The sequence below is a fragment of the Polaribacter litorisediminis genome, from assembly GCF_019968605.1.
Lineage (GTDB): Bacteria > Bacteroidota > Bacteroidia > Flavobacteriales > Flavobacteriaceae > Polaribacter > Polaribacter litorisediminis.
In genome coordinates, this window is record NZ_CP082966.1 from 4,252,990 (window position 1) to 4,310,660 (window position 57,671).

General features: G+C 31.1%; 46 protein-coding genes and 1 pseudogene (2 of these 47 only partly in view). 39 read left to right on the forward strand and 8 right to left on the reverse strand.

What is annotated here, in order from left to right:
• The 9 genes from ppsA to K8354_RS18270 all read left to right on the forward strand — a co-directional run.
• Positions 1-1,472 carry the 3' portion of a phosphoenolpyruvate synthase gene (gene ppsA / locus K8354_RS18230; protein ID WP_223444189.1) on the forward strand. It extends 916 nt beyond the left edge of the window, so only the last 1,472 of its 2,388 coding nucleotides appear in the window; its start codon lies off the left edge, out of view; the stop codon is at positions 1,470-1,472.
• A gap of 11 nt (positions 1,473-1,483) precedes the next feature.
• Positions 1,484-2,479 (forward strand): 2-hydroxyacid dehydrogenase, encoded by a 996-nt coding sequence (locus K8354_RS18235; RefSeq protein WP_223444191.1) that lies wholly within the window; start codon positions 1,484-1,486, stop codon positions 2,477-2,479.
• 388 nt (positions 2,480-2,867) lie between these two features.
• Positions 2,868-3,821, forward strand: a complete 954-nt coding sequence (locus K8354_RS18240) for an ROK family protein (protein ID WP_223444193.1) — start codon at positions 2,868-2,870, stop codon at positions 3,819-3,821.
• Positions 3,822-4,297: 476 nt separating this feature from the next.
• Complete coding sequence (locus K8354_RS18245) at positions 4,298-4,684, forward strand: hypothetical protein (RefSeq protein WP_223444195.1); 387 nt, start codon at positions 4,298-4,300, stop codon at positions 4,682-4,684.
• A gap of 76 nt (positions 4,685-4,760) precedes the next feature.
• Positions 4,761-5,057, forward strand: a complete 297-nt coding sequence (locus K8354_RS18250) for a lipopolysaccharide assembly protein LapA domain-containing protein (protein WP_223444196.1) — start codon at positions 4,761-4,763, stop codon at positions 5,055-5,057.
• 30 nt (positions 5,058-5,087) lie between these two features.
• Positions 5,088-6,143, forward strand: coding sequence for a glycoside hydrolase family 130 protein (locus K8354_RS18255; RefSeq protein WP_223444198.1), 1,056 nt, complete (start codon positions 5,088-5,090; stop codon positions 6,141-6,143).
• Positions 6,136-8,349, forward strand: coding sequence for a glycosyltransferase (locus K8354_RS18260; RefSeq protein WP_223444200.1), 2,214 nt, complete (start codon positions 6,136-6,138; stop codon positions 8,347-8,349). Before K8354_RS18255 ends, K8354_RS18260 begins: the two co-directional genes overlap by 8 nt.
• Before the next feature lie 182 nt (positions 8,350-8,531).
• Complete coding sequence (locus K8354_RS18265; protein WP_223444202.1) at positions 8,532-9,413, forward strand: NAD(P)H-hydrate dehydratase; 882 nt, start codon at positions 8,532-8,534, stop codon at positions 9,411-9,413.
• A 770-nt stretch (positions 9,414-10,183) separates the two neighbouring features.
• Positions 10,184-15,295: an SdrD B-like domain-containing protein gene (locus tag K8354_RS18270; RefSeq protein ID WP_223444205.1), complete on the forward strand. Its 5,112-nt coding sequence runs from the start codon at positions 10,184-10,186 to the stop codon at positions 15,293-15,295.
• Positions 15,296-16,085: 790 nt separating this feature from the next.
• On the opposite strand, the gene trpS is transcribed toward K8354_RS18270, so the two are convergent.
• Positions 16,086-17,054 (reverse strand): tryptophan--tRNA ligase, encoded by a 969-nt coding sequence (trpS, locus tag K8354_RS18275; RefSeq protein ID WP_223444207.1) that lies wholly within the window; start codon positions 17,052-17,054, stop codon positions 16,086-16,088.
• 200 nt (positions 17,055-17,254) lie between these two features.
• Here trpS and K8354_RS18280 point away from each other — a divergent pair, with 200 nt between their 5' ends.
• Both K8354_RS18280 and trhA read left to right on the forward strand, forming a co-directional pair.
• On the forward strand, positions 17,255-18,046 hold the full coding sequence (locus tag K8354_RS18280) for a lysophospholipid acyltransferase family protein (protein WP_437440134.1): 792 nt from the start codon (positions 17,255-17,257) through the stop codon (positions 18,044-18,046).
• Positions 18,018-18,656 (forward strand): PAQR family membrane homeostasis protein TrhA, encoded by a 639-nt coding sequence (gene trhA / locus K8354_RS18285; protein WP_223444209.1) that lies wholly within the window; start codon positions 18,018-18,020, stop codon positions 18,654-18,656. The genes K8354_RS18280 and trhA overlap by 29 nt, the downstream gene beginning before the upstream one ends.
• A gap of 33 nt (positions 18,657-18,689) precedes the next feature.
• On the opposite strand, the gene K8354_RS18290 is transcribed toward trhA, so the two are convergent.
• Entirely contained in the window at positions 18,690-19,163 is a 474-nt protein-coding gene (locus tag K8354_RS18290; RefSeq protein ID WP_223444211.1) for a CYTH domain-containing protein, read from the reverse strand.
• 86 nt (positions 19,164-19,249) lie between these two features.
• Here K8354_RS18290 and porZ point away from each other — a divergent pair, with 86 nt between their 5' ends.
• Together porZ and recO are read left to right on the forward strand one after the other, a co-directional pair.
• Positions 19,250-21,577 (forward strand): type IX secretion system anionic LPS delivery protein PorZ, encoded by a 2,328-nt coding sequence (porZ, locus tag K8354_RS18295; protein WP_223444213.1) that lies wholly within the window; start codon positions 19,250-19,252, stop codon positions 21,575-21,577.
• Positions 21,577-22,299, forward strand: coding sequence for a DNA repair protein RecO (gene recO / locus K8354_RS18300; protein WP_223444215.1), 723 nt, complete (start codon positions 21,577-21,579; stop codon positions 22,297-22,299). Before porZ ends, recO begins: the two co-directional genes overlap by 1 nt.
• Before the next feature lie 63 nt (positions 22,300-22,362).
• Here recO and K8354_RS18305 read toward each other — a convergent pair whose 3' ends face one another.
• Genes K8354_RS18305 through K8354_RS18315 form a run of 3 tightly spaced genes read right to left on the reverse strand, consistent with a single transcriptional unit; the run spans position 22,363 to position 24,781 of the window.
• Positions 22,363-22,710 carry an SdpI family protein gene (locus K8354_RS18305; RefSeq protein WP_223444217.1) on the reverse strand — a complete coding sequence of 116 codons (348 nt, stop codon included), beginning with the start codon at positions 22,708-22,710 and terminating at the stop codon, positions 22,363-22,365.
• Between the two features lie 19 nt (positions 22,711-22,729).
• Positions 22,730-23,599: an acyl-CoA thioesterase gene (locus K8354_RS18310; protein WP_223444218.1), complete on the reverse strand. Its 870-nt coding sequence runs from the start codon at positions 23,597-23,599 to the stop codon at positions 22,730-22,732.
• Positions 23,600-23,608: 9 nt separating this feature from the next.
• Entirely contained in the window at positions 23,609-24,781 is a 1,173-nt protein-coding gene (locus tag K8354_RS18315) for a peptidogalycan biosysnthesis protein (RefSeq protein ID WP_223444219.1), read from the reverse strand.
• A 201-nt stretch (positions 24,782-24,982) separates the two neighbouring features.
• Between K8354_RS18315 and K8354_RS18320 the strand changes: the two genes are divergently transcribed.
• The 8 genes from K8354_RS18320 (at position 24,983) to K8354_RS18350 (ending at position 33,594) form a co-directional block, all read left to right on the forward strand.
• A complete protein-coding gene (locus K8354_RS18320) occupies positions 24,983-26,098 on the forward strand; it encodes an efflux RND transporter periplasmic adaptor subunit (protein ID WP_223444220.1) in 1,116 nt (371 codons plus the stop codon).
• Positions 26,099-26,102: 4 nt separating this feature from the next.
• Positions 26,103-29,300, forward strand: coding sequence for an efflux RND transporter permease subunit (locus tag K8354_RS18325; RefSeq protein WP_223444221.1), 3,198 nt, complete (start codon positions 26,103-26,105; stop codon positions 29,298-29,300).
• Entirely contained in the window at positions 29,290-30,633 is a 1,344-nt protein-coding gene (locus K8354_RS18330) for a TolC family protein (RefSeq protein ID WP_223444222.1), read from the forward strand. Before K8354_RS18325 ends, K8354_RS18330 begins: the two co-directional genes overlap by 11 nt.
• Positions 30,634-30,699: 66 nt before the next feature.
• Positions 30,700-30,834 (forward strand): hypothetical protein, encoded by a 135-nt coding sequence (locus K8354_RS18750; protein ID WP_302850520.1) that lies wholly within the window; start codon positions 30,700-30,702, stop codon positions 30,832-30,834.
• 71 nt (positions 30,835-30,905) lie between these two features.
• Complete coding sequence (locus K8354_RS18335; RefSeq protein ID WP_223444223.1) at positions 30,906-31,538, forward strand: Crp/Fnr family transcriptional regulator; 633 nt, start codon at positions 30,906-30,908, stop codon at positions 31,536-31,538.
• Between the two features lie 50 nt (positions 31,539-31,588).
• Complete coding sequence (locus K8354_RS18340) at positions 31,589-32,608, forward strand: Tll0287-like domain-containing protein (RefSeq protein ID WP_223444224.1); 1,020 nt, start codon at positions 31,589-31,591, stop codon at positions 32,606-32,608.
• A gap of 8 nt (positions 32,609-32,616) precedes the next feature.
• Entirely contained in the window at positions 32,617-32,913 is a 297-nt protein-coding gene (gene trxA / locus K8354_RS18345) for a thioredoxin (protein ID WP_223444231.1), read from the forward strand.
• 99 nt (positions 32,914-33,012) lie between these two features.
• Positions 33,013-33,594, forward strand: coding sequence for a methyltransferase domain-containing protein (locus K8354_RS18350; protein WP_223444232.1), 582 nt, complete (start codon positions 33,013-33,015; stop codon positions 33,592-33,594).
• A gap of 256 nt (positions 33,595-33,850) precedes the next feature.
• On the opposite strand, the pseudogene nadA reads toward K8354_RS18350, so the two are convergent.
• A pseudogene (gene nadA / locus K8354_RS18355) lies at positions 33,851-34,078 on the reverse strand (quinolinate synthase NadA); the annotation flags it as partial.
• Positions 34,079-34,523: 445 nt separating this feature from the next.
• On the opposite strand from nadA, the gene K8354_RS18360 reads away from it, so the two are divergent.
• The 8 genes from K8354_RS18360 to K8354_RS18395 all read left to right on the forward strand — a co-directional run bounded on the left by K8354_RS18360 (position 34,524) and on the right by K8354_RS18395 (position 43,149).
• Positions 34,524-35,216, forward strand: a complete 693-nt coding sequence (locus K8354_RS18360; RefSeq protein WP_223444234.1) for a DUF6799 domain-containing protein — start codon at positions 34,524-34,526, stop codon at positions 35,214-35,216.
• Between the two features lie 62 nt (positions 35,217-35,278).
• The gene (locus K8354_RS18365; RefSeq protein WP_223444237.1) at positions 35,279-36,217 is read left to right on the forward strand and encodes a hypothetical protein; all 939 of its coding nucleotides are present in this window, start codon (positions 35,279-35,281) and stop codon (positions 36,215-36,217) included.
• 9 nt (positions 36,218-36,226) lie between these two features.
• Complete coding sequence (locus K8354_RS18370; RefSeq protein WP_223444239.1) at positions 36,227-36,655, forward strand: DUF4405 domain-containing protein; 429 nt, start codon at positions 36,227-36,229, stop codon at positions 36,653-36,655.
• A 138-nt stretch (positions 36,656-36,793) separates the two neighbouring features.
• Positions 36,794-38,098, forward strand: coding sequence for a TolC family protein (locus K8354_RS18375; RefSeq protein WP_223447741.1), 1,305 nt, complete (start codon positions 36,794-36,796; stop codon positions 38,096-38,098).
• Between the two features lie 59 nt (positions 38,099-38,157).
• A complete protein-coding gene (locus tag K8354_RS18380; protein ID WP_223444241.1) occupies positions 38,158-39,237 on the forward strand; it encodes an efflux RND transporter periplasmic adaptor subunit in 1,080 nt (359 codons plus the stop codon).
• A 108-nt stretch (positions 39,238-39,345) separates the two neighbouring features.
• Positions 39,346-42,540 (forward strand): efflux RND transporter permease subunit, encoded by a 3,195-nt coding sequence (locus K8354_RS18385; protein ID WP_223444244.1) that lies wholly within the window; start codon positions 39,346-39,348, stop codon positions 42,538-42,540.
• Positions 42,541-42,638: 98 nt separating this feature from the next.
• Positions 42,639-42,944 (forward strand): hypothetical protein, encoded by a 306-nt coding sequence (locus K8354_RS18390; RefSeq protein ID WP_223444246.1) that lies wholly within the window; start codon positions 42,639-42,641, stop codon positions 42,942-42,944.
• Positions 42,945-42,963: 19 nt separating this feature from the next.
• Positions 42,964-43,149, forward strand: coding sequence for a YgaP family membrane protein (locus tag K8354_RS18395; RefSeq protein WP_223444248.1), 186 nt, complete (start codon positions 42,964-42,966; stop codon positions 43,147-43,149).
• A 491-nt stretch (positions 43,150-43,640) separates the two neighbouring features.
• Here the strand turns inward: K8354_RS18395 and K8354_RS18400 are convergent, their stop codons facing one another.
• A complete protein-coding gene (locus K8354_RS18400; protein ID WP_223444250.1) occupies positions 43,641-44,387 on the reverse strand; it encodes an SGNH/GDSL hydrolase family protein in 747 nt (248 codons plus the stop codon).
• A gap of 29 nt (positions 44,388-44,416) precedes the next feature.
• Positions 44,417-45,595, reverse strand: a complete 1,179-nt coding sequence (locus K8354_RS18405; protein WP_223444252.1) for an acyl-CoA dehydrogenase family protein — start codon at positions 45,593-45,595, stop codon at positions 44,417-44,419.
• A 183-nt stretch (positions 45,596-45,778) separates the two neighbouring features.
• Here K8354_RS18405 and rnpA point away from each other — a divergent pair, with 183 nt between their 5' ends.
• The 10 genes from rnpA to K8354_RS18455 all read left to right on the forward strand — a co-directional run.
• The gene (gene rnpA, locus K8354_RS18410) at positions 45,779-46,171 is read left to right on the forward strand and encodes a ribonuclease P protein component (protein ID WP_223444254.1); all 393 of its coding nucleotides are present in this window, start codon (positions 45,779-45,781) and stop codon (positions 46,169-46,171) included.
• Positions 46,158-47,792, forward strand: coding sequence for a S41 family peptidase (locus K8354_RS18415; protein WP_223444256.1), 1,635 nt, complete (start codon positions 46,158-46,160; stop codon positions 47,790-47,792). The genes rnpA and K8354_RS18415 overlap by 14 nt, the downstream gene beginning before the upstream one ends.
• A gap of 27 nt (positions 47,793-47,819) precedes the next feature.
• Positions 47,820-49,499, forward strand: coding sequence for a DUF6909 family protein (locus K8354_RS18420; protein WP_223444259.1), 1,680 nt, complete (start codon positions 47,820-47,822; stop codon positions 49,497-49,499).
• A gap of 33 nt (positions 49,500-49,532) precedes the next feature.
• Positions 49,533-50,576 carry a hypothetical protein gene (locus K8354_RS18425; RefSeq protein ID WP_223444260.1) on the forward strand — a complete coding sequence of 348 codons (1,044 nt, stop codon included), beginning with the start codon at positions 49,533-49,535 and terminating at the stop codon, positions 50,574-50,576.
• A 241-nt stretch (positions 50,577-50,817) separates the two neighbouring features.
• A complete protein-coding gene (locus K8354_RS18430; RefSeq protein ID WP_223444264.1) occupies positions 50,818-52,005 on the forward strand; it encodes an oligosaccharide flippase family protein in 1,188 nt (395 codons plus the stop codon).
• A gap of 144 nt (positions 52,006-52,149) precedes the next feature.
• Positions 52,150-53,334 carry a polysaccharide pyruvyl transferase family protein gene (locus tag K8354_RS18435; RefSeq protein WP_223444271.1) on the forward strand — a complete coding sequence of 395 codons (1,185 nt, stop codon included), beginning with the start codon at positions 52,150-52,152 and terminating at the stop codon, positions 53,332-53,334.
• Between the two features lies 1 nt (position 53,335).
• Positions 53,336-54,538: a Coenzyme F420 hydrogenase/dehydrogenase, beta subunit C-terminal domain gene (locus tag K8354_RS18440; protein ID WP_223444276.1), complete on the forward strand. Its 1,203-nt coding sequence runs from the start codon at positions 53,336-53,338 to the stop codon at positions 54,536-54,538.
• Between the two features lie 213 nt (positions 54,539-54,751).
• Positions 54,752-55,549 (forward strand): glycosyltransferase family 2 protein, encoded by a 798-nt coding sequence (locus K8354_RS18445; protein ID WP_223444277.1) that lies wholly within the window; start codon positions 54,752-54,754, stop codon positions 55,547-55,549.
• Positions 55,515-56,642, forward strand: coding sequence for a glycosyltransferase family 4 protein (locus K8354_RS18450; RefSeq protein WP_223444278.1), 1,128 nt, complete (start codon positions 55,515-55,517; stop codon positions 56,640-56,642). Before K8354_RS18445 ends, K8354_RS18450 begins: the two co-directional genes overlap by 35 nt.
• A 174-nt stretch (positions 56,643-56,816) precedes the next feature.
• On the forward strand, positions 56,817-57,671 hold the 5' portion of the coding sequence (locus tag K8354_RS18455; RefSeq protein WP_223444279.1) for an O-antigen ligase family protein. Its footprint extends 390 nt past the window's final position; 855 of the gene's 1,245 nt are visible here — the first part of the coding sequence; it begins with the start codon at positions 56,817-56,819; the stop codon falls past the right edge of the window.

Genomic DNA, 57,671 nt, shown 5'->3' on the forward strand with positions numbered 1-57,671 from the left:
ATTACAAACGTCCTATGGATATTGAATGGGCTAAAGACGGTCTTACAAATGAACTTTTTATTGTCCAAGCAAGACCCGAAACCGTACAGAATACCAAAAATAACTTAAATATCCATACCTACACACTCCTAAAAAAAGGCAAAGAAATTGTCAGAGGAATGGGGTTAGGTGGTAAAATATCTTCTGGAAAAGCGAGAGTACTTTCTAGTGCCGAGGAATCGGATAAACTTCAAAAAGGTGAAATACTAGTTACAGAAGTAACCAGTCCAGATTGGGATCCTATTCTTAAAAAAGCGGGTGGAATTATAACAAATCAAGGCGGACGAACTAGCCATGCCGCCATTGTGGCTCGTGAAGTAGGTACAGCTGCTATTGTAGGCTCTAATAACGCAACGAAAGTAATTAAAGACGGACAAGAAATTACTATTTCTTGCGCAGAGGGTGCTATCGGTATCGTTTATGATGGTATTTTACCTTGGGAAGAAAAGAAAGTTGATATTTCTGCTTTAAAAAAACCACAGACTCAACCCATGCTAATTTTGGCAGATCCAGACCAAGCATTTAAATTTTCGTTTTATCCTGCTGAAGGAGTAGGGTTGATGCGTTTGGAGTTTGTGATCAACAATATTATTCAGATTCATCCGATGGCTTTAAAGAATTTTGATACGTTAAAAGATGTATCGGTCAAGGAACAGATTCAAAAAATGACACATTATTATCCTGATAAGTCGAATTATTTTGTACATAAATTGGCAGAGGGCATCGCCAAAATTGCCGCTGCATTTTATCCCAAAGATGTAATTGTTAGAACAAGTGATTTTAAAACTAACGAATACGCTAATCTTATAGGCGGTGTTGAATTTGAACCCGAAGAATCAAATCCTATGTTAGGTTTTAGAGGCGCATCGAGATATTATAATCCTAAATACCAAGAAGCTTTTGAATTGGAATGTAAGGCGATGAAAATGGTTCGCGAGGAGATGGGATTGGATAACGTAAAAATCATGATTCCGTTTTGTAGAACGTTAAAAGAGGCTAAAAAAGTACTAGAAGTTATGGAGAAAAACGGCCTAAAACGTGGTGAAAAAGGCTTAGAACTGTATATGATGACCGAAATACCAAACAATGTGATTCTAGCTGAAGAGTTCGCTGAATTTTTTGATGGTTTTTCCATTGGCTCTAATGACCTTACTCAGTTAACTTTGGGTGTAGATCGAGATTCTGAACTCTTAAGTGATATCTTTAATACCAATGACCCTGGCGTTAAGAAAATGATTGCTATGGTTATTGAATCTGCCCAAAAGACGCACACAAAAATTGGCCTTTGTGGTCAGGCACCAAGTGATGATGCTGAATTTGCACAGTTCTTAGTAGAAAAGGGTATCAATTCTATTTCTTTTAATCCGGATGCATTGATTTTAGGAATCGAGAATATGAACAAAGCAGAGAAAAGTATTCGTAATTCAAACTAAATTTTTAGGCTATGAAAATCGCAATATTTAATATACACAGTTGGGAAAAAGAGTATTTAGAAACTGCCAATGCTGGTAAAAATACCCTAAAGATGTTAGATGCATATTTAAATATAGATACCGTAAAGTTAGCAGAAGGCTGCGAGGCGATTTCTATTTTTACTGAAGATGATGCTTCTGCACCTGTTTTAGATAAGTTGCATGAATTGGGAGTTCGCTTTGTGGCTTTTCGTTCGGCAGGTTTTAATAACATAGATGCTGCTCATGCTCAAAAAATAGGAATCCGTATGGTGCGTGTGCCAGAATATTCGCCCAACGCTATTGCCGAGTTTACAGTAGCAGTAATGTTAGCACTAAATCGAAAATTAATCCGTTCGCATTACAGGATTATGCAAATGGATTTTTCTTTGGATGGACTGGTAGGTTTTGACATGAACAATAAAACAGTCGGTATTATCGGAGCAGGTAAAATTGGCAGGGTAGTCGCTAAAATTTTACATGGCTTTGGCTGTAAATTGCTAGTTTATGATATTGTAGAAGACCCTTTTTTAATTAAAGAATATGGTATTGAATATACCGATTTAGATACGCTATGCAAGCAATCTGATATTATTACCCTGCATGTGCCTTTAGTGGAAGATACACACCACATAATTTATAAAAAAAGAATTGCGAGTATGAAAAAAGGAGTCATGTTAATTAACGCAGGTCGGGGTGCATTGGTACATACCCAAGACGTAATTGATGCCTTGAAATCGGGTCAAATTGGCTATTTCGGGATGGATGTGTATGAAGAAGAAAAAGGACTATACTTTGAAGACCATTCAGAAGATATTCTTCAAGATGATATCATGGCGAGACTAATGACTTTTAAAAACGTTTTAATAAGCAGTCATCAGGCTTTTTTGACGGATACGGCACTTAAAAATATAGCAAGAATTACTTTCGAAAATCTAGAATGCATAGAAAAAGGCGGCACTTGTATTAACGAAATATGCGTAAAATAAAACGGAAAAAATTCATATTTTTGGATACACTAAAGGGTTCATCAGACGAAAACTTCGCAGAAAAAATATCATACTTAATATCATTTATCATTTAAAAATTACAGCAATAAAATAGACGTTTTCCCATTTTATTTTCAACAAAAAAAACATAAGATGGGTGATGTTTTATAGATGTACTGTAAAACCATTCTTTTCTTTTATCATAATTTAAAGCAAAAGCGAGTATAACTTCATTGTACGGTAATTTATTTTGGCGATTAGTTTGGTGTTTAGAATAAAAGTAAATATTAATTTAAGTAAAAAAATATTACAATTATCATATGTTCGCTAAAAAGCTATTCTTATATTAGTGCCTCGAAAAAAACTTTTTTTATAAATTAGAAGATGCATGGATTTAGCAATAGGAATAGACATTGGTGGTACCAAAACTAAAATAGGATTAGTAGACCAACAGGGAGAATGTCATGAACATATGTTTTTCAGAACTCAAGAGTTCGAGAATCTTGACGATTTTTTAGATAAAATAAAGAATAGTATTGAGGAGCTGAAGGGTAGATTGAAATTTCCTGTAAATTGTATCGGTTGTGGTATTGGAGCACCGAATGCATCTAGCCGAAAAGGGACTATAGAAAATGCCGCCAATTTAAAATGGAAAGGATCGGTGCCTCTTTTAGAAAAATTGAAAGAACGCTTAAATATGCCGATGCGATTAATGAATGATGCGAGTGCAGCAGCTTTGGGCGAATTGGTATTTGGAAACGCCAAAGGGATGTCAGATTTTATTGTTCTTACTTTGGGTACAGGTTTAGGCGCTGGTATTGTTGCCAATGGAAAATTAATTGAAGGCTTGGACGGTTTTGCAGGCGAATTGGGTCATGTTAGCATGACTTTGGGTGATGGTAGATTAACAGGTTTGGGGGTTCGAGGTGGCCTTGAAGCCTATGTTTCTGCAACAGGTTTAAAGCGAACAATCGTATATATGCAATCGAAATATATGGATCCTAGTCGATTTCGAGATATCGCTATGAATGATTTACATGGAGAAGATATTACCAAAGCGGCAGAAGAAGGAGATCCAATTGCACTAAAAGCTTTTGATTATACTGCGGATATTCTTGCTTTGGCAATGGCAAATTTTACTGCTTTTTCTCAACCAGAAGCTTTCTTTTTAATGGGAGGTCTTTTAAATAGTGGTAAATGGATAATGGAACCCTTAGAAAAATATTTTGAGAAATACTTATTAGAGGTTTATAAAGGAAAGGTAAAAATATTAACTTCCGGAATGGATGGTAAGAATGCTGCTATTTGCGGAGCCGCAGCCTTAATTTGGGAAGTTCAATAGCTCTAAATAATTAAATTATTTTAAGAATTTTTTATTCGTAAACTCAATTTTAAAAAATAGCCAAGCTAGAACTAAAATTGTATGTTTAACGGAATGTAAACTATATTTATCGCGCTTTAATTACTGAATTTATTTCAGTAATTGAAGCGCGATTTTTTATGAATACCTGAATGCTCCATTTTTTGAGTTATCAAAACTAAAATACAACACATATTTTCTTTTCTAAACATTTATTTCTACCTATTTATTGCTTATGACTGACCGTAGTCATGGTGCTTTATCTTCTTATCATCTAATTTTATCGCATACTTTAAAAGATACGTATCATAGATAAATGAGTATGATGATTTCTTATTGATTTTTTTCAAAAAAAAGCTTTGAAATACATTTTTTTTCTATGGATAGTTTCTGTAAAACTTCTTTTTAAAAGAATAATTTAATATGCGAAAATTAAAATCAATGTTAATCACAAATAGATGAAAAAAGACAAGAAAACACAAAAAAATCTTGGGATATGGATGGATCATTCAACTGCAAATTTAATTGATTTAAAATCCAAGAAACGCAGTTATTCAATATCATTAGACCGCACATCGAATATAAATGATGATGGTTTGATTAAAAGTGAAAGAGGTATACACAATAGAAAACAGGAATTGCAAGAGGCTTATTATAAGGAAATTGCAGAGGTTATTTTAAAATACAATCATGTGCTCTTATTTGGTCCTACAGATGCAAAAATGACTTTATTTAATTACTTAATAAATGATTTTCATTTTAAGGATATAAAAATTGATGTTGAAGTTGTAGATAAAATGACAGAGAATCAACAAGTTGCTTTTGTGAAAAATTTTTTTGAATAAAAAGGACTTTCTAGTTGCTCTAGAGTATTAAAATAAAATGCCAAATAAAGACTTATAAGATTAAAATCTGTTGAAAATGAAACAAACAACTTATATCATATTAACAATTATCACACTGATATTTATTGTTGTATTTACGCTTCAAAACACGAGTGAAGTTATTGTCAATTTATTATTATGGAACATTAAAACATCTTTAGCGCTACTAATTTTTTCTTTATTCTCCTTAGGCGTTCTGATTTCCATTTTAATTTTTACTCCGGTAATTATGTCTCTTAAATCTTCCTTAAAAAAGGACGAAAAAATTATTTCAAAATTAAGAGGAAGTCACAAAGAAAATTCTGATTTAGAGCAACTAAATCCTCTTGAGTAATTTTTGTAAAAACTAATGTAAAAAGTAAAAATGATTTCAGTAAAAAAAGAAGGCATTATTCTAGCGGAAACAGAATTAGAATTTGAAAATGAAGGGGTACTAAATCCTGCAATTATGCAAGAAGGAAACACTGTGCATGTTTTTTATCGAGCGGTTCGAAAAGGTAATTATTCTACTTTAGGATATGCCAAGTTAGAAGGACCTTTAAAATTAGTTCAACGAAATAAAGAACCTATAATGGTGCCGTCTACAGAAGATGAAATTCATGGTATTGAAGACCCGAGAATTGTAAAAATTGATACTGTTTATTATTTAACCTATTGCGCTTTTAATGGCATAAATGCCCTAGGTTCTTATGCTACATCGGTTAATTTGATCGACTTTGAAAAAAAAGGTCTATTAGTACCTCGAGTAACTTACAAAGAGTTTAAGAGTCTTACAGAATGTCATGGAACTTTAAATGAAAAATATGAACGCTTTCATATTCAAAACAATATTATAGAAGATATTAAAAATAATCCTGAAAAAGAAGTTTTACTTTGGGATAAAAATCTCGTTTTTTTCCCGAGAGTTATTGATAATAAATTCACTTTTTTACATCGCATAAAACCTGATATTCAAATTGTATCTGTAAATAATATCCAAGATTTAACAAAAGAATTTTGGAATGATTATTTATTGCATATCCATGATCATATTGTCATGACTTCAAAACATAAGCAAGAAATTAGTTATATAGGTGGCGGTTGTCCTCCTTTTGAAACGAAAGAAGGATGGCTTATTATATATCATGGGGTACATGATACTTCAGAAGGTTATGTATATAGCGCTTGTGCAGCTTTACTTGATTTAGAAAATCCTAAAAAAGAAATTGCAAGGTTGCCATATACTCTTTTTAAACCCGATTTGTCTTATGAAATTTATGGCTATGTAGATAATGTGGTGTTCCCAACAGGAACTTCTTTTTTTGACGATAGGTTGTATATATATTATGGTGCTGCAGATAAAAGAATTGCTGTAGCCTCAGTTAATTTAGAAGAATTAATTGAAGAATTATTAAAATTTAAAATTGAAAATAATGATTAGTAATGAAATATTAATGATAACGTCTTTTCCTCCAAGAAAATGTGGAATAGCAACTTATAGCAAAGATTTAATTAAAGCTATTGAAGATAAATATAATGGTAGTTTTGCTATAAAGGTTTGTGCATTAAAAAAAAGAAACGGCGATTTAAAATATCCAAATGAGGTAAAATATTTTTTAGAAAGTTGGTTAAAAGAAGATTATAAAAGATTGGCTGTAGCTATAAATGCAGATGAAGCGATTAAAGTAGTTTATTTACAACATGAGTTTGGTTTGTATGGAGGCCATTTAGGAGATTTTATTATCGACTTTTTAAGAGAAATCCAGAAACCCGTGATTACTACGTTTCATACAGTGCTTACTCAGCCAAATGATGATAGAAAAATTGTAGTACAAGAAATTGTGCAATTATCGAGTAAAATCATTGTAATGACAAATTTTTCTGCCAATATATTAAAGAATGAATATGAGATTGAGGAAGGTAAAATAAAAATTATTCCACATGGAACGCATTTAATTGAGCCATTTCATTTAAATTTAAAAGAATCGATTCCTTTTAAAAGTAGAATTGTTATTTCTACTTTTGGTTTGATTAGTGAAGGAAAAGGGATTGAAACCGCATTAGATGCTTTACCGAAAATTATAACCAAGTTCCCGAGTGTTTTGTACCTGATTATTGGAAAAACTCATCCAGAAGTTAAAAAAATTGAAGGAGAGGTTTATCGGGATTCTTTACATCAGAAAGTAAAGGAATTAAAAATAGAGAATCATGTTCTTTTTATCAATAAATATCTTGAATTAGATGTATTATTAGAGTATTTACAACGGACCGATTTATATTTTTTTACGTCTAAAGATCCGCAACAAGCAGTAAGTGGTACACTAGTTTATGCCTTATCGGCAGCTTGTCCCGTGGTTTCAACACCTATTCCGCATTCCTTAGAATTATTAGATGGTGCAGGTATAAATTTCGATTTCGGAAATTCGGAACAATTGGCAAATGCGGCGATTACCATACTTTCTGATTCAGATTTAATGGAAGAAATGCTGTTAAATGCTGTACAAAGAATAAGCCCTACGGCATGGCAAAATGCGGCCATTGGTCATATTAACATCGCAAAACTGCTATTAAAAGAAAAAAACTTTGAACTAAATTATAAATTGCCTGAAATTAATTTGCGGCATATCGAACGATTAACAATGGATTTGGGAATGATTCAATTTGCTAAAATAGCAGATCCAGACTTCGAATCAGGTTATACCTTAGATGACAATGCGAGAGCTTTAATTGCAGTTGCTAAACACTTTGAACTGACAGGGAAATTTCGTGATTTGCCTTTGGTTCATGCTTATTTAAATTTTATTTTATTTTGTCAACAAGATGATGGCTCGTTCTTAAATTATGTGACCATTCATAAACTCTTTTTTGATAAAAATAGAGATGAAAATTTAGAAGATTCTAATGGAAGAGCCATTTGGGCTTTGGGCGAATTTTTATCTTTAAGACAGTTGTTTGATTTTAATTTACAAGCGCAAGTAGAAAATGCATTTCAAAAAGCACTGCATACTATTCATAACTTACAATCTCCAAGGGCAATTGCCTTTTGCATAAAAGGCTTGTATTTTTATTATCACTATAAAAACGACAAAAGTATTTTAGAATTAATTACCAAACTAACGGATAATTTGGTGTCTAAATATAGAGGTGTTTCTAATAAAGATTGGCAGTGGTATGAAGAGTATTTAACCTATGGCAATGCGTTAATTCCGGAGGCAATGTTGCTAGCTGCAAAAGTTACCAATAGCGAGTTGTTTGAAGTAATCGCGTATAAAACATTTGAATTTTTATTAGACATCACTTTTAATAATGAAAAAATTAAGGTAATTTCTAATCGAGGTTGGCATCATAAGGGTAAAGACAAAAATATTTTTGGGGAACAACCTATAGAAGTGGCGTATACTATTTTAACCTTAAGTACCTTTTTTAATATGTATAAAAAAAGAGAGTATTTAGATAAAATGAAAATTGCTTTTAACTGGTTTTTGGGTGAAAATCATTTGCATCAAATCATTTACAATCCAGTTACGGGTGGTTGTTATGATGGTTTAGAACAAGACCATATAAATTTAAATCAAGGAGCAGAATCTACTGTTTGCTATTTAATGGCCAGATTGATAGTTGAAAAACATTTTCAGAATAATGATTAGTACCATTTATCATTTGAACTTAAAATCATAAAATGGGTCTTTTTCTTTGCTATTTCAACCAAAAAAGAAATTGTAACGAAGGATATGCTTTGTTTTTTACTTTCCCATTAAGAAAAAAAATGTCATTTTATTTTATGGTAATTTCAAACAATAACGGCAGAACGCAATAAGTAAATTTACAAATGGAACCCTATAATCAAGAGAAAATTACGAAAGACAACATTTCTTTAATTCTTAAAAAAAGAAATCCTTTTTCACACAAAGGAGATTTTGGAAAGGCAATTTTATTTGCAGGAAGTTATGGTAAAATGGGAGCCGCAACGCTAGCGGCTAAAGCTTGCTTACGAGCGGGTGTAGGTTTGCTTACCGTTTATATTCCTAAATGTGGATTCACAATAGTACAAACTTCAATACCAGAAGCAATGGTTATTTGTGATAAGCAAAAAAAAATGATTACATCGACTACAGCGCTAAATAAATATAATGTTCTAGGAATTGGGTGTGGCATTGGTACTGCTAAAAAAACAACAAAAGCTTTAAAACAAATTATCCGAAGTTTTCATAAACCCATGATTATAGATGCTGATGCGATTACTATTATTTCAAAAAATAAAGATTGGTTTCAATGGATTCCTGCAGAATCTATTTTTACACCTCATTTAAAAGAATTTGAGCGTTTGGTTGGTGTGTCAGACAATGAAAATGAAAGAATAAAATTACAAATTGATTTCTCTAAAAGAAACAAGGTGTATGTTGTTTTAAAGGGACATCAAACAATTATTTCTTGTCCCAACGGAAAAATTTATAGAAATACAACCGGGAATGCAGGAATGGCAAAAGGTGGCAGTGGAGATGCACTTACAGGAATCTTAACGGCTTTTTTAGCACAAAATTATACACCTAAAAACACCTGTATTCTAGGCGTTTATATACACGGGTTAGCCGGGGATCTAGCTGTACAAGAAACAGGAGAATTTTCTTTGCTAGCTTCGGATGTAATTAAAGCAATTGGTAGAGCATTTCTAGAAATTATTAAAAATAAACAAAAAATAAAGATGCAGTAAATTTTACTTTTATAGGTTGATTTTTTTTGTTAGTTTCTAACATATTGAATAATTCACTCCTATTTTTGAGGTTCATTTTCTTTTAATTTTTACAATTAGAAGCAATGATCCTTAGACTTCGATATAAATTCTCACTAACCGTTTTTATTAAATTTTTTGTGCATTTTTATAGTACCAAATTTAGCAAGTAAAACCAACTATTAAACCCATTAGAAATCTATGAAACAGGTTATTATCAGTAATTTTTCTTAAACATATACGACTGGTTTTTGTGATATTTTCACTCATTAATTTAATGAATCTATGGTAAAAAATCCTGGTTATAAATTAGGTATCATATCTTTTAAGTATAAAAAATATAGAAATGTTTAAAGGTTCTAAATTCATTTATTTGAAACAAAATGACTCAAATAATAACTTCAGTTTTAGCCATAAATAAGACTCAGTTTTGTAGATTGCCTCCAAGTGATTTTTCAATTACTTTATGATGTTTGTAACAAAATTCATGAAGCTCATGTTGCTGTTAAAATAAATGGTACGCCCATGATTTTACCCAATTATAGAATGTTTAAATAAGTTTTTTACCGTTTCATGAAATACTAGCCACCTTTTTTGAGTATTCATGAGGATGAATATTTTAATTTTAGGTGTATACTGAATTCATAACGACAATATTCCATTAATTCTATAGTCTAATTGCTTTATTGCTAGTATTTTTAGTTTTTTTTTAAAATATTTTTTTATCTTCGCACATTGACAAATACCGAACCATGAACTACCCTACAAAAACCAAATTACTATTGATGCTGTTTTTAGTATCAATAACGTCTTACAATTATGCGAATAAGCATCCTAAAGTAAATGAATTTATAAGTCTTAGTTCTGAAAAAGAAATTGACGTTTCTTTTTATGATAGCTATAAAGCGAATTGGGAAAACTTAGCAAATTTGAGTTCACAATTTGAATGGAATTCTGATAATTTCGCAGAAATTTTAAAAGAAAATCTGAAACTTTCAGCTTTTGATGTTGTTAAAACTGAAAATGTTTCTTCAAAAAATTCAAAGGATAGCTCTAATCAATTAGGCAATCTTCAATTATCAGAAATAGTAGATCCATGTGATGCTGCGTTATCCGGTAATTTAGATTCAGATCTTGATGGGATTGCTGATATTTGTGATTTAGATGATGATAACGATGGTATTTTAGATACGGATGAATCTGAGGTTTGTAGTGGTGATACAAATAGTTTAGATATTCGTAATAATTTTGGTTTCCGCGCTTTAAGTAGTGATGATAATGGTACATATCCTACTACTTTAGCAGGCATAAATTATTCTATTATTTTTGATGAAAATGGAACAAGTATAGCTTCTTTAAATTTATCAAAACCAGACGAACATGGTCCTGTATTCAATTTTGGCGGAAAGCATAATGACGAAGGTTCTATAGATATAACTTTTTCAGAGGCTATTTCTGGGGTAAAATTTAAATTGGCTGATTTTGATGAAGCTGAAACTGTGACTGTTGAGGCATATGATCAAAATAATAACCTAGTTAATTTATCTGGGAGTGGATATATAGCTGCAATTGGTTCACAAGTTGGTCAAAACGGAAATGTATTTGAGTATACTTCAGGAGGTAATGTTGATGGGGATTCAATGACCACAGACAGTCTTGGAGCTGTTACTTTTGATTTTAATGGGATATCAATTAAAAGAGTAAAAGTTTCTATTTTACATTCAAGGGGATCTTCTATAAGATATACCATGATGAATGGTTCTTTTTGTATACTTACAGATACGGATAAAGATAATATTCCAGATAGTTTAGATACCGATTCAGATAATGATGGTTGTCCAGATGCTTTAGAAGGTAGCGGTACGAATATAACAACAGCAAATTTAGATGCCAATAATCGAATAATCGGCGGTGTTAACGATAATGGAATTCCAATACTTGCGGCTACTAGTTTAACTGCTGGTCAAGGAACTAGTGCAGCAGTAACTACTGCAGAACAAATAGTTGTGAATGCAAATCCTGTTAGTCAAACCTTAGGTACTGGAGATGACTTAATTTTTTCGGTAGATGCAAATGCTTTTGTAACAACCATATTTAATGCAGGTATACCGAATTATGGTGCCGGTAGTGCTTCTTCATTAACTTATAAGTGGTTCAAAAATACAGATGTAAATACCATTATTAGTACGGCAAGTGCACTAACGATAAACAATATTACTGCTGCAGATGCAGGAGATTACACGGTACAAATTATAGCTAGTAATAAATGTACTGAAGAAAGATCTGCTACTTTATCAATAAACAATCCTCCTGTAAATACAGTTCCTGGACCTCAAACAACTCAAAGCAATACTGATTTAAATATAGCGGGAGTGAGCGTTACAGATGTAGATGGTAATTTAGCGACTGTTCAATTGTCTGTTACAAACGGTACACTTGACGTTGTTGCAAGACGTGATGTAACGGTTGTCGTTAATGCTCCTGGATCAATTACACTGAGTGGAACAGAGGCAAATATCAATGCTGTTTTGTCTACTTTGATATATGTTCCAAATCTTAATTTTAATGGATCAGATACTTTAACAGTAGTGTCCTCAGATAATGGAGTAGGCGCTTTAACTGACACCGACTCATTTTTAATCAATGTAGTTTTTGGAGGTGATCCATGTGATGCCACTGCATCTGGAAATTTAGATACAGACGGAGATAATATTTCTGATATATGTGATTTAGATGACGATAATGATGGTATTTTAGATATTAATGAAGGTTGTTTTGTGAAAACTACAGATTTTTCAGCCTTTAGTATCAACAGAAGTTCTCATACGGCATCTTTAAATTCAGCCTCTAATGGTTTTGGTATCGATATTACTAGATTAGACAATAGCTTTAGTATTCTTGTTAATGGATCACCATTATTCTCTGGAGAAATTGAATTAGCAGGAGCCTTTACACCGCTTCCTCAATCCATTGTTTTTACAGATGGCGCAAGATTTGGCGCGAGTGGTATTCCTCAGATTTGGGCAATAGGTACTGCAAATGCCGCAACACCTTTAATTAGATTGATTGTTTCACCGAGTGGAGACGTCCAATTTTTTGGTTCTAGAACGTTAAATGGTGCTTTAGAACCGATGGTTTTAGCAAATGGAATGACGGTAAATCCAATTACTTGGAATGCAACGAATACCATAGAAATAGATCAATTAGTAAACGGTCCTACCTATGCTGTTGGAACCATTTATGGATATAACAATACTTGTGCTGATACAGATGATGATGGTATTCCAAATAATTTAGATTTAGATTCAGATAACGATGGTTGTGCGGATTCCTTAGAAGGAAGTGCAGTTAATATTTTAGCTGGTAATTTAGATGCAAATGGTCAAATTACTGGAGCTGTTAGTGTCAATGGTATTCCAACATTAGCAACAATTACAGGGCAAGCATCAACAACTGCGGTTGTTACGGCCGAACAAATTACGGTAGATATAGCACCTACTGATAGTAGTGTAGGTCAAGGGTCAAATGCTAGTTTTAGCGTTTCAGCTTCTGGTGTAGAAACAACAACTTTTAATGCGGGTATTCCAGACTATAGTGCTGGATCTAGTTCCGTTTTAAGTTATAATTGGTTTAAAAATTCTGACCCAAACACAATATTGTCTAATTCTAATACTTTAAGTCTGAACAATGTTTCTGCAGGAGACATTGGCGATTATACTGTTGTAATTTCAGGTCTTAATAATAGTTGTGTTTTAGAAGAGACTGCTACTTTAACCTTAAATTCGGGTAGTATTGGAAATACAGTCTGGTATGATACCGATGGAGATGGAATCGTAGATGCAGGTGAACCTGGATTAGTAGGAGCAACGGTAACGTTAGATCCAGGAACCCAAGGTGATCCAAGTGATGATGTAACAACGACCACAGATGTTAATGGAAATTATTTGTTTAGTGGTTTGCCATCAGGAGATTATATTGTAACGGTAGATGTAAGGACTGTAACAGGTGGTATACCAACAGGTTTTGTACCTTTAAATTTAGTTCAGGCATATGATGCTGATGGATTAAATTCAGCAAGTAAAAGTTATGTAAGCTTAGGTTCAGGCGAAACTAATTTAGACCAAAATTTTGGTTGGATTGTTCCTTCTGGAGTCGTTTCTGGAGGAAACAGTGGAGGTGTAGAGTCAGAATCTTTAGGCGATGCAATTTCTAAAATTTATGTAGGTAGAAAGAAGAATTCTGTGCCTACCGAGTTTGTAAAGTCAAGTGAAAACGTATTCAACAAAAAGAAGATGAAGTCTTCACAGCCTTATCAAGGTAAAGGACAAACCTTATTAGATATGTTTCCAGCAGAATTAGTAGCAGGAAATGTTGCCAATGTAACGTCACCAACAGATATCTTAGATTATACGGTGGCAGATGAAGTATTGTCTGTAGATTTTTCTGTAGACGGAGAAACGAAAGGAGTTGTTCTAGGTATTAAAACTTCGGATAAGATTTACAATCATACGAAAGCTTCCTGTGATCGATTAAGAGGTGCAGAAATTTTAAACATTCAAAAGATAGAAATCGGAGGTTATAATTTCTTAATGCAGGGAATCAAACAAAGAAATGGCATTGTAGAATATGCAGTTTCATTTGCAACGGCAAAGAACAACAACGATGCAAATTATACCATTCAGACAAACTGGTATGTAAATGCGTATACGAAGTTTAATGATGTGTATAACTTCCAAGTATGGTCTACAAGACCAGAGGATACTCAAAAAATGGTAGCAGACATTTTAGAAAACTTAAACTCTTTTATCCCAGTAGAGCAACCAGAGGTTCAGAAGTTTCCTAAAACTTATGCCTCTAAAATTTACAGAGAAAAAGGAGAATTGGTGGTAGCTTTAAGAAGTACAGAGGTTGGTAAAACGGCAGAAGTTAATATGGTAGAGTTGTATTCTGAGACTGCGAACAATATCAAATTTAGAGACAATGCTGTGAGTACAGAAATTCAGCAAAGTTTACGTTTAGACATTGCCGATGGATATGAATACGATGCACTTATTAAAGTAAATGACGAAGTAGAAGATGCATTTTATCATGCAGATGGTAACTGGGGCTTAGACTATGACAAGCGATATACAGAAGTATTGAACTACTTTGTGTGGAATAATTTTGAGAGAGAATATGGCGATGATGAGTATACAATCAATAGAGATGTAGAATTAAAAGCAACGAGCGAGTATGATTACTTAACGCTTTATAAATCTTTATTACCAGGTACCATCTCTGCAGATTATTCTGAATACCAGTATGTGGCTTTTACAGCAAAAGGATCTGGATTAATGGAGTTAGGCTTGATCAAATCTTCGATTGAAGATTGGAAAGCACAGTATCGTATCATGGTAGATTTCTCAGAAGAAGAGCGAACGTATTATGTTCCTTTTGATGTGTTTACTTCAAGCGCTAGCCAAGAGAACATGACAGCAGAAGATTTAACGACGTTAACTTTTACATTCTTACCCGTAGAGGCACAAACGAAAGAATTAGATTTAAAGATTTCGAATGTACGGTTTACCAAAACGGCAGTAGAGAGTCAAACGGTTCAGAAAATCGAGAAGTTTGAGAATGAGTTTATGGCATATCCAAACCCAAGTAAAGGCAATGTAAACTTGTTATTGTTCAGTGAAACAGATACAGAAGCTACGGTAACCTTATCAGACATCACGGGAAAGGTAATTTATAGAGGCAAAGCACAATTAACAGCTGGTAAAAACGAATTAGAGTTTGACTTTAAAGTGAAAACAGGTGTCATGTTATTACAAGTAAACAGTGCAGAAGTAAATTACGGAACTTCTAAAGTTGTTTTTAGATAATAGAATCAAAATAAGAAATATGCATAAGTTGAGTGATTTATGCGTATCATAATAAAAAACGTCTTAACAAATCAGTTAAGACGTTTTTTTTTAGTGTTGTCCGGATTAAAATTAGCTAAAGTGTTTTAAAGTATTGGTAATATTGATTTTGAAGAGCCTTTAAAGTAGCATACCTTGCTTTTAAAACCGCTTTAGAATTTATGATGTATCGAAAAATTTAAAATCATAATAATATTGTTTTTCAGGTAGTTACATTCAAGTCTTTGTTCTTTATTCTAACAGCGAAAGCGGTCTTTTTATCTTTTATCGGACAACAATTTTTTTTTATGTTTTTAATTTTTTTTGTCAATAGGATTTATAAAGTATTTTTCAGTAATACTGGATAACCTCAAATGATATCCTATAGAAAGTTAGCGTAAATTATTATTGATTAGTACAGTTTTCATGCAAGCATAAACAGATTTTCTATTCTTTTTTGACCCGGTATATAACCGCAAGCTGAAAATATACCAGAACATTGTATGTTTGCATGATAGGCTTTTACATAATTTTTGTCTATGGTGACTGGCGTCCATTGCAGTTGATGATTTCGACTTTTTAAAAACAATTGTTATGCCAAAATATTGTTATTAGATTCTTTAACTAATTGATGCTGAATTTCGAAGAGTTCAAAATTATTTCTAACCTTCATTGGCAATGAGTAGACTGATTTTAGCTTCTACATAAAACCACATTTCTAGATTCAGAAATTTGGTTGAATATCAATTTTAAAACCAAATTTAGCAATACCTTAATACCCTATTTTTGCACGAACTCTTTGTAAAACATCATTAGCAACAAATGTAGCTTTTTCTGCCCCTATAGTAAGTGCAGCATCAATTTCATGTTTGTTTTCCATAAAATGATTGTACCGTTCTCTAATGGTTGCAAACTTTGTAATAATCAGCTCATATAAAGCTTGTTTTGCATGGCCATAGCCATAATTCCCTCCTTCGTAGTTTGCTCTCATTTCGGTAATTTGAGCATCCGAAGCAAGTAATTTATATAAGGCAAATACATGATCTGTATCAGGATTTTTAGGTTCTTCTAGCGGAGTGCTATCTGTTTTAATTCCCATTATTTGTTTTCTTAACTTTTTATCTGTCAAGAAAATATTAATAATATTGTTTCTAGATTTACTCATTTTTTCGCCATCAGTTCCAGGAACTAATTTTACATGTTCTTGAATTTTTGCTTTTGGTGTAACCAAAGTTTCTCCAACAATATTATTAAATCTATTCGCAACATCTCGTGTTATTTCTAAATGTTGTAATTGATCTTTACCAACTGGCACAATTTCTGCATCGTATAATAAAATATCGGCGGCCATTAACATTGGGTAGGTAAACAAGCCAGAGTTTACATCTTCTAGGCGGTCTGATTTATCTTTAAAACTATGCGCCAATGTTAACCGTTGGTATGGAAAAAAACAACTTAAATACCAAGACAATTCTGTAACTTGGGGTATATCACTCTGTCTATAAAAAACAGTTTTGTTAATATCTAAACCACAGGCTAACCAAGTTGCAGCGGTGCTGTAGGTATTTTCTCTTAATACATTGCCGTCTTTAATTTGCGTTAAAGAATGCATATTAGCAATAAATAAAAAAGATTCGTTTTTCGGATCATTAGCCATTTCTATGGCTGGCAAAATAGCGCCTAATAAGTTCCCTAAATGTGGTGTTCCTGTACTTTGTACTCCAGTTAAAATTCTAGACATTGCAGTATATATTTGAAATCAATATTCGCAAGATTGCGACATTTTGTCTTTTGCGGATGTAAAAATAAGGTTTTGATTCAGAAAATCAATCAAACAAAAGAATATTAGTATTTTTACCACTATTTTAGCATGTGATGTTGGCAACTTTACGCTTCTTGAATGATTTTTTTTACAATAATCTTATAAAGCTGAATTATATGATGAAATATATTAAAACCCCTTTTCTTTTAGTTTGGCGAATTTGGTTTTATATTTTGGTAGCAGTAACCATTGTTTTAATGATTCCTTTTTTATTGATTTTAACCTCTAAAGAGTCTTACTATCCAATTTTTTGGAAAATGATTAGAATTTGGGCAAAAACATTGATTTATGGAATGGGTTTTCGATTACGAGTAACGACAGATGACGTTTTAGATCGACATAAAAGTTATATGTTTTGCCCCAACCATACCTCAATGATGGATCCTCTTGTGCTGATTGCTTTGAGTAAAAATCCTATTGTTTTTGTTGGAAAAATGGAGTTTGTTAAAATTCCTATTTTTGGGTATTTTTATAAAAAAGTAGTCATTATGGTGGATAGGAGCAATCCTGAAAGTCGAAAAAAAGTCTATAAAATGGCGAAAAAAAAATTACAAAACGGAACGAGTATGGCTATTTTTCCTGAAGGATTAGTGCCTACAGAAAATATTGTTTTGGCACCTTTTAAAAACGGAGCTTTTAGTTTGGCAATTGAGTTTGATATACCCATTGTACCTCAAATTTATTATGATTGTAAACGGTTGTTTTCTTGGGATTTTTTTAAAGGAGGTCCTGGGTTTTTTAGAATTCATCAACATAAGTTTATAGATACAAAAGAATTAACAAAAGAGGATGTGCCCTTTTTAAGACAACAAGTCTTTCAGCAAATAGAAGCCGATTTATTAAAGGATCAAAAATATATGAAAGACACAAACAGACCCAATAATGAGCGAGAGTTTAAATCACCAATATAGCGACAGAGAAGAGAAGTTGAATATAATTTCTCATGGATTAGGATTGGTTTTAAGCGTAATTGCTGCACCCTTTTTAATCCTAAAATCATTTAATTTTGATGGTTTTTGGCAACCTGTAAGCCTTATCATTTATAGTTTAAGTATGATTGTTTTATATGCAGCTTCTACGTTTTATCATGCAGCAAAAAATCCGAAGAAGAGAAGAAAACTAAATATTTTAGACCATGCTGCAATTTATGTTTTAATTGCGGGTAGTTATTCGCCCTTTTGTCTGGTAGGTTTAAATTCTAGTTTAGGTTGGTATATGTTTCTTTTTGTGTGGCTTTTTGCTTTAACCGGAATCATATTAAAACTATTTTTTACGGGTAAATTTGATAAAATTTCTACTGCAATGTATCTCTTAATGGGCTGGCAAATAATGTTTTTTATAAAACCATTAATGGAAAGTATAACCACAGCTGGATTTCAGTTTTTAGTTGCTGGAGGCGTTTTTTATTCTGTTGGTGCCATTTTATATTCCATTAAAAAGATGCCGTATAACCATGCTGTTTTTCATGTTTTTGTGTTATTGGGTAGTTTAAGTCATTTTTTAGCAATTTATAATCTGTAATATTAGTTCGTAATTTCAAAGGGCAAAATGGTATCATGACCAGTTTTTAAAAGGGTTTTTACAGAGTTTAGAATTGTAATATTTTTCATGACCAGTAACTTCTTTGCCTAACCAAGTTGGTGTTTTAAAAGATTCATTTTCTGAATTCAATTCTATTTCTGCTATCAGTAAACCTTGGTTATCGCCGTAAAATTCATCAACCTCAATAATATGAGGATCATTTTTTACATAAAATCGAGTTTTATCAATAATAGAAAGTTCACATAAAAGTAGCAATTGCTCACCTTCGATTTTGTCAATTTCCTTTTCCCATTCAAAACGAGTTGTACCCGTTGTATTAGATTTGCCTTTAATGGTTAAAAAAGCGGCATCATCCGTAATTCTAATTCGTACTGTCCTGCTTTTATCAGAATTTAAATATCCTTGTTTTATCCTTGTTTTTTTATAAAATTCTTTTTTAAAATTTTCATTTTTTACCAAGAATTTTCTTTCAATTTCTAAACTCATAAAAATCTATTCATTTTTGCACTAATATACTTGTTTTTAACGTTACTTTACAATAATTAAATATCTTTGGAAATCTATAATAATTTATGAAAAAGTATTTTTTTCTTTGGTTTTTATGCATCAATTCGCTAATCAATGCGCAAGTAGATTATAGTGATTCATGGGAGGATTTTTATTCTTACAATAATGTAAAAGACTTTGTAAAGGTTGATAATATTATATACGCTTTGGTAGATAATGCCGTGTTTACATTTGATGAAATCACTTCAGAAATCAGTAAATTTTCTTCAATACAAGGTTTATCTGGCGAAACAACATCGGCCATATACTATAGTACTACTTTTAAGAGACTCGTTATTGGCTATGAAAATGGTTTGGTAGAAGTTATTGATGAAAATGAATCCATCACCATCTCGTCTGACATTGTTAACTTTAGTCAATCTGGGCAAAAAAGAATCAATCATATATCAGAATTTGGCAACACTTTATACCTGTCAACACCCTTTGCTATTGTAGAGTATAACATAGAAAAGTTAGAGTTTGGTGATACTTTTTTTATTGGTAACGCCTCTACATCATTAGTCATCAATGAAACGGTTCTTTTTAATGATAAAATTTATGCAGTTACAGAAGATGGTATTTTTAACGCGGATGTTACTAGTAATCTTTTAATCGATTTTAATAATTGGCAACAACAATTTTTACGACGTAATTTTAGTAGTATTAAAATTTTTAACAATCAAATATATGTAACGGAAGGCAATAGGTTGTTTATTTTAAGTGATAATACTTTAACATTGGTTAGAGACTTTTTTGAACCGATTATCGGTTTAAATGCTTCCAGTTCTCATGTAACCATAACATTAAAGAATAAAGTTTTAGTATGGGATGTTTCTCAAAATCAAATTTTTGAATTTCAGGGAAATCTTGATTTTGATTTTACAACAACAAGTGCTTTTTTTGAGAATAATACGATGTATATAGGTACTGAAGAATTCGGAATTTTAAAAACCACTGCAACTGAATTAAACACCTATCAAGAAATTCACCCCGAAGGTCCTTTAGAAAATAGTGTGTTCTCAATAGCCGTAAAAAATAATAATCTTTGGGTTGTTTACGGAGGATATAATGCCACATACACACCTGCTCAAAATAGAAAAGGATTCAGTCATTTTAACGGTGAAAATTGGATAAACACAAAATTTGATCCTAATTTTCCGATAATCGATTTGAATCATATTTCTATTGATCCGAATGCCGAAAATAAAGTTTATATAAGCTCTATGGGAGATACCCGAGATATCAATAGTGTTGCCACTGGAGGTTTATTAGTAGTGGAAAATGACGAAATAAGTGTTTTTTATAATCACTTAAATAGTGGTTTAACAGATTTAGAACCTACGATACCGAATAGAGTTACAGTAAGGATAACAGGGACTACATTTGATAACGAAGGCAATTTATGGGTTGCGAATATTAGTAGAACGGAGGAGCTCAAAAAATTATCGCCCACAGGGCAATGGAGTAGTTTTGATATTAGTTCGTTACAAACCATATTTGCTTTTGGTTTAAGTGACGTGGCAATTGACAATAATAATACCGTTTGGATAGGAACAAGAAGAAATGGCGTGTATGCATACAACGAACGTGGCAATAGAAAAAGAGCACTCATAGCAACCCCAAATTTAGGAAATTTGCCAGATACAGACGTACTTACAATAGCAGTAGATAGTGGCAATAGTGTTTGGTTAGGCACAAGAAGTGGCATGGTAGTATTTAGAAACGCTGGGGCAGTTTTCGATGCAAATGTTTTAAATGCACGACCTGTAATTATAGAAGAAAACGGAGTGGGAGAGCGTTTGTTGGGAGATCAACGCGTAAATTCTATTGTGGTAGACGGCGCAGATAATAAGTGGTTTGGCACAGATAATGGAGGTGTTTTGTATACAAATCCTTCAGGACAAGTAACCTTAGGAAATTTTAGCAAACAAAACTCTCCTTTGCCATCTAATAGAATTTTAAAAATAAGGGTAGATAATGATAACGGGAAAGTATATTTTGCCACAGACAAAGGTATCGTTGCTTATAATAGTAATGTTTCTCCTTTTGGAGACGTTTTAGCCGATGTATATGCTTACCCAAATCCTGCGTTAAAAAACCATCAAACCATTACGATAGATGGTAGAAACGGAACCAATTTACCAAAAGGAACCAATGTGAAAATTTTGGATGTTGCTGGTAATTTGGTGTACGAAACGAACGTTATTGAAGGGCAAGAAGTTCAAGGAGGAAAGGTGGTTTGGAACAAAAAAAACTTGGCAGGAAACAACGTTGCTTCTGGTATTTATATCGTTTTATTATCAAATGAAGACGGATCAGAAACGGCTACTACAAAAATTGCAATTGTAAATTAATGGCCATCGTAAACACTAAAGCAATTGTATTGAGCGCCATAAAATATGGAGATACGAGCTTAATTGTTAAATGCTACACCGAAGAAGAAGGCGTAAAAACCTATTTGATTCGAGGTGTTTTAAAACCCAAAAAGAAAGGAATCAAAGTTGCCTATTTTCAGCCATTAACGCAATTAAAGATGGTAGCAAATCACAATTCTAAAAATACGTTAAACGCTATAAAAGAAGTCCAAGTTCATCATCCTTATAAAACGATTCATTCGGATATTGTAAAACAATCTATGGTGCTTTTTTTATCGGAAGTTTTATCAAGTTCCATTCAAGAAGAAGAGCAAAATAAAACACTGTATGCCTATTTAGAAACGGCTTTTATATGGTTAGATACGCATGATAAAATTGTGAATTTCCACCTGCTGTTTTTACTCAATTTAACTGGTTTTTTAGGCTTTTATCCAGATTTGTCAGAAAAAGATAAAATAGGTTTTAATCTTTTAGAAGGTAATTTTTCCGATAGCACACAAGATAAAAATGTAATTTATCGAAATGATTTTTATCAATTTAAAAAGCTATTGGGCATCAATTTTAATCGTTTAGAAACAGTTACTTATAGCAAAGATGAAAGGCAACTAGTCTTACAAGTAATCATTAAGTACTATGCGTTGCATTTAGACAGTTTTAGAAATCCAAAATCTTTACAAATTTTAGAAACTGTTTTTAGTTGATGATAAAGGGCAAGGATTTAGCGAATAGTACTTCTTCTGAGAAGAATTTATGAAAGAGTATACCTATTTCTTCTTTTTTCCTTCTTCTGTAAAAGTATCATTTAAAGCGCGTTCTGTTTTTATAATACTCACAATAATAGACAGCATTACCAAAACCATCGGTTCCCAAGATAATTCTTTGGCAGAAAAACTTGCCAAAAGTAATCCGCCTAAAAAAGAAAACCCGCTATACATTAAAAAAGTTTGATTAAAGGTACTGTTGGCAAAATCCCATATTTGTTGATTTAACATGGCTTTGTAAGTTCTATAGCCATATAAACGGTTAATTTTTTTTGGTGGAAACTTCCAAAATAGTAAGCTAATTAAAAATAGCACACCATTGGTGGTTAGTACGTAGGTCATAGAATTCATACTTATTATTTTTTAAAATTTACTTATTTTTCATCGGTCTCATTAATCCTTCTTGTGCAAAAGATGCCACGAGTTTACCATCTCTTGTAAAAATATTTCCTCTGCATAAACCTCTTGCGCCAAAAGTATTCGGAGATTCTGCCGAGAAAAGCATCCAATCATCAAACTCAAAATCTCTAAAAAACCACATAGAATGGTCTAAACTAGCGGTCATTGTATTCCCAAAATTATACTCTTTTGCATTGGGGTTAAAAGCCGCATTTAATACATTGTAGTCAGAAATATAGGTCAAAATTTGATGTTTCATTCGCATATCCATCTCAGGAATATCACCTTTTAATTTAAACCAAATTTCCTCTTTTGCAGGTAAGTTTTCACGCTCTAGAGGATTCGAAGCACGCACGGGTTTAAAATCGATAGGTCTTTCTATACTTAAAAAAGATTTAATTCTCTTAGGTAAAAAATTGCCAAATTTTATAACCATATCTTCCCAACTCATTAATTCTTCGGGTTGTTTAATAGGAGTGGTTATTTCCTGTTGATGCTCAAAACCATCTTCTTTCTTATGAAATGAAGCCGCTAAAATAAAAATAGTTTTTTCTTTTTGAGAGGCTGTAACTCGCCTTGTAGAAAAACTGCCACCATTTCTCATTTCGGCAACATTATACTTAATGGGAATTGTAAGGTCTCCGGCCTCTAAAAAATAGGAATGTAAAGAGTGTAAAAAACGATCTTCAGGAATTGTTCTGTAGGCTGCATTTACGGCTTGAGCTAAAACTTGGCCGCCAAAAACAATAGTGCTCCCAATTGTGACACTTTCTCCAGAAAAATTATGACTGTCAAGGGCTGTTAAATTTAAAAGTTCTATTAATTCTTTGCTATTTTTCATGAAGATATGTTAGTTTTTAAAAGGGAATTTCTGCTGAAATGATGTAGGTTGTACACGTTGCAAAAATAACTTTAAAATTCTGTTTGTAATACTTTTTTTATGACGAACATACATGGTTAAATCTTGCGGAGTTGCACCCACAGAACTTTTAATTTCACTTGCAGTTCTTCCAAAATTAATAGTTTTTAAGTTTTTTTTGATGGCAATTTCTATATAATCATACAACATTCTTTGATAAATAGCGTGCTCTCTATTCAAATTATAATCAATGCCAACAAAATGGGCATCCAAAGAATTTTCGTTGATAAGCCCCGACATAAAACCAACAATTTCACCTTGCAACCAATAGGTTTTTAAGATATATTGATCTCCAAAATTTTCTTTCAAATCTTGGTACGTAGCAAGATTAAAATCGCCTAAATTAAAATTAGCTTTGGTAGCAACTTTTTGATATAAAGCAGTCATTTTTGGTAATTGAGTTTCAATATTTCTTAAAATTACTTCTTCAATTTTTATTGCTGCACTTAATTGAAGTGCTTTTTTTGCTTTTACCCTAAACTTGGTTTTCATGGATGCAAGATAATCATCAAAATTTCTCCAATTTTCATGAAGATTTAACACCATGTTGGGTTCAACTAAAAAAGGATGATAGTTGTATTTCTTTAATTCATCAGTAATAGAGAGCGATTCATTGATAAAATCTTTGAATAAAAAAGCATCAATTTTTAAACTGACATCAAGATCTACGAAGTGCAAAATAGCTTGTGCCATTTCGTTAATGCTCTTCTTTTTATCTTGATGTTGATGAATGAACAGACCATGTTCTCCACTCACAAAAGTATTGCCACAAATTAAAAGTTGTAGTGGTTTTTTCTTTGGAAGCAGATAAATTTTTTGACCAAAACTTCTTAATTTTTGAAGATGAAATTTTAATTCATTTTGAACATTTTCAAAGTAAAAATTAATAATTTGAATAGAGGCAAAAGCTTTAGGTTTTTTGTTTTTATCGATTAATACAATGTACAAAAATTTAATTTCTGGATGATTTTTTTCAATAGATTTTAGAAAATTGCGATGAAAATATAGATTTTGTTCGCAATCCAAAGACGTCCATATTTCCTCTGAAATTTCATCAATAGAAGAAAAAAAAAGTGCATTTGCTGTTTTTTTATAAAAATTCAAGAAGCTATTGGTTGTTTTATTTATTGCAAAGTTCTTAAAATTAAGTGGTTTTAATTGGTATGATTCTAAATTGTTTAATTATAACATTTCTTTAACATAGTAAGAACAAACTTAAAGAGGTCATTTAGGTCAAAAAAGTATCTTTGCACAACTTTAAATGTTAGGTTTTAGGCCTAACAATAAAACTTCAACTAACTAATTATGAGAAAAATAATTCTAGCCATTTTAGGTGTTCTATTAATTGCTGGTGCCATTTTTTTAGGCAAGTATTTCACCGATAAAAACCAAAAGCCAAGGCCAAAATTTAAAAAAAGTGTAAAAACTGTTTTTGTGAATAGGGTTGAAAATAAAGAAATTCCTGTAATTATTTATGCGAATGGTAATTTATCAGCTAAAAATAAAATTGAAATTTTTTCTGAAGTTCAAGGAGTATTAAATACAGCAAACAAAGCTTTTAAACCAGGTACAAATTATACGAAAGGACAGGTTTTATTAAATATTAACAGCGATGAATTTTACGCAAGCTTACAATCGCAAAAGAGTAATTTATATAACTTAATTACGGCTGTTTTACCAGATTTACGATTAGATTTTCCATCAGAATTTAAAACATGGGAAACATATTTAGAAAATTTTGATATGGATAAAAGCGTGCCAGAACTTCCTGAGTTTTCAACAAACAAAGAAAAATACTTTATCTCTGGCCGTGGAATTTTAACGGCTTATTACAATGTTAAAAATTTAGAAGTTCGTTTGTCTAAACATCAAATTAGGGCTCCATTTACGGGAGTTCTTACCGAGGCTTTGGTTACAAACGGTTCTTTGGTAAGAGTAGGGCAAAAATTAGGTGAATTTATTGATACAAGTATTTATGAAATGGAAGTTTCTATCAATGCTGAATTTGCCGATTTGTTAAAGGTAGGCAAATCGGTAACCTTAACCAATTCTAATAAATCAGAAGTATATGCAGGCACCGTTGTTCGCGTAAATGGTAGAATTGATCAGGTAACCCAAACAATCAATGCTTACATCGATTTAAAACATCCTGATCTAAAAGAAGGAATGTTTTTAGAAGCAAACTTAAAAGCAAAAACAATTGCGAATGCTCTAGAAATACCTAGAAAATTATTGGTAGATAATGAGGCTGTTTACACTGTAAAAAAAGATAGTATTTTAACGAAAACCAAGGTAAATCCAGTTTATTTTAGTGCAGAAACAGTTATTATTCAAGGTTTAAATAACGGTGAAAAAGTTTTATCTCAAACTTTAGCAGGCGCTTTTGATGGTATGATTGTAAAAATTAATTCAAAGAAGTAACAATATGAAAAAAATCATAACGTACTTTATAAAATATCCTGTTGCCGTAAATGTAATGATTATTGCATTTGTTGTTTTTGGTATTATCGGTGCAATTAGCATGAAATCTTCCTTTTTTCCTTTGGTAGATTCGCAGTTAATTAGAATTTCTTTGGCATACCCTGGTGCTTCTCCTGCAGAAATGGAAGAAGGAGTTGTCCTTAAAATTGAAGATAATTTAAAAGGAATTGTGGGTGTAGAAAGAGTAACTTCTATATCTAGTGAAAATTCGGCAAGTGTAAATGTTGAAGTGGAAAAAGGAAAAAATATAGATGTTGTTTTATCCGATGTAAAAAATGCAGTAGATAGAGTGCCTTCTTTTCCTTCCGGAATGGAACCTCCCGTGATTGCAAAGGTTGAAAACAATAGACCAACCATAAGTTTTACATTAAGCGGAGAAAATGTTTCTTTAAAAGTATTAAAACAATATGCAAGAAATGTAGAAAACGATATCCGCGGAATCGAAGGAATTTCGCAAGTAGCACTTTCTGGATTTCCAGAAGAGGAGATTGAAATTGCGCTTCGAGAAAAAGATTTAATAGCATACAATTTATCAATTACAGAGGTTTCTAATGCGGTTCGAAATTCTAATCTTTTAATTACAGGTGGAAACATTAAAACCGATGCTGAAGATTATTTAATTCGTGCTAGCAACCGTTCGTATTACGGAATTGAGTTGCAAAATTTGATTGTAAGAACTGAAATTAATGGAAACATTATACGTCTAAAAGATGTTGCAGAAATAAGAGATACTTGGTCAGAAAATCCCGATAGATTGTATTATAACGGAAATTTAGCCATCGATATAACTGTAAGTAATACGAATAATGAGGACTTAATTTCGTCTGCGGATAAAATTAAAGACTATATTCATAAATATAATCAAGTTCAGCAAAACGTTCAACTAAACATTACCAGTGATCGAAGTACAACCCTAAATGATAGAACTTGGTTGCTCGCTAAAAATGCCATATCAGGAATTCTTTTGGTACTTTTTTTTCTGGCATTATTTTTAAACTTACGTTTGGCGTTTTGGGTAGCTTTTGGATTGCCAATATCCTTTTTGGGGATGTTTATTTTCGCTGCACAATTAGGAGTCACCATTAATGTTTTATCCTTATTTGGGATGATTATTGTGATTGGTATTTTGGTAGATGACGGAATTGTGATTGGAGAAAACATTTACCATCACTATTATGACTTAGGAAAATCTAAAATTAGAGCGGCTATAGATGGTACCATGGAAGTAATACCGCCAATAGTTTCCGCAATTTTAACTACAATAATAGCCTTTTCAACCTTCTTTTTTGTGGATGGAAGAATCGGAAGTTTCTTTGGGGAAGTTTCCACAATTGTACTTCTTACCTTAACGGTTTCTTTAATTGAGGCCTTAATAATTCTCCCTGCGCATATTGCACATTCTAAAGCATTGGATAGAAAGAGAAAAGAAAACGGAATTATCAAAAAAACAAACAAATTAGATGCTTTCTTTAAGCAGATTAATAAAGGAGCAGATAGTTTATTAGTAAATTTTAGAGACAAGTATTATGTGCCTTTTTTAAAATTTTCTTTGCAGAATAAAATTTTTATTTTTTGTGTTTTTGTAGCATCGCTATTAATCAGTTTTTCAGCGCTAAAAGGGGGTATTGTTAAAAGTTCTTTTTTTCCAAGAATTGCGAGTGATCGCGTACAAATTACACTTAATATGCCACAAGGAACCAATGAAAAAATCACAGATTCTATAATTTCTATGATTGAAGAGAAGGTTTGGTTGGTAAATAAAGAATATACAGAAAAGCAAACGGGTAACATACAGGTTGTAGAAAATATCATTAAAAGAATAGGTCCCGGAAGTGCAAATGGGTCTTTGAGCGTAAATCTTTTACCTGGTGAAACAAGAGATTTTTCATCACCAGAAATTACAAACTCCATTGAAGAAAAAGTAGGTAAAATTTATGGTGTAGAAAGCTTGGTTTTTGGTTCTGGTGGTAATTTTGGTGGTAGTCCGGTTGCTGTTTCTTTATTAGGAAATAATATTAAAGAGTTAAAAGCTGTGAAAGCCGAGCTAAAAGAGGTTTTAGAGAATAATCCACTATTAAAAGATGTTACAGATAATGATCCGGCAGGAATAAAAGAAGTTAGAATTAAACTAAAGGACAAGGCGTATGTTTTGGGGGTAAATCTTCAAACAGTAATGGCACAAGTAAGAGCTGGTTTTTTTGGTTTTCAAGCACAGCGTTTTCAACGGGGTCAAGATGAAATAAAGGTTTGGGTTCGTTATGATAAAAAAGACAGGTCTTCTATTAAAAATTTAGACGACATGCGTATTATCACCCCAACAGGTGTAAGGGTTCCGTTTTCTGAAATTGCAAATTATGTAATAGAAAGAGGAGATATTTCAATCAATCATTTAGAAGGGCAAAGAGAAATTCAAATTACCGCAGATTTAAAAGTTCTAAGCGCTAGTGAAACGGAAATTTTAGATAATATTAAAACGAATATTATGCCTGAAATTCTATCTAAATATCCTACCGTAACACCCATGTACGAAGGGCAAAATAGAGAAGCCAAAAAAACGACAGATTCTTTAAATGTTGTAGCGCCAATAATTTTATTGTTAATTTATATCGTTATCGCTTTTACGTTCCGTTCTTACAGTCAGCCAATTTTATTAATTATTATGATTCCTTTTAGTATGATTGGTGTTATTTGGGGACACTATATTCACAACTTTGCCATTGGTATTTTATCCTTTTTAGGAATTATTGCTTTAATCGGAATTATGGTAAACGATGGTCTGGTTTTGATTGGTAAATTTAACAGTTACCTTAAAGAAGGCATGAAATTTAACGAGGCTCTCATAAGAGCAGGTCAATCTCGTTTTAGAGCTATTTTCTTAACTTCTTTGACTACTGTTGCAGGTTTAGCTCCCTTAATTTTTGAAAAAAGTAGGCAAGCTCAATTTTTAATTCCGATGGCAATTTCAATTGCCTACGGAATTGCCATTGCAACGATATTAACCTTAATAATGTTGCCCATGTTTTTGTCTGTTTCAAATACCATTAAAACAAAAATAAAATGGTTAAAAACAGGTGAAAATATTACAAGAGAAGAGGTAGAAAGAGCAATAATTGAATCTAAATATGACGAAGATGAAGTTTAATAAAATAGGAATAGTAATCGTCGCTTTTTTATCGACTATCCAAATTTATTCGCAAGAAATTTTAACTAAAAAAGAAGCGTTAGAAATCACTTTAAAGAATAATTTCGGAATTAAAATAGCAACCAATAATTTAGAGATTGCTAAGAATAATTCTAATATTTTAAATACAGGTTTTTTGCCAACAGCAACCTTAACTTCTGGAGCAGATTATCGAAGAAATAATCAAAGTTTAATCTTTACAGATCGAAATACTGGAGATGACGCAGAAATATCGGGAAGCGGAATCGTCTCAAAAACGTACAATGCCTCTTTAGGTGTAAACTATACAATTTTTGATGGTTTGGGTAGAAAATACAACTACAAACAATTGTTAGAAACCTATAATTTAACAGAATTACAAGCAAGAGAAACCATAGAGAATACTTATTTACAACTGTTTACGATTTATTTTCAAATTGCACGTTTATCAGAAAATAAAGATAATTTACAAAAAGCTTTATCCATCTCAAAAAATCGTTTAAAACGAGCTCAATATCAATACGATTATGGGCAATCTACCAAATTAGAATACTTAAATGCACAAGTAGATGTTAATAACGATAGTATTACATACATCAGTGCAAAGCAACAATTAAGTAATGCAAAAAGAGGCTTAAATGTAATTTTAGGTGTTGATAAAGAAACCAATTATATTGTAGAAACTGAAGTTGCATATAACAAGTTGTTAAATTTAGCAGATTTAGAGGAGAAAACAATTGCGAACAATTCGCTTTTAAAGCAAAATGAAAAGAATATTGCCATTAGCGAGTTTAATATAAAAGTAAATCAATCAAACTATTTTCCAACTTTAGGTTTTAATGCTTCTTACGGATTTAATAGAACCGAAAATGAGAACTTAATAAATCCTTTTGGGGCAAAATTAATTACTTCGGATGGTCTAAATGCCGGTTTAAATTTAACTTGGAATATTTTTGATGGTGGAGGCACAAAAACAAGACTGGCAAATGCAAAAATAGCTTTAGACAATCAACAAATATTGCTTGAGCAACAAAAAGCGAATATTACAAATAATCTAAAAAACACTTGGGAAAATTATAAAAATCAATTATTTATTTTATCGGCTCAAGAGCAAAATGTACTAACTACAAAAAATAATTTTAACAGAACAGAAGAGCGTTTTAAATTAGGGCAAATTACGTCTGTAGAATTCAGACAAGCACAAATTAACTTAATAAATGCTAAAACAGCATTAAACAATGCAAAGTTTGATGCCAAGTTAATTGAGCTCCAATTATTGCAATTGAGTGGGGATATTATGAATGTTAAATTTTAGAGACTGACTTTTATCATGATTTAAAACTTTTATAAGTATTAATTTTACCGCAAAATTAAACAACATATGAATTTATTAAACGTACCTTTAGTATCTTGGGTGAATGGAACTATAATGATTGGTGTATTTGTTATGGTTGTAATTGGCTTAGTTGCCGCTGTGTTCTTATTAATGAATAGCGATAAAAAAGCAAGCAAATAATCTGTTTATCTAAATTTTTCTAGTTTTTGTTAAATCGTTTTATTAAATTGATAATCTAATATTTTTTATACATGAATAACGATTTAACAATTAATTTTGGGTATTTATTTGAAGAAGATTTGATTAACGAAATCAATAAAATTGGTGTGTCAAAAACTTTTTCATCAAATACTACAATCATAGAATTTGGAGATTATATAAAATCCATGCCGTTATTACTTACCGGGGCAATTAAAATTATTCGGGAAGATGAAAAAGGAGAAGAATTAATTTTATATTATTTAGAAAAAGGAGATACCTGCGCTATGACCTTGTCTTGTTGTATGGGACAAACTAAAAGTAAAATTAGAGCCGTGGCAGAAACTGATGTAACCTTACTTATGTTGCCCAAAGAAAATATGGCAAAATGGTTAGGAACTTATAAAACTTGGCAAGCTTTTATTTTACAGAGTTATCATAATAGAATGGATGAACTTTTAGAGGCTGTAGATACGATTGCTTTTTTAAAAATGGATGAACGTCTTTTTAAATATTTAAAAGACAAAGCCATGGTGAATAATAATGACGAATTGTCAACTACACATAAGCAAATATCTGAAGATTTACATACCTCACGAGTTGTGGTTTCTCGATTGTTGAAAAAATTAGAAAACGAAAAGAAAATTAAATTATTTAGAAATAGTATCAAAGTGCTAGAACTGTAACTTAGGTTACCAAAAACAGATTTTATCTTATTTATCTTTGAAAAAAAAAGATGAAATATATTCTACTTATTTTAATGTTGATAGGTTTTTTTAGTTGTAAAAAAAGTAACGAGCCGTCCTACGCAAAAAAGAATCTCAATCAAGAAATACATCCCGGAAAAAAATTAATGGAATCAAGGTGCTATGTTTGTCATAGTCCAACTGGTAGCCATGAAGATCGAATTGCACCACCGATGATTGCCATAAAGAAGCATTATATTTCTGAAGGTATTACAAAAGAAGCATTTATTGCTTCCATGCAAAATTGGATTAAAAATCCGACGGAAGAAAATGCAAAAATGCGGGGTGCGGTAAGGAGATTTGGAGTTATGCCCAAGCAATATTTTTCTGAAAAGAACATTCAAGAAATTTCGGATTACCTATTTGACAATGATATCGAAGAGCCAGAATGGTTTCAAGAGCATTTTAACGAAGAAAGAGGCAAAGGAAGAGGTAAAGGAATGAATAATGGAAATGGTCAAGGTAAAGGCAATGGTAAAATAAGAGGTGCCATGATGAACGAGGCAAATGTAAATGACAAAGCTTTACCATACTCAGAGAGAGGATTAAAATATGCACTGGCTACCAAAGCAGTTTTAGGAAAAAATTTAATGGGAAAAATTCAAAAAGAAGGCACTTTAGCGGCATTAACTTTTTGTAATACAAAAGCATATGCACTTACAGATAGCATGGCTGTTGTGCATAAAGCAAGTATTAAAAGAGTTTCCGATAAACCAAGAAACCCGAATAACAAAGCGAATAAAGAAGAATTAGGATACATTCAGATTTTTAAAAATAACATTGAAAATAATAAAGAATCAGCCCCTATTGTAGTAGAAAGTTCCGACAAGGTAACCGTATATTATCCGATTATAACGAACGGAATGTGTTTACAGTGTCACGGAACGCCAAAAGAACAAATATCAGAAAGTACATTGGCATCTCTTAAAACTTTATATCCAAATGATTTGGCAGTAGGATATGATATCAATGAAATTCGAGGTATTTGGAATGTTTCATTTAATAAATAATAGCAATTGTGAGCAATTTTTCAGAAGTAATTAATCAAGATAAACCTGTTTTAGTCGATTTTTTTGCAGAATGGTGTGGTCCTTGCAAAATGATGAGTCCTATTTTAAAAGAAGTAAAAGACGCATTGCAAGAAAAAGTAGCCATTATTAAAATTGATGTTGATAAAAACCAAGCTATCGCTGCAAAATATCAGGTTAGGGGTGTGCCAACATTAATTTTATACAAACAAGGAAAACAACTTTGGAGACAATCTGGAGTTGTTCAAAAAAGAGATTTAGTGTCTATTATAAATAGTTTTTGTTAATTTTTTAATGGTTAATAATGAAGCACCTGATTTTATTTTCAGGTGTTTTTTTATGTATCATTTTAAACATTAACGAGTAGAAAAATGTAAATTTAACGCATGGAATTTAACGAAGATTTTTGGAATAATAAATACGCAAATAACAAAATAGGTTGGGATTTAGGGGAAGTCTCTCCACCTTTAAAAGCTTATTTTGATCAGTTAGAAAATAAAGATATCCGAATTCTAATTCCAGGTGGAGGGAATTCTTACGAAGCAGAATATCTTTTTAATAAAGGTTTTAAAAATGTGTATGTGGTAGATATTTCTGAAATTGCGCTTCAAAACATTTTAGATCGCGTGCCTAATTTTCCCTCTTCTCAATTAATTCACGCTAATTTTTTCGAATTAGAAGAAACGTTTGATTTGGTGATAGAACAAACTTTTTTCTGTGCCATTCACCCTGAGTTAAGAACTAAATACGGAGTTAAAATGAATGCTATTTTACAACCCCAAGGCAAATTAGTAGGTTTGCTTTTTGATGCCGTTTTAAATGAGGATCATCCACCTTTTGGAGGAAATAAAAACGAGTATTTAGCATACTTTCAATCTTATTTTAAAATAAAAAGGATGGAACCTTGTTATAATTCTTTTCATAATAGAAAAGGTATGGAGTTGTTTGTGAAGTTAGAGCAAAAATAAATAGGCTGTCCAAAAGACTTTTTCTCCTATTTAAAAAGTATACTGAAAAAAAGCGGATAAATTTCTGCCGGGTTCTGTGATTGGTGTTCTTCCAAAATCTACTTGGTTGATAAAACTAAAATTTAAGTGATTGTTATAGGTTTTATCAAAAATATTCATATACGCAAACTCAATATTTGCATTTTTAAAAGGTTTAAAACCAAAACGTATATCTAAAGTTTGATATCTAAGAGCAACCTGCTAATAAATCTGTTCATAAAACTTTTTTGTTAAGATTTAAAATTTTTACTGTTTCTGCCATAAAATGAACATCTGCAAAAACAATAATATCAGCATTAGTTTTTGCAGCTTCTTGAGCAAGTGCTAAACTATCTCCAACAAAATCTGCAATTTGTTAAATATCATCTATTTGATAATAATGAGCTAATGGGATTGCATTTTTTTCTTTCTTTATTCTTTTAATTTCATCAACATAGTTTAATATTTGGTGTTTCTATATTTAAAAACCCTTTTCTTCAAGATTTAATTTTGCCTTTTCCGATGTTTTTATTTCTATCATTTTCAGTCAAATAAACTTTAAGAAAAATAGGCCATTTTAGTACAAATAATTACTAAAAATGGTGATAATATCTGGGTGTAAGTTAGCAAATCAATAGTAATTAAAGGGTCTTGCAAGGATATAGATAATTTAGATACTTATTCTAAAACTTCACCTTTATTGTTTTGCAACTAAAATTACTGGCTTTCATATTTTTAGTTGTGAAATTTACTGCGAATTTAAAAGATTATTGAGAAAAATATTTTCAAGTTTTTCACGAGCACAAAATAAATGTTTTAATGTTTGCTGGATTGACTTAGGTCATTTAATTGTTCATTTTCTGTACTTAAATTAGACCTTGTATTAATAATTAAAAATAAATACCAGATTCATGAAAAAAATAGTTTTACTGATAACTTTTGTTATTCTAGGAATAGCAGTTATGAAAGCACAAGACAAAGACCAAAACAAAGACCAAGTGAGAGATCAAGACCAAGTACGTTTAATGTTAGTTGATGGAGATGTCTTACAGATTAGAGATAGAGACCAAATTAGACTAAAAGATAAATTAACACTGAATGACGGAACAGTAGTAAGCCCAAATGGGAATTACGTAACTCGAGACCAAGTAGGACTTCGTTTAAAAGAAGGTGAATGTTTAGATATGGATGGAGTTAGATATCGTAATGAATATCAATATAGATATAAAGTGCAACAAGAAAATAAAGGACTTAATCAGAATCAAATTCAAGAAAGAAACCAGAATAGAGTTCATTATATGTTAGTTGATGGTGGTGTTGTACAAATTAGAAATCAAGAGCAAAGTAGATTACAACAACCATTAAAATTAGGTGACGGATCTCAATTAGACCCGGATGGAGCACTTTTAACAAGAGAAAGAAAACAGTTGCGTTTAAAGGATGGTGAGTGTTTAAATTTAGATGGTAAAATGTACAAAAATACATATGCACATAGAAAAATGACAATGCAAAAAAACATAAATGCAAAAAAGAATTTATTGAAAAAGAAAGTTCAAAAAAAAGCTAATATTAAAAGTACAACAAGTAAAAAGGGAAAGTCATAAATCAACAAGAAAAAGGGTTTATAATACTATAAACCCTTTTTAAACCTCTTAAAAAGGATGTCATGAAAAATTTAAAGCTAAATACAATTTTTATCATATTAATTGCTTTTTTCAGTGAAGTAGCAATTGGACAAATAATGACAAATAAAGAGGTGTCTTATACTTCTGCGAAGGTAAATTTTATAAATGATGCTGTTTTTATGACAAATAAAGAGGCATCTTATGTTTCTGTGAATGTAAGTTTTATAAATGATGCTGTTTTTATGGGAAGAAAAGATTCTATTGCAACGCCTTATTTGTACCCTTCAATTCTATATCATAATAAGGAAGGTTTTTATGCAAGTGGTTCTGTATCATATTTAACAGCATCTAATAAAGGTAGAATAGATTTGTTTTTAATTACTGCAGGTTATGACTTTAGTATTAAAAAACTCGATGGAGATATTTCATTTACAAAATACTTTTTTAATGATGATAGTAATAATGTTATCTCAGAAGTAGCCTCAGATCTAACAGCAAGTTTAAAATACGATTTTAATGTTATTAATTTAGGAGTAACTGCGAATACATATTTTAATAAAAATGATAGTTCAGATTACTTTTTATCAACAGAAATTAGTCATGATTTTTTTTCAGATAATCAAAAATTTCAGATTTCTCCAACAGCAGGAGTTAATTTTGGGACTCAAAATTTTTATGAAGAATATTATATAAATAATCGTTTTGGAAGTGGACGTTCTGGACAGGGTTCTGGGCAAGGAAGTAGAGTTAGTACTCAAATAATTAGGGAGGTAGGCATGCAAGAAAGCGAAAACTTTAATCTTATGGCAATAGAATTTAGTTTGCCAATGTGGTATGTATATGATTCATTTACATTTTCATTTTTACCTGCTTTAGTAATACCCCAAAATGAGGCAACTTTAGTCGTAGATGAAGTGATTGTAGAAGAGGATTTAGAAAGTACTTTTTATTGGGTATTTAGTATGAGTTATCAATTTTAAACAAAGAAAATGAAAAAGGTTGTTTTAAATTTTTCAATTAATGCAACTATGGCAATCTGCATGTCTTTTATTTTTGGAACAGGTATGCTTATAAAATATGTATTAATTTCTGGGCAAGAACGTTGGATAAAATATGGTAGTAATGTAGAACTATATTTTTTAGGATTGGATAGGCATGAATGGGGTCTAGTCCATTTTATTTTAGGACTTGTTTTAATTGCATTATTATTTGTACATATTTTTTTACATAGGAAAATTATTAAAAGTGTTTATAAAAAACTCATCAAAAAATCTTTAACCAAAAAAATAGTAGCCTTACTTTTTTTATTTTTTTGTTTAGCGCTTATAATAACTTCATTCTTTATTGAACCAAAAGTTGAACTAATTAAAAAAGGGAAAGGAAGGCAAGTACTTGTTTACGATGGTTTTGATCGCTAATATGAGCTAGCTCTAAAGTATTAAAAACAATTTCAACACTTATTTAAGCTAACGTACATTTCTCTTTATAAGTAACAATTGTTGCAGTCTAGCGCTTTTTCGCGCCTTAATTTTGTATCGAATTAATAGCATATAATGATGAAAAATAAATTATTAGTGATACCATTAATATTACTTTCTTTCTTTTTAAAAGCACAAGAAGTAGTATTGGTATCTAAAAGTGACGTTATTTCTAAAGTAAAAGAAAATAACAATACAATTAAAATGTCTCAACAAGATGTTTTGGCTGCCAAAGCAGATTACAATCAAACAAAAGCAGTTTATTTACCTAATATAACGGCTAGTCATACAGGTATTTTAACGACGAATCCTTTGATGGCTTTTGGTTCTAAATTAAATCAAGGAATTTTAACACAGAATGATTTTAATCCTTCATTATTAAACAATCCAACGCAAACACAAAATTTTGCAACGATTATCAAAGTAGAACAGCCTTTAATTAATTTAGATGGTTTTTATCAAAGAAAAGCGGCAAAATCGGGCATGGAAGCCATGGCTTTAAAACAAGAAAGAACTCAAGATTATATAACCTTTGAAGTTGAAAAAGCCTACATGCAATTGCAATTGGCATATAAAGGTGTTGCTGTTTTAGAAAAAGCTTTAGACGCAGCAAATGCGAATAAACAAATGGCAGATAACAGTTTTAAGCAAGGGTTTTTGCAGCGTGCAGATGTTTTAAATGTAGAGGTTCGGGTTACTGAAGTTAAAAATCAGTTACAAACTGCTAAGAGCAATGTACAAAATGCCTCTAATTACCTATCATTTTTAATGGATGATAAAAGCTATGTGGTGTATCAACCAAAAGATAGTTTAGCCTTATCTAATTTTGATGTGGAAGAAAAAAATATTTCAGAAAATAGATCGGATATTAGAGCGATGCAACTTGCTACAAATGCCTATGAGGAAATGAATAAAGCGGATAAAATGGCTTTTTTACCACGTTTAAATGCCTTCGGAAGTTATGAAATGTACGACAACAATGTGTTTCAGGGAAATGCAAACGGTTATGTAGTGGGCGCACAATTAAGTTGGGATATTTTTCAAGGAGCCAAACGATTTGGAAAGGCTGAAAAAAGTAAAGCTGAATTTGAGAAATCTAAACTAGAATACAATCAATATGTATCTAAAAGTAATTTGGAATTGAACAAGGTAAAACGTCAATTGTTAGATGCAAAAAACAGACTAGAGTTAACAGGTTTAGCCGTAAAACAATCTAAGGAGTCTTTAAGAATTAGAAAAAATAGATTTAAAGAAGGTTTAGAAAAAACAGCTGATCTATTAGTAGCAGAAACACAATTTGCTCAAAAACAATTAGAATACTACCAAACCATTTTTGAATATAATTTTACACAAACGTATTTAGAATTTTTAACCAAAGAATAGTACTAGTTGGCAGTATGCAGTCGCAGTATTCAGTCAAAAAAAATAATAAAACAAATAAAATGAAAAAACATACATTTATTATAATCCTAATAACAGCCTCATTATTGCTTTTCAGTTGCGGTAGCGATGATAAAAAAATAGCAACAGATAATACGCCCGCTATAAACGTAAAAGTGAGTACAGTTAAATTAAATAACAACAATCCGTTTTTATCTGTAAGTGGAAAAATACAAGCAGCAAATAGTGCTGAGGTAAGTACAAGAATGATGGGATATGTAACGAAAGTCTATGTAAATGTTGGAGACAAAGTGCAAAAAGGCCAATTGTTAGTTACTATTAATAATACCGATTTACAAGCTAAAAAAGCCCAAGTAGATGCAGGGATCACACAAGCGAAAGCCGCTTTTAAAAATGCTGATAAAAATTACAATCGTTTTAAAAATTTATTTGAAAGCAATAGTATTACTCAAAAAGAAATGGATGATATGACGGCTAACTATCAAATGGCAAAAGCAAGTTTAGAGTCTGCAAATCAAATGAAAAATGAGATTAATGCGCAGTTTGCATATTCAAATATTAAAGCCCCATTTAGCGGTATCGTTACGGCAAAAAATATAGATACAGGTGATATGGCAAATCCAGGAATGCCTTTAATTAGCATAGAAACTCCTGATGATTTTGAAGTAATTGCAATGGTTCCAGAAACAGAAATATCTGAAATTATAAAGGGAACAACAGTCACCGTTTTGGTGAAATCTTTGCAGCAATCGATAACAGGAAAAGTAACAGAGGTAAGTACCTCTGCTAAGAATACAGGAGGGCAATATTTGGTAAAAATTCAGCTAGAAAAAACTGCGGTCAATATTTTATCGGGCATGTTTGCAACGGTACAGTTCCCGGTACAAGAAAAAGCAAATTCCTACTTGATTTTAATTCCGAAAGAAGCTATTGTTACCAAAGGGCAATTATCTGGAATTTACACTGTAAGTCAAAGTAGTACAGCACTCTTACGTTGGTTGCGCTTAGGTAGAACCTACGGAAATCAAGTAGAGGTTTTAGCTGGTTTTTCTGCGAATGAATCGTATATAACTTCAGCAGACGGGAAATTATTTAATGGAGCAAAAGTGTCAATTCAATAACTAAAATGTTGCGTTAAGGATAGAAGTGGAAATCCTTTTTTTGCTGCCATATATGGCGAAAAAAGATTGAAACGGATAGCCTGTTAAAACGCCCAAAAAATATAAAAAATGAAAGAAGGTTTAGCAGGAAAAATTGCAAAAGTCTTTATTGGCTCTAAATTAACAATACTTCTAATGATCGTTTTTATGGTGATTGGAGTATATGCATCGTTCTTAATTCCTAGAGAAGAGGAGCCACAAATAGACGTACCTATTGCCGATATTTTTGTGGGATATCCTGGAGCAAGTCCTACGGAGGTAGAAAATAGAGTGGTAAAACCTTTAGAGAAATTAATTTCTAATATTAAAGGTGTAGAGTATGTATATTCTACTTCTATGAAGGAAAAAGCCATGGTGATTGTGCAGTTTTATGTGGGCGAAGATATTGAGCGCTCTTTCGTAAAACTATACAATGAAATTAACAAACACATGGATGAAATGCCTGCGGGTGTTACGTTTCCGTTGGTTAAAACTCGTGCTATTGATGATGTACCTATTTTAGGTTTAACCTTATGGAGCGAAAATTATGATGATTTTCAGCTTGCACAAATGGCGCAAGAATTAGAAAGTGAAATTAAGAAAGTAAATGATGTTTCTATCACGCATAAAATTGGAGGAAGAAACCGTCAATTAAGAGTGGTCTTGGACAAGGATAAATTAGCCGCAAGTGGCTTGGATTTCTTATCAGTTTCCGAAATGATAAAAGCCAATAATGCGCAATTAAATTCGGGTAGTTTTGATAAAAATGATACTGAATTTTTAGTACATACGGGTAAATTTTTAGCGTCCGTAGAAGATATAGAAAATTTAGTCGTTGGCGTGCAGCAGCAACAGCCTATTTATTTAAAGCAAATAGCGGCAATTGTTGATGGTCCAGAAATTCCACAAAATTATGTGTCTTTAGGGTTTGGTCAGGCAAGTGAAAAATCGAAAACATACAACTCTGAATATCCTGCAGTGACCATTTCTGTTGCGAAAAGAAAAGGGGCAGATGCCATGAAAATATCAGAAGTAATTATTGATAAAGTAAACCATTTACGAACTACTTTAATTCCGGATGATGTGCACGTAGAGGTCACCAGAAATTATGGAGAAACCGCTTCCCATAAAGTATCTGAATTATTATTACACCTTATTGGGTCTATCATCGCGGTAACTTTAGTGGTGATGTTAGCCATGGGATGGCGTGGAGGCTTGGTGGTATTTTTATCCGTACCGATTACGTTTGCATTGACCTTGTTAAGTTATTACATGTTAGATTATACTTTAAATAGAATTACCTTATTTGCCTTGGTTTTTGTAACCGGTATTGTGGTAGATGATTCTATTATTATTGCGGAGAATATGCACAGGCATTTTAAAATGAAACGCTTGCCATTTAAGCAAGCCGCTTTATATGCCATTAACGAAGTTGGGAATCCTACAATTTTAGCAACATTTACAGTTATTGCTTCTGTGTTACCGATGGCTTTTGTATCTGGTTTGATGGGCCCTTATATGGCGCCAATGCCAATTGGAGCATCTATTGCAATGATTTTATCCTTATTTGTTGCGTTAACGATTACACCGTATTTAGGATATATTTTTTTAAGAGAAAAAGGTAAAAAAGGAGCCGAAGAAAAGGTTGAAAAGCCTTTGGAAGAGACTTTTATTTACAGAGTGTACAACAAGTTAGAAAGACCATTATTAGAAAGTGCAAAAAAACGTTGGTTATTTTTAGGAGCCACATTCATTGTATTAATGGGAACTATGGTCTTGTTTTTTACAAATTCTGTTGTAGTAAAGATGTTACCTTTTGATAATAAAAACGAATTTCAGGTAGTAATTGATATGCCAGAAGGAACCACTTTAGAGAGAACAGGCGTGGTTACACAAGAAATTGCGCAGTATCTGTCTACAAGGCCAGAAGTAAAGAATTATCAAAATTACATTGGTACTTCGGCACCGATTACGTTTAATGGTTTGGTACGTCATTATGATTTACGAGGCGGGTCTAATATGGCAGATATTCAAGTGAATTTGGTGGATAAAGGAGAACGAGATATTCAAAGTCATGGAATTGCAAAATTATTGCGTCCAGAAATACAGAAAATTGCAGCAAAATACAATGCCAATGTAAAGTTGGTAGAAGTTCCGCCAGGACCTCCAGTTTTATCAACGATTGTTGCAGAAGTCTATGGACCTGATTACAACGAGCAAATTAAAATTGCGAATAGTGTTCAAAATATCTTAACAAATACCACAGATGTTGTCGATGTAGATTGGATGGTAGAAGCCGATCAAAAAGAATATCAGTTCGAAATTAACAAAGAAAAGGCAATGTTGTATGGAGTTGCACCTCAACAAATTGCATACACTATGAATATGGCGTTGTCAAACAGACCCATTACCAATTTATATGATGAAAATGCTGTAAATCAGGTGGGTTTGTTATTAACTTTAGATGAAAAAGAAAAATCTACTATTTCAGATATTTCACAATTAAAAGTGAAGTCGAAACAAGGAAATTTAATTCCGATTGCAGATTTGGTTGAAATTAAAGAATCTGTAGCTGGTAAAAGTATTTATCATAAAAATCAAAAAAGAGTTGTATACGTTATTGCAGATATGGCAGGAGAATTAGAAAGTCCGGCATACGCAATTTTAGGAATGGAAGAAAAATTAAAAGAAATACAACTTCCTGAAGGTTACCAATTAAATGAAATGTATTTAGGTCAGCCAGATTTTGAAGACGATTATACGGTTAAATGGGATGGTGAATGGCAAATTACTTTAGAGGTTTTTAGAGATTTAGGAATCGCATTTTTAGGAGCGCTTATCTTGATTTACATTTTGATTGTAGGTTGGTTTCAAAACTTTAAAGCACCCATTGTAATGATGGTGGCAGTGCCGTTATCGTTGATAGGAATTATTTTAGGTCACTGGATTATGGGCGCCTTTTTTACAGCAACTTCATTTATTGGAATGATTGCTTTGGCCGGAATTATGGTACGAAACTCTGTTTTACTGATTGATTTTATCAACTTAAGATTGGCTGAAGGAGTTCCGTTAAAACAAGCAGCCATTGAAGCAGGAGCCGTAAGAACAACGCCAATTCTTTTAACAGCCGGAACCGTAGTTATTGGAGCGTTTGTAATCTTATTTGATCCTATTTTTCAAGGATTGGCAATTTCATTAATGGGCGGCACTATTGTTTCTACGGTATTAACTTTACTAGTAGTGCCTTTAGTATACTTTATGATTGAGAAGAAAAATTATAAATAATAGTAAATTGTCTCGCAGATTTCATAGATTTCAGCAGAAAAGAAGTACAAATATCTGTGATGATGAAGGAAATCTAAGGGAAATAAAAAATAAACAACATGAAATTAGTTTTAGTTACAGCAGTAGAAGAGTTTCAAAAGGATGTTTTGAAACTCTTTAAAGAAGCAAAAATTGAAAATTTTAGCAGTTCTGATATCGATGGCTATAAAAATATCCCATCCTTATTGGTAGCTTCCAATTGGTTTTCAGGTATCAAAGGAGGCAATGAATCCATCATGTATTTCTCTTTTACAGAAGATAAAAATATAGATGATTTATTCAATTTAATCGAAGAGTTCAACAAGAATCTAGAAACTAATAATCCGGTAAAAGCGGTAGTGGTTCCTATAGAAAAATGGATATAAACATAAATAATAAGCGTAAATGTTAAACAAGTATTTTAGAGTGATAGTAGGAGTAATGGTTTTGTTAATGGTTACTTTAACCTATTATGTTAGTATAAATTGGTTGTGGTTTGGAGTTTTTATTGGTTTGAATATGATTCAATCTGCTTTTACCAAATGGTGTTTATTAGAGACGATTCTGTTAAAATTGGGAGTAAAAAAATAACAAGTGCTCAATGAAAAAGAGATTCTTTTGAATTAAGAGGAGTTTCTTTTTAGTTTGGTTTTTGAGATAAAAAAGGAGAGAGGAGTAATAATTTCTATCTATAATTTTTATTTATTCTAAATAAGAATTATATTTGTGTTTTATTTCATAGCATATGATTGTTTTTTACACTCTAGAAAAGCCAAAAAGGACATTGTCAAATACACCTATTTGTGATGATGTTTGCACATCAAACTGTATAAAGCCTAAAAGTAAGTGCTGTAACAAGTATAAAAAAAAGGGCATTAATTGTAAAAGATGTCCGCATATTCTGCTTCAGAAGGCGTCTCATACCATTTTAGACATATAATGCCCCAATAAATCGTTTCTTTTTCGCTTCTTTTTTATTAAAAAAAATGACCGTAACGAAGGCTACGCTAATTCTTTTTTAATTTCAATGAATCAAAAAATAATTCAATTTATGTATACGGCATAATAAACCTAAACTGGTATTAATTTTTTATTTTGTCAATGGCAAAAGGTAGCAATCGCTGAACAAATTTGGTATATGCCAAGGTTGATGGATGCAAGTTGTCCGATGCCACAAGAGCAGGATTTACGAAACCTTCACGTGTTATATCAGTAATGTTTACAAAGGTAATTCCGTTTTGATCACAGTAATTTTTTGCAAATTCATTGTAGCTGTCTATTTCCTCAGAAATCGTAGTATTTCCCTGACCAAAAGGGGTGTAGGCATAATCAGGAATTGAAATAACAATTAAATTATTTTTATCATTTTTTGCAGCTTGTATCGCTGTGTTTACCAAGGTTGGAAATTCTGTTTGATATATAGAAAAGGCTTTACGTTGAAATTGATTATTGACTCCTATTAATAAAGTTACCAGATCAAAATCGGTAGCAATATTTTCATCTTTGATGGCATCAATTAGATTCGTGGTCGTCCAACCGGTTCTCGCAATTACTTGCAAATTAATAGAAGTTTCTTCTTCTTCAAAATTTTGAAGTAAACTATCTTTTAATTGTTCTGGAAATCTGCATGTTTCACAAACACTTTGCCCAATGGTATAACTATCACCTAAAGATAAAATCTTAAAATTTTTAGATTCCGAAATCGTATCTTCAGGATTTGTTATTACTGGAACTTCATCTTCCGTTTGTATAATTTCTTCATCGATGTTTTCACAAGAAAAATTCATCAATAAAATAAAAACAGTACAAAGATAAAACCCTTTTTTCATTCCAATTTTATAAAGATAAATGGATAACTTTATTTAAAAGCATTCAATCCAGTGATGTCTAAACCAGTAATTAATAAGTGAATATCATGCGTTCCTTCATAGGTTACCACGCTTTCTAAATTCATCATATGACGCATGATAGAATATTCGCCAGTAATTCCCATTCCGCCTAACATTTGTCTGGCATCTCTAGCTATTTTTAAAGCCATATCCACATTATTTCTTTTTGCCATAGAAATTTGAGCAGAGGTTGCTTTTCCCTCATTCTTTAGAGTTCCTAACCTCCAAGCTAATAATTGTGCTTTGGTAATTTCGGTAATCATTTCTGCTAATTTTTTCTGTTGTAATTGAAACTGTCCTATTGGTTTTCCGAATTGTTCGCGTTCTTTTGCGTATCGCAAAGCAGTGTCATAACAATCCATAGCGGCACCAATTGCACCCCAAGCAATACCATATCTAGCAGAATCTAAACAACCTAAAGGAGCTCCCAATCCCGATTTATTGGGTAATAAATTCTCTTTCGGTACTTTTACATTATCAAAAATAAGTTCTCCAGTAGAAGAAGCTCTCAAAGACCATTTGTTGTGGGTTTCTGGTGTAGAAAAACCTTCCATGCCACGCTCTACAAGTAGTCCGTGAATTCTGCCTTCTTCATTTTTTGCCCAAACTACGGCAACTTGACAAAAAGGAGCATTCGAAATCCACATTTTTGCGCCGTTAAGTAAATAATGATCTCCTTTGTCCTTAAAGTTGGTTTCCATTCCTGAAGGATTTGAACCATGATTAGGTTCTGTTAAACCGAAACTTCCCATCCATTCACCAGAAGCTAATTTTGGTAAATATTTTTTACGTTGTTCCTCATTTCCGTAGGCATAAATAGGATACATCACTAATGAAGACTGCACAGAAGCAGTAGAACGCACACCCGAATCTCCTCGTTCTATTTCTTGCATAATTAATCCGTATGAAATTTGATCTAACCCAGCGCCACCATATTCTTCTGGAATGTAAGGACCAAAAGCCCCAATTTCTGCCAAACCATTAATTATTTGTTTTGGGAATTCTGCTTTTTGGGCATATTCTTCTATAATCGGGGAAACATCTCGTTTTACCCAATCACGAGCAGATGCTCTAATCAGTAGGTGTTCTTCCGTTAATAAATCATCTAAATTATAATAATCAGGTGCTTGAAAAAGATCTGGTTTCATGGATTCTATGTATTTAAATTGATTTTAAATGTCTAATATTTAACAAAAATATTAATAATTGTTTAAATTTATTACAATTACTCTAAAAATATTTGTTAATTTAGGATGATAAAAATACATAATTTTAAAAGTTCGCAAGATGAAATCATTAAAAAGTTGAAGTTTTCATTTAAGTTTGCGTTAATGAAGTTTACGCTAGGAAAACAAGAACGATTAAAAAGTAGAAAATTAATTGAAAGACTTTATAAGGAAGGCAATTCCTTAAAGGCTTATCCGTTAAGAATGATGTATTTGCAGACAGAACATACATCAAATTTTCCTGCACAAGTTGGCGTTTCCGTGCCAAAAAGAAACTTTAAAAAAGCTCCAGACAGAAATAGATTAAAAAGATTGATGCGGGAAACCTATCGACTGCAAAAAGGAATTGTTTACGATCAATTAGAGATGCCCCATATTTTTATGATTTCGTATCTTGGTAAAGAAAAATGGAGCTACGAAGATTTGTATGTAAAAATGGAAAAACTATTAACTTTATTCATAGAGGAAACAAAAACTATAAAAAATGATGAAATTTAATCGCTCGAAAACAATAATGGTTGTTCTTTTATTAGGTACAATTTTTTTAACGTTTTCCTTTAAATCTAAATTCTTTGAAGTTGCCAAACAAATAGAAATTTACAATTCTTTGTTTAAAGAGTTGAATATGTATTATGTAGATGAAATAAATCCGGCAGAATTAACAGAGAAAGCTATTAAAAACACTTTAAAAGATTTAGATCCGTACACTAATTTTTACAATGAACAAGATGTAGAAGAGGCAAAAATTAGAAGAGAGGGCGAATATGCGGGTATAGGAGCAGCTGTTTATTATACCAATAAAGGTATTCAAATTAGAGAAATTTATAAAGGATTTTCTGCGGATAAAGCCGATTTAAAAGCAGGCGATTTGATTACATCTGTAAACGGACAATTGTTAGAAAATATGGAAAGAGATCAGCTCTCTATGTTTTTAAAAGGAACCCCAAACACAAAAATATCTTTAGAAATTGAACGGCAAGGCAATACAATTGTAAAGGAATTGAAAAGAGAAAAGGTAGTTGTAAACCCTGTTCCTTTTTACGAAATGATGAATGAAGAAACGGGTTATATCACTTTAACGCGTTTTAATAACAAGGCATCATCAGAAGTAAAAAAAGCCTTTTTAGCGTTGAAGAAAAAAGGCATGAAAAAGTTGGTTTTTGATTTGCGCTCTAATCCCGGAGGATCACTTTTTGAATCTATCAATATTTCTAATTTTTTTATCCCAAAGGGCAAAGTAATTGTGACCACAAAGGGGAAAATTAAAGAAATGAGTAATACCTATAAAACTTCCAACGAACCTTTAGATTTAGAAATTCCGATAGTTGTTTTGGTTAATGGCCGCTCTGCATCGGCATCTGAAATAGTAAGTGGGTCTTTACAAGATTACGATAGGGCTGTTATTATGGGGCAGCGTTCTTTTGGAAAAGGATTGGTACAACGCCAAAAAGAACTCACATACGGAACGCAATTAAAATTAACGATTTCGAAATATTACACACCAAGCGGACGCTGTATTCAAGAACTAGATTACACAAATAGAGATGCTAAAACAGGAGAAGTTCCTAAATTTTCTGACAATGGCGTGCAAGAATTTAAAACAGAAAACGGAAGAACAGTTTACGACGGCGGAGGTGTATTGCCCGATGTTGAAATTAAAAGATCGATAATCACAGAAGCAACAGAAAAGTTATTAAGTTCTAAGGCTATGTTTAACTTTGCTACAGATTACTTTTATCAAAATACACAAATAGCGCTTGCAGAAGATTATGAATTTACACCTTCAGATTTTAAAAATTTTACAAAGTTTTTAAAAAACGATACCACATTTGTAACAGCGGCAGAGAGCTTATTTAAAAAGGCATTTTTATCTGCAGATACTGAGAAAATAACTAAAGAATATGAGAAAATACAAGAACAGTTATTTGAAAATAAAATTGCTGAAATCTCTAAAAATAAAGATATTATAAATGAATTGTTAAGTGAGGAAATTCTTAAAAAATATTATTATGAAGAAGGGGTTTATAAAAATCATTTAAAGAAGGATAAAACAATTTTTGAAGCCTTAAAATTGCTGCAAAATCTAGACGCCTATAACCAAATGTTATCGGGTAAATAATTTTATATTTGCACTTCAAAATTTAGCATGCAACCAAATAAAAATATAAAGAGAACAAGAGCGCAAGAATCTACAAATGCCATAGAAAAATTATACATTTCTATGCGTCATTTATTTAGTAGAGGTTTCTATAAACCGATGGGTATTTCAGGAGAAACGCTGCGCAAATCATTATTGCTTTTGCGTCCAGAAATCTATGGTTCTATTGCAGAAGAAAGATTAGAGTTAGATGGTTTAGTCTATGTTATAGAAAGACTCCCGGAAGGAATTGAAGAATGTCAATTCATTAATTTGACTGCGGATGAAGGGTATAAAAATTCGCATTTCGAGCCTATAATTCCGTCTAAAAGAAGAAGAAATTGTTATCGAATAGACAAAGACCAAATGAATATTGAGATTACCAGAGGAAGATCTGAAATCTATGATATTTTAACACACCTTACTTTTTTATTTATAGAGTCTCACAAAATTCAAGAACGTGTTTCTTTGCATGATGGCGAAGATTATATTAGAGAATGGAAACATTTAGAAGATGTTGTTTTGCATCAAAAGAAAACATCTGAAAAAGAAATAGAGGTTTTAATTGTGCATTTAGGCAATATATTAGGAAGAACTTTTGATGAAGTTTCAGGAATCTATAAATTTTTCAGTACCGCAGAAAATCCGAATAAATTTTTTAATTTAATTTATTGGTTAGGTAAACTTGCCATTAATGAACTTGAGGATAATAAAAAAAGAACGGTTACTTTTAGTTCTGTTTTAATTGAAGAAATTGGGCATCATATTTACGGAGAAATTTGGGCAAATAATATTAAATTTATTTTAGAAAAACATAGTTTACTGCAAAGACCAATTCATATTATAAGTGCAAATATGCACAGTGTTATGAATTCAATTTATGCAAAAGGGGCTTTGCCAGAAGAATCTGAAAAAAATAAAAATTTTGAATTATTTCAGTTGTTAAGCAACTCTAATAGTAAATCGTTGCAGAAAAAAGTTAAAGACTTTGCCTCCGAACACGGATTAATTTATGTTAAAGATAATTCAGGAACCAATATTAATGTTCAAATAATTGATACAAATAAAATAAACTTTGATGTTTCTTCGTTTAAAAAAGAAAATTCATTTTCAGAGAATGCGGTTATTATTGTAATGGATTATGCTTTTGGTGAGCAGGCTTATGAAACTATGGACGAACTATTGAAGCCTTACCATGTTGATAATGATAAGATTCACTTAGATATAAAGTCTATTTCTATTATGGGTAAAGCGGGTATTTTAGAAGGAGGAAAAGGAGATATAATGATTCCTTCTGCTCATATTTTTGAAGGTACAGCAGACAATTATCCGTTTAAAAATGAATTAAAGAAAGAGAATTTAGAAGGTTTTGGTGTTCAAGTTTTTGACGGCTCTATGATTTCAGTTTTAGGAACATCGCTTCAAAATAGAGATTTGTTAAAGTTTTTTCATGATTCTACTTGGAATGTAATTGGTTTAGAAATGGAAGGAGCGCATTATCAAAAGGCAATACAATCTGCATCAAAAATTAGAGGAAATATCTCTAAAGATATAAAAATAAGGTACGCATATTATGCATCAGACAACCCATTAGAAACCGGAGCAACATTGGCTTCTGGTGGATTAGGCATGACAGGGGTAATTCCTACCTATGCTATTACTCAAAGAATATTAGAACAAATTTTTTAACAGATATAAATCGATCTATAACGACGTCAACCTATGGCAACCAACCAACCAACGAACAATAACGAAGAAGAAGTAGATTTAGGCTCTTTATTTGTAATTATTGGAAAAGGTTTTTCTAGACTATTCAATTTTATTGGAAGCATATTCAAAGGCATCTTTGATTTTTTTATTTTGATTTTAATCTTTTTAAAAGAAAATTTAATAAAGATTGCTATTGCCGGATGTATTGGACTGATCATTGGGTTGTTTATCGAAACTAAAAAACCAGTAGTGTACGGCTCAGATTTATTAGTAGAGCCAAACTTTAAAAGTGCTAGACAATTATATAATAATGTGAATTATTACAATGATTTAGTAAAACAAAAAGATACTATTAGTTTAGAAAACACTTTTAAAATAGATAAAGAAACTGCTGCTTCTCTTAAGAAATTTGAAATTGAACCCATTATAAATGATACTGATATCATAAACGCATATAATGAGTTTATATTAGAGGTAGATACCGCAACTGTAAGAAGTTACACTTTTCAAGATTTCAAGCTCTCTTTTACAGATTTAGATTATAGAATTCATAAAATAAAAGTTGTAGCAGAAAAAAATAATGTTTTTAGAAAGTTAGATGATATTATTATTTCATCAGTTGTCAGTAATAAGTATTTTGAGCGGATAAAAGAATTGACCAATGAAAATTTAAATAGAACAGATTCTATGTATCGTCAAAACCTAGCTCAAATAGATTCTTTGAGAAAAGTTTATATGCAGGTGATGATAGAGGAGGCTAAAAAGGAAACATCTGGAACTAGTATTGATTTAGGAGGAGAGAGCAGAACAGCAAAAGAATTAGAGCTTTTTGAAACAAATAAAAGAATTAATAAAAATTTAGAAGATATAGCTTTAGAAAAATCTAATAAGTACGAAGTAATCAATGTGATTTCAAATTTTCAACCAATTGGTTATGAAATTAAAGGGATTACTAAAAACTATGTTTTTTTATTAGCTGCCTTGGGTGTAGGTTTAATGATTTTGTTTTTGTTATTATTACAATTAAATGAGTATTTAAAGAACTATAAAAAATAAGGAATCAAAATATTCTTAGTAGTATTGGAGCAAAGGTTTTATGGGTTTTAATTTTCTTTCTTAAATTATTAGAAATAAGGAGTTTTTCCAGAAAGTTCCACAAGATTACTGCTTCATTGTTTAGATTAGTTTAACAAAATTCCATATTAATGTGTCTTTTAGCGATATAATTTTAACCATCCTATCTGTTTTTTAAATAAACATAAACCATTTCATCGATAAGAAAAAATTGTAAAACTTAATGTTTACATTTTCAAATTTATTAAAGCGAGGTAGTAATTATTTGCTATTAATTTTACTGGCAAGGAGTATGCCGCTAACATTGGTGGGTACTTATTCTGCCTATATAAATGCATTTAGTTTGGTCTTATTAATCTCGAATTTTGGTTTTAGCGAGTATCTTCTTGTAAATTCTGGTAGTAAAAAAAAACTAAAATTTAATTCAATTTTTTTTTTAGAGCTTTCTCTTTTAATTTTTTTCGTAATATTGATATTGACAAGCTTGATTCCCCTGCAGAATAAAGTTCTAGCTATGCTTATTTTGATAAAGTTATATTTTGAAACCAGTGTATATAATATGATTTTATCTTTTTTTCAGGTAAAACAAAAGATTTTTATTGTAGCTGCAATAAATTTAATTTCAGCTTCCCTAATTGTAGTAATCTTGGGGGTATCTTTTTTCTTTAATCAAGATATTACAACCTATTTAACAGGTATTATTACAGTGCATATTATGGTGTATATTTACTTTTTAAATCAAATTAAGGTACCTTTCTTAAGAGTAAAGGAATTAACATATCATTTAAAAAAAATCTTTAAAGATTTAAAGTATTATGGATTTTCCATGGTTTCTACACCATTATATTTAATGATACCAACAGTTGCTGGTTCATTTCTATTATCGCCAGAAGTATTAGCAAAATATCAAGTTGCCTATTCAATTTCTAATATTTTACTTTTAGTTTCTGTTTCACAAATTCAAGTTGGCTATGTAGAGTTTTTAGACGCACAAAATAATTCACGGAAACTTAAAAAAGTTCTTAAGAAATTTGCATTAAGAGTTTTTGGAATAAATGCAGTGTTCTTAGTGTTTTGTGTTTTATTTGGTAAAAAATTGTTGTTAATTGTATTTGATAAAGAAGCCTATTTAGAGTCTTTTACGCCACTAGTGTATTTGTTATTTATTAATATTATTTGTATGTTCTCTTCGTTATTAGCCGTTATAATGGTTTTGAAAAAGGATCAAAAATTAAAAACAAAATATCATATAGAGTTTATTATGATATCAACTATATTTGGAATCATACTAACGTATTATTTTGGTGTGAATGGGTTAATAGCAGCATACTTTATTTTATATGTTTATAGTTTCTTTAGATATTTTTTCTATGTAAAACGAAAATTATATCAACAATTAGATACTTATTAATCAAAAAAATTAAGGACGATATTCTTTAACTTTGTTTTTGAAAAAGTAAAAGAGTTAAGAACTTTATAAATTTAGTAATAGAGAATGTTACCATCAATTTAAATGGATTTTATGATGATAAAAAATTTAAAAAATTAATACAGAATGTATCAGAATATTCTACTTCTAGGCGCTTCATTAGAGAGTGATAATAAGGGTGTTAATGCTTTGGGAATAGGGGCAATAACATTATTGAAAAATAATTTTCCTAACGCAAAGATTAATTTACTTTGTATTGGGGAAGCAGAAAGTAAAATATTCTCATTAAATGTAAACGATGCAAAGATAAATGTACCCGTAAATTATTTTTCAAAAAAAGAAGTTTTAAAGGGACTTTTTGAGGCTTATCTACACATTATTTTTGCAATTAAACCAACTTCGAAAGTTACCTCTTTTATTGGTACACATGATATCGTGTTTGACATTAACGAGGGTGATAGTTTTAGTGATTTATATGGATTAAAAAGAATTTTAAGACATTTTTCAGATTCTAAATTGATCTTGCTTTTAGGTAAACCATTAGTTTTTTTACCACAAACAATTGGGCCGTTTGGCTCTAAAGTTGGTAAATTTCTGGGAGGACATATTCTTAAAAGATTGAATAAATTATATGTTCGAGACACCAAAGCCTATGATTTTATAGATAGTTTAAACGTTAAAAAGGAACTCTCAATTGATATGGCAGTTTATGTTAACAAGGTTTCAGTGGGTATGCAAGTTCAAAATAATACTATCGGAATAAATATAAATGGTTTAATGTATTTAAATAATTATGAAAATTTAAAAGGTCAGTATGAAAGTTATCCTACATTAATATCTGATTTAATCGATAGATTAATTACTGAGGGTTTTAAAGTGCTACTAATACCCCATGTATACAATCAAAAAGATCCCAAAAGTGAGGATGATCTCGTAGCAATTAAAAGCATTATCAAAAAGAAAAACGCTTTAAAAGAGTCTCTTTCATATGTTGATAAAGATCATGATGCGCAAGAATTAAAAGCAATTATATCAGGAACAGATTTTTTTATTGGGTCTAGAATGCATTCCTGTATTGCGGGTTTATCTACCTCTGTGCCTACAATAGGGTTGGCTTATAGCTATAAATTTGAAGGTACTTTTAGCATGTTTAATCAACAAGATCATGTAATAAATATAAGTGATTTAAAAACTGAAGGTATTAGCAAGGTCATTGAAAATATTATGCAAAAAGTACATGTAAGAAGTGAAACTAAAGATCTTTTGATTGCTAGTAATCAAAGAAAATTACTAAAAATTGAATTAAGTTAGTATGCTCAAAGACGTAGTGATAAAAAATGATTTATGCACAGGTTGTGGTCTTTGCGAAGCTGTTTTTGGTAAAGAGAACATAAAAATTAAGTTCAATGAAGAAGGATTTTTAAGACCATCGGGTTCTTATAAATTAAATTCTGATGAAGAAGATTTATTTGAAAAAATTTGCCCTGGAATTAATACGAAGCACAACGAATCAATAAAAGATAAAGGATACGATAGTTTTTTAGGACCTTATATTTCTATTCATTCTGGGTATGCTACAGATGCTCAACAACGATTTTCTGGATCTTCTGGTGGCGGTTTAACGGCATTGGCTTCTTATTTATTAGATTCCTCAAAGGTAGATTGCGTTCTTCATATGGGTTTTAATGAATCTAAACCCTATTTAAATGAATTTAAAGTAAGCAGAACTGCGAGCGAAGTATTAAATAATTCAGGATCAAGATATGCACCTTCTGCAACATTAATAGATTTAGTTGGTATTGTTAAAAAGTATCAAAAAATAGCCATAATTGGTAAACCTTGTGATATCGTAGGGGTCAGAAATTATATGAAAAATAATGAGCTAGCGAAAAGTAATATAAAGTATTTATTATCTTTTATGTGTGCCGGTGTTCCGAGTCAGAAAGGAACACAAAAACTTATACAAGGATTTAATTTAAAAGAGGAAAATATTTCTGAATTAAGATATCGAGGAGACGGATGGCCAGGATATTTTAAGGTGAAGGATAAACAAGGAAAGGTTCAAAAAATGACTTACAATGATTCTTGGGGTAATGTCTTGAATCGTTATTTACAATTTAGATGCAAAATATGTCCAGATGGCACAGGAGAGTTTGCAGATATTACTTTTGCCGATGCTTGGGCATCCTCTAAAAGCGGTTATCCTTCTTTTGAGGAAAAAGACGGAAAAAGTTTAATCATCCCGAGAACAGGATTAGGTGAAAAATTGCTCAATGATGCGGTTTTAGAAGGGTATCTGCGTATTCATGCAGAACACAGTTTAAAAGAAGTAGCGCTAATGCAGCCGTATCAAAAGCAAAGAAAACAAAATATGATTGTAAGGTACTTGGCCTTAAAAATGTTCGGAAGAAATACTCCAAACTACAATAGAAAATTATTAATAGCCAATGCTTTTAGAGAAAACCCGATTACCTTACTTAAAAATTTTCTAGGAATGGTGAAAAGAATCATCTAAATATTACTGTCAATATAAAAAAAACTTAAAAATATTTTCGGAATTTATTTTGTTATGGAGTTTAATTCATGGGTAGAATACTCGTTATTATCAAATGATAAATAGCACAACTACAGATAGGTTAAAATTTATTGACAAGAAATTAACATAGTAGTTTCCCAAGATTTCATGGAAAAAGATTCATTAGGATAAAAAGAGGATACAAAATTATATATGCAACTTTCAATTATTATTGTAAATTATAACGGCAAACATTATTTAAAGGATTGTTTAGAATCAATCTATGTTCATTGTTCTTCATTTTCTTATGAAATTATTATGGTTGATAACAATTCTACCGATGGAAGTCAAGAATATATTACCTTAAATTATCCTGAAATAAAATTATTTCAAGAAAAGCAGAATTTAGGATTTGGAAAAGCGAATAACCTTGGTGTTCAGTATTCTAACGGAAATAATATTCTCTTATTAAATAATGATACGATTCTTTTACATGATATTTATCCAGTTCTTAAGGAGGTTAAAAAGGAAGAAATTGGGGTTGTCGGAATTTATATGTTCAATGCAGATAGGCAGTATACATCTTCTGTGGGTAAATTCCCAAAACCTTTAGATTTGATAAGGTTATCAAATTTAAATGAAAAAAGAGAGGAATTTATAACGGGTAAATTTGATAAAAATAGCTACGAAGTTGATTGGGTTTCTGGATCTTTTATGATGATAAAAAGAAAAGATTGGAATTTAATTGGAGGTTTTGATGAAGATTTTTTTATGTACGTAGAAGATGTGGATTTATGCAAAAGAATTCATAATCTGGGGAAAAAAATTATTTTTTTATCAAAGATCTCTTATGTTCATTTTATCGGATTTAATACATCAAGGGAAATAAAACTCATTACAGGATATAAATTATTTAGTGCGAAGCATTTTAATTTAGTAAGTAGTATTTTAGCCGAAATTTGTTTGAAAATTAATTATGTCTACAAAAAAAGGTTTAAAAATATTCGTTGATGGTTACTTATTAAATAAAGAACATCAAGGGACAAAGACCTATATTAGAGAACTATATTTGGAGTTTGCTGCACAGAATCCAGATATTTTAATTGTTTTTGGATGTTTTAAAGATCCAAGTATTGAAAAAGAATTTTCTGAATTTAAAAACATTCGATTTATCTATTTTCAGCAGTCTAGTAGGGTTTTAAGAATGTTTTTTGAAATACCAAAGATTATTAAGGAACAACAGTTCGATTTTGCTCATTTTCAATATGTAATTCCTTTTTTAAAAAGTAAATCTTGTAAATATATCGTTACAATTCATGATGTTTTATTTAATGATTTTAAAGCGTATTTTTCGTATCAATATCGATTAAAAAGAAACTTTTTATTTAAGTATAGTGCCAAAAAATCAGATTTTTTATTAACGGTCTCTAACTATTCAAAAGAAAGGATAAAAGAATATTATAAACTTCGAAACAAAAAAATTTTAATAACACCTAATGGTGTAAATAAAAGTTTTTTTCTATCCTATAGCAAGAAAGATGCGATAAATTATATTCAAAATAAATTCGGAATTAAAGACTATATTCTTTATGTAAGTAGAATAGAGCCTAGAAAAAATCAACAAGGTTTATTAAAAGCTTTTTTTGATTTAGAAGAAACGAATACCCAAATAGTATTTATTGGTGTAAAGTCCTTGAATAATAAAGAGCTTATCAGTTTAATTGCAAGTTTAAGTGCAGCGCAGAAAAAGAGGGTACACATCTTAAAAAATATTTCAGACAGTGATTTGTTATTGTTTTATCAAGCGGCAAAAGTTTTTGCGTATCCAACTTTTGCAGAGGGTTTTGGAATTCCGCCTTTAGAAGCAGCTGCTTTAAGAATACCAGTACTTTGTTCTAATAGAACAGCCATGAAAGATTTTGATTTCTTTAGTCCGTATTTTATAGATTTTAATGATTTAGATGCAACAACAAAAAGTTTAAGTAAAATTCTTAAAACTCAAAACCCAGTTCATTTAAATAAAATTCAAACTTTGATAAAAGATACTTATAACTGGGAGGTATCATCTAAAGTTTTAACTTCAATTATAAAAAAGAAAACTTAAAAACTGTATTTAAAAATAGTTAGTTTAAACGCCATATAATTATGCTAAATCAAAAATAATTAATTGGTAAAACATAAAAATTTTTAATATAGCAATGTATATTCGCTTATTCAAAAGTTACAATAGTTTTAAGAATAATTTTAACGCTATTAAAATTATAAAAAATGAATTTTATTGTTAAAAATTAGTACACATAAAACATACCTTTCTCTAATTCTATTAGCATTAATTTCAATTTCAATATTCGAAATAAATTATTTATTACTTATAATCACTTTTTTTATTTATTATTCTAAAATATCTAAAGACTTAGTTGTTATTGTATTATTTCTTGCAAGTATTGTTGTTTTAGCATGTATATCCTCTTTATTTAACAACTATGTTGTCTATGATTGGATAAAAGATTTAGCCTATTTTACAAGACCCATAGCGGCAATTTTGGCGGGATATTTAGTTTCTAAAAAGATTAATAATTTTAAAAGTATTTTAAAAATTATTGTAGGAGTTTCATTTGTTTTTGCTGTAATCCATATCTTAAAAGTTCTATTTTTAGTAGATTTTAGCAATGCATCTGTTAGTAATATTAGAAATGTTGCAGGCATATCAAATCAAATAGAAATATTTTCGCTGGTTATTTTATTGATATCTAAGAAGTATAAAGAGCTGGAGATCATCAATAACAAGTTGTATAAGAGAATCATATTAATCGTGTTTTTCATATCTTTTTCGCTCTATTTTTCAAGAACAATGATTGTTGCTTTGGTTATTTTTTTGTTAGCTTCTTATAGTTATTTAATTATAACGAAGAAAGCTATAAAGTATGGTCTCTTAATTTTAGTGTCATTTAGTTTATTTTATGCGTATTTATTTAGCAGAGAATTTGAAAGAGATAAACCAGGAATAGAATCATTTTTATATAAAATGAAAGTAGCCCCCGCAGAAATTTTTTTACCTGTTAAAAGTATAGACATAAAAGACCATGCAAAATTATGGGACCGTTGGCGCGCTTACGAAGCTAGTATGGCAATC

Coding starts and splice junctions, on each gene's coding strand:
- K8354_RS18265 (WP_223444202.1), top strand. CDS start 8,532: ATGGAACCCTATAATCAAGAGAAAATTACGAAAGACAACATTTCTTTA.
- K8354_RS18325 (WP_223444221.1), top strand. CDS start 26,103: ATGAAAAAAATCATAACGTACTTTATAAAATATCCTGTTGCCGTAAAT.
- K8354_RS18395 (WP_223444248.1), top strand. CDS start 42,964: ATGTTAAACAAGTATTTTAGAGTGATAGTAGGAGTAATGGTTTTGTTA.
- K8354_RS18445 (WP_223444277.1), top strand. CDS start 54,752: ATGCAACTTTCAATTATTATTGTAAATTATAACGGCAAACATTATTTA.
- K8354_RS18405 (WP_223444252.1), bottom strand. CDS start 45,595: ATGAAACCAGATCTTTTTCAAGCACCTGATTATTATAATTTAGATGAT.
- K8354_RS18290 (WP_223444211.1), bottom strand. CDS start 19,163: ATGAGTTTAGAAATTGAAAGAAAATTCTTGGTAAAAAATGAAAATTTT.
- K8354_RS18370 (WP_223444239.1), top strand. CDS start 36,227: ATGAAAAAGGTTGTTTTAAATTTTTCAATTAATGCAACTATGGCAATC.
- K8354_RS18305 (WP_223444217.1), bottom strand. CDS start 22,710: ATGAATTCTATGACCTACGTACTAACCACCAATGGTGTGCTATTTTTA.
- K8354_RS18270 (WP_223444205.1), top strand. CDS start 10,184: ATGAACTACCCTACAAAAACCAAATTACTATTGATGCTGTTTTTAGTA.
- K8354_RS18430 (WP_223444264.1), top strand. CDS start 50,818: ATGTTTACATTTTCAAATTTATTAAAGCGAGGTAGTAATTATTTGCTA.
- porZ (WP_223444213.1), top strand. CDS start 19,250: ATGAAAAAGTATTTTTTTCTTTGGTTTTTATGCATCAATTCGCTAATC.
- K8354_RS18390 (WP_223444246.1), top strand. CDS start 42,639: ATGAAATTAGTTTTAGTTACAGCAGTAGAAGAGTTTCAAAAGGATGTT.
- K8354_RS18320 (WP_223444220.1), top strand. CDS start 24,983: ATGAGAAAAATAATTCTAGCCATTTTAGGTGTTCTATTAATTGCTGGT.
- recO (WP_223444215.1), top strand. CDS start 21,577: ATGGCCATCGTAAACACTAAAGCAATTGTATTGAGCGCCATAAAATAT.
- K8354_RS18360 (WP_223444234.1), top strand. CDS start 34,524: ATGAAAAAAATAGTTTTACTGATAACTTTTGTTATTCTAGGAATAGCA.
- K8354_RS18260 (WP_223444200.1), top strand. CDS start 6,136: ATGATTAGTAATGAAATATTAATGATAACGTCTTTTCCTCCAAGAAAA.
- K8354_RS18330 (WP_223444222.1), top strand. CDS start 29,290: ATGAAGTTTAATAAAATAGGAATAGTAATCGTCGCTTTTTTATCGACT.
- K8354_RS18340 (WP_223444224.1), top strand. CDS start 31,589: ATGAAATATATTCTACTTATTTTAATGTTGATAGGTTTTTTTAGTTGT.
- trpS (WP_223444207.1), bottom strand. CDS start 17,054: ATGTCTAGAATTTTAACTGGAGTACAAAGTACAGGAACACCACATTTA.
- K8354_RS18750 (WP_302850520.1), top strand. CDS start 30,700: ATGAATTTATTAAACGTACCTTTAGTATCTTGGGTGAATGGAACTATA.
- K8354_RS18280 (WP_437440134.1), top strand. CDS start 17,255: ATGAAATATATTAAAACCCCTTTTCTTTTAGTTTGGCGAATTTGGTTT.
- K8354_RS18435 (WP_223444271.1), top strand. CDS start 52,150: ATGTATCAGAATATTCTACTTCTAGGCGCTTCATTAGAGAGTGATAAT.
- K8354_RS18415 (WP_223444256.1), top strand. CDS start 46,158: ATGATGAAATTTAATCGCTCGAAAACAATAATGGTTGTTCTTTTATTA.
- K8354_RS18365 (WP_223444237.1), top strand. CDS start 35,279: ATGAAAAATTTAAAGCTAAATACAATTTTTATCATATTAATTGCTTTT.
- trhA (WP_223444209.1), top strand. CDS start 18,018: ATGAGCGAGAGTTTAAATCACCAATATAGCGACAGAGAAGAGAAGTTG.
- K8354_RS18235 (WP_223444191.1), top strand. CDS start 1,484: ATGAAAATCGCAATATTTAATATACACAGTTGGGAAAAAGAGTATTTA.
- K8354_RS18250 (WP_223444196.1), top strand. CDS start 4,761: ATGAAACAAACAACTTATATCATATTAACAATTATCACACTGATATTT.
- K8354_RS18375 (WP_223447741.1), top strand. CDS start 36,794: ATGAAAAATAAATTATTAGTGATACCATTAATATTACTTTCTTTCTTT.
- K8354_RS18450 (WP_223444278.1), top strand. CDS start 55,515: ATGTCTACAAAAAAAGGTTTAAAAATATTCGTTGATGGTTACTTATTA.
- K8354_RS18310 (WP_223444218.1), bottom strand. CDS start 23,599: ATGAAAAATAGCAAAGAATTAATAGAACTTTTAAATTTAACAGCCCTT.
- K8354_RS18240 (WP_223444193.1), top strand. CDS start 2,868: ATGGATTTAGCAATAGGAATAGACATTGGTGGTACCAAAACTAAAATA.
- K8354_RS18440 (WP_223444276.1), top strand. CDS start 53,336: ATGCTCAAAGACGTAGTGATAAAAAATGATTTATGCACAGGTTGTGGT.
- K8354_RS18245 (WP_223444195.1), top strand. CDS start 4,298: ATGAAAAAAGACAAGAAAACACAAAAAAATCTTGGGATATGGATGGAT.
- K8354_RS18380 (WP_223444241.1), top strand. CDS start 38,158: ATGAAAAAACATACATTTATTATAATCCTAATAACAGCCTCATTATTG.
- K8354_RS18420 (WP_223444259.1), top strand. CDS start 47,820: ATGCAACCAAATAAAAATATAAAGAGAACAAGAGCGCAAGAATCTACA.
- K8354_RS18255 (WP_223444198.1), top strand. CDS start 5,088: ATGATTTCAGTAAAAAAAGAAGGCATTATTCTAGCGGAAACAGAATTA.
- K8354_RS18335 (WP_223444223.1), top strand. CDS start 30,906: ATGAATAACGATTTAACAATTAATTTTGGGTATTTATTTGAAGAAGAT.
- K8354_RS18385 (WP_223444244.1), top strand. CDS start 39,346: ATGAAAGAAGGTTTAGCAGGAAAAATTGCAAAAGTCTTTATTGGCTCT.
- K8354_RS18350 (WP_223444232.1), top strand. CDS start 33,013: ATGGAATTTAACGAAGATTTTTGGAATAATAAATACGCAAATAACAAA.
- K8354_RS18400 (WP_223444250.1), bottom strand. CDS start 44,387: ATGAAAAAAGGGTTTTATCTTTGTACTGTTTTTATTTTATTGATGAAT.
- K8354_RS18425 (WP_223444260.1), top strand. CDS start 49,533: ATGGCAACCAACCAACCAACGAACAATAACGAAGAAGAAGTAGATTTA.
- rnpA (WP_223444254.1), top strand. CDS start 45,779: ATGAAGTTTACGCTAGGAAAACAAGAACGATTAAAAAGTAGAAAATTA.